The sequence below is a fragment of the Streptomyces fildesensis genome, from assembly GCF_016107395.1.
Taxonomy (GTDB): Bacteria; Actinomycetota; Actinomycetes; order Streptomycetales; family Streptomycetaceae; genus Actinacidiphila; species Actinacidiphila fildesensis.
In genome coordinates this window covers 1-55,866 of the sequence record NZ_JAAIKO010000016.1, presented here as the reverse complement: position 1 = coordinate 55,866, position 55,866 = coordinate 1, and the positions used below count along the sequence as shown (strand labels likewise).

Below are 55,866 nucleotides of genomic sequence, written 5' to 3'. Positions count from 1 at the left end.
CGTGAGCAGCAGGCCCTCGGCCGGTGCGGGAAGGTCCTCGGCCGGTGCGCCTTCGGAGCTGAAATCGGACATGTGCCGAGCGTATGGCGCGGGCGGCCGCCCGGCATTCCCACCCGGCAGAACCGGTCAACCGTCGCGGCCCGCGGCCAGGCCCTTGCCGCCGCCGTGCACTGGGCGGCGTTCCGCGACGGTGTCCCCCACATGGCCGTTCCTTCACCTCGCGCGTGCCGCCCGTGGACCACGGTAAGCACACGGGTGGCTGCACGGCAGGCGGTATCTCGTGATCACTCTGCCGGCTCTACGGCGCCGGCCAAGCGACGGCGGTCTCGACGGGCTGGTCGTAGTCGATGCCTTCGAGACCCCATCCGTACAGCTCGCGCAGTTGGCTCATGAACCAGTCGGCGCCGGCCGTTGAGCGGTGGATCCCGGCTTGCGGGTCGGCCCACAGTTCCCGGATACGGTCCTGCACCTGCGGATCGAGCTCCCAGCCGTCGAGGCGGATGCGGCCCTGGTAGTCCGCGGTCAGTGGGGTGGTGCCGGTGAGCTGGTCCCAGAGGTCTTCTGCCTGCTGGGCGGTGGTACGGAAGCCGTCGCCGAGAACGGCGCGGAGGAAGGAGGTGTACAGGGCGATGGAGGGGATGGCGCTGGAGGCCTGGGTGACGGCGGCGCCCGCAACGACGGTGACCGCGTGCTGCGTGCCCGCAAGGACGGTGTCGTTCAGTTGCCCGGCGGTGCGCTCCAGGTGCTCCTTCGCGGCGCCGATGGTGCCCTGACGGTAGATCGGGGCGGTCAGTTCGGAGCCGATGTAGGTGAGCGCGGCAGTGGTGAAGTCGTCGGCGAGCAGGGAGCGGTCGGCGAGGGCTTCCACCCACAGCTGCCAGTCGGCCCCGCCCATGACCTGCTCGGTGGCCTGCTTCTCGTCGTCAGTGGCGGGCTCCAGACGGATGCTGGTGACCTGGGGGGTGTGCTCGGAGAAGTCCAACGCGGGGGCCTGGTAGGGCTCTCCGAGCGGTTTGATGACCGAGTGGTGGACGGTGCCCGTGACCGGGTCGGTGCGGCGGGGCGCGGCGAGGCTGTAGATCAGGTAGTCGACCTTCCCGAACCGCTTCGCCACCAGGTCCAGTACCTGATCCTTGCCCTCCTGGGAGAAAGCGTCCGCGTTGACGAAGACGAAGTCGCTGCCCGCCTCGTCGGCGAGGCGGGCCGCGGCCGCGGTGCGGTACCAGCCCGCGGTGGCGGTACGCCGCTCCGTCTCGGCTCCTTCGTAGGCGACTCCAACGCCCCGGATGCCGTGCTGCCGCAGCCCGGTGAGCAAGGTGGCCAGACCGTAGCCCGCGCTGTGGCCCAGGAGCAGCACCACCGGGCTGCCGGTGTTGCCGCGCGCCGGGATCTGCTCCCACATTCGGGTGACCGTCTCGGCGGAGCCGGCCGGGTGGGAATTGACGATCAGAAAGCCGCGCTGCTTCAGGTCGATGTGCCGGAGGCTCAAGGGTGGGTATCCGTTCCGCTGGTCGGGTGAGGCGATCATGGAAGTGGACGATCAGCTCAGCCAGGGCTGGGCTGAGCTGATCTGGGCTGTCGATTCCAGGATTCCGCTCCAAATGTCCGTCTTCGGGCAGGGTATCGGCGTCCTGCGTGGTGATCCCTGCGAGCGCGGTACGGAGAATCCGCTCGCGGGTTGTCGATTCCGGCCTTGACGGCGCTCCTCGTTCGGCAGCCGTAAGGCCGCCGTCTCCCTGCCGCATCCCCGGCAGACGTCCCGTGCGACCACGGCGGGGAACGGCAGGCGGGCTTCCAACTCGCGCCCCGCGCCTGGCGCGACGGCGAAGACGCCTCCGGCCTCCCACAGCCGGGTCTGCCCTGGGCAGGCTGCACCGTCCTGGCCACCGACGCCGACACCCTCCACGCCTTGCGGGCCGAAGCCGTCGCCAAGGGAGACGAGTTGCTGATCATCGACATGCCGGAACTCGCGCAGACCTCACGCGTCTACAACGAATACCTCGACCAGCTCACCGGCATCAAGACCGAGGACCTGACCTACTGCGCCATCAGCCTCGTCGGCCCTCGCAACAAGATCGACGGACTGGTCCGGAAGCTTCGTCTGCTCCCCTGACCGACACCGCGCGCGGCGGGCCGGACGTCGAAGATCAGCGGGTTCGACGCACTTCCGGGTGCAGGTCCAGGTCCACGTCCGGTTCCACGTCCGGCTCCAGGGAGGCGAAGAGGAAGGTGCGGTGCGGATCCCAGTCCGTGCCGAGCCTGAGCCTGCTCCTCAGTTGGGCCCAGCCGAGCGGGGCGGCGGCGATGACCCACGCGTCCGGACTCGGCGCCGTCAGCCGTACGGCCGACCGCAACCAGGAGGCCGCCTGCTCCGGCCAGTCCACGACCGCGACGACCGTTCCCCCGCCGGCCTGCCACGCGGCGGTGAAGGCTTCGGCCGCCGCCCGTGAAGCCGCGTCGCGGCTGTGCCCGACCGCGACGGTCGAGGCGCCGACGGCAGGCGCCGTCAGCAGAGCCAGCAGCGAACGGAGTTCAGCCTCGGCGTGCGGAGCGGGCGGTGGCATCCCGGCGTACTGGGCGGCCTGCGCCGCCGGCATCAGCGGGGAGCGGGAGAGATCCCGCGACTGCCGTCCGGTCATGTCGTGCCCTCCTTATCCCATCGTGCTCGGCACGCTGGGCTCTCCTGCTGGGATTTCCAGCGCCGGTACTCCCTCGGCAGGCAGACGGCGCACGGACGGTAGCCCGCGGCCACCGCCGTAGCCTCGTCGCGGAAGAAGACCCGGTCACGTACGTAACCGCCCTGGGCAATGACCCGCAGAGCCGACCGGCAGTCGAGCCGCCCGTACAACCGGCCGCGCCGGTGTCCGCCGAGGGTGCCCGGCACCGTATCGCGGAACGTCCGTCCGCACGGGCCGACGAGGGTGTAGCGGGCGACACCGGCGCCCACCGCCGGTTCCGGGTCCGGGTCAGGCAACTCCGAGGCGGGCTGGTGCATGTCAGGCGGCATCGTGGAAGACCAGGCCCAGGGCGTGGCGGCGGCCGGACCGTACGGTGCTGACGCCGTGCCGCATACCGCCGGCCGACCACCCCCGGGTGGAACGGATGGGCCGGTCCCGGGTGGTGAAGATCAGGCCGTGCCCCTGCGGCAGGACGGTGGTGATGCCGCGCGACTGCGCCCGGGGCCGCTGTTCGACCAACAGGAACTCCCCACCGGTGTAATCCGTCCCGTAGGCGTCGAGACCGACGACCACCTGGAGCGGGAAGAGCATGTCGCCGAAGACATCGCGGTGCAGGGCGTTCCAGTCGTCCGGCCCGTAACGGAGCAGGATCTGCGCGGACCTGTCCTGGCCGGCCGCGTGACACATCTCGATCCACTCCTCCAGGTCGTCGGGCCACGGAGCCGGCCGCCCCAGCCGCTGCGCCCAGTCACGGGCGACGGTGAGCAGCCGCGGGTACAGCGCTCGCCGCAACTGCCGTACCGGCTCCGGAAGATCATGGGTGAAGTAGCGGTACTGACCCGAGCCGAAGCGGTGACGGGCCATGTCGACGGTGGAACGGAAGCGGTCGGCGTCGTCGTACAGCGCGGTCAGGGCACGGCACTCGTCAGGGGTGAGCAGCGGCGGGGTCACGGCACAACCCTGGGCGTCGAGCTCGGCGGCCACGGCGGTCCAGTCGGCGGCGGCCACCCTGCGGCGAGCCTCGGTGACGGTGAAAGCGGTAGGCATACGGTTCTCCGGAGTGGGTGAGGCCGGATCGATCCGCGATCCGGCCGGCGGCCGGCCGACTGGACCGCGGTCTGCGCGGCTCGGGGTCCTACGGCGGTGGCGGCGCGGTCGGCTGGACGCGCGTCAGATGAGAACGGGCTGCAGGGCCCCTTCGTGGATCAGGAGGTCCTGCTTGCGCTCGACACCGCCCGCGTAACCGCGCAGCGAGCCGTCCGCCCCGATGACCCGGTGGCAGGGGCGCACCAGGAGCAGTGGGTTGGCCCCGATCGCCGCACCCACGGCGCGGACCTCCGCGCGCTCGACACCGAGTTGATCCGCAAGGTGCCCGTAGGTGGTCGTCGTGCCGTACGGGATGTCGTCCAAAGCCCGCCAGACACGCTGCTGGAACTCCGTGCCCGTGGGCGCGAACTTCAAAGCGAAGGTCCTCGCGCTCCCGTCGAAGTAGGCGCGGAGCTGACGTGCCACGTCGGCGAAAACCTCGTCGTCGCGCCGCCAGTCCTCCTGAACCACCCCCGCCCCCTTCTGCCCCGGCATCGACAGCGACGCGAGCGCAACGCCGCTCCTTGCCGTGGCGGACGCCTCGCCCACCAGGAGAAGGTCACCGAGCGGACTTCCGGCAATGCTGTAGAGCGTCATGATCGTGGTCCCTTCGTAGCTGTTCTCACCTCCTACTATCCGTGGGACGGAACGCCGGAGCTGGCGGAAATCGGACACGGCGTTCATCGCCCGCTGCCGAGGTCGTGGATCTAATGCAGGCGCTGGAGGCCAGCGGAGGACGTCATGACCAGAGCCGGTTCATGACATCCCTGATCGGAGATCCTGGCGTCAGAGCGACCCGTGTAGCTGTCGACGAACCTCGGAGGCGCGCACATGCCGTCGACATCACCATCACCATCACGGCCGGGTAAGGACGAACCTCCCCAGAGGCGCTCGCGCTCCCCACTTGGTTTCCTACTCAACCGAGGGCTGGAGGAGGTGGCGGACCCGGGCCGCGGAGAGCCGTGCTTCAACCCCGGCGGTTAGGTTGCGGCGAGGATGTGTCGCGTTGCCGCGAGGTTGGCCAGTGTTCGAAGCCGCCCGAAGTAGGAGGCGCAGTACTTCTCGTTGATCACGGGCACGATCTTGACGAGGTCGTCCATGCACCTCCAAAGGTCGGCAACGCCATTGTCGTCGAGTCCTCCGTTCAGCTCTCCCTGGACGAGGCCGGCGACGTCGGCATCCAGGAGGATCAGCTCCACTCCCCCAATGTCCGCGCCCCGGAAGCCGGCGGGGAACACTGCGTGCCGGTGTTCCTCCCACAGCCGGGCAAGACGGTCTTCAGGCTGCGTTCCGTTCAGGTCAGCGGCTTTCGCCTCTGCCGCAGATGGTGGGCGAAGGAGCAGGGAAACAGCGTCGAAGACGGCACGCACCATGTCCATGGCGCCGGCTGGACCGAGGGCGGCACTTGTCGCGGCACCCTGCGTGAGCTTGTCGCGCAGAAGCCGGCTGCGGTCGAGTTCCGCGGCGAGTTCGGCCGGGTTGAGCCCTGCGTCGGTGGCCCGCTCGATCAGATCCTGAAGCGGGCGATTGACGGCCAGCCGCTCGGCAAGGACATGCTCCAGAGCGAACAGGGAATGCGTGACGGCGACGGTGGCGAACTCATACCGGTAGTAGGAGTGCCGGATGAGCTCCCGGGAGGTTTCCATCACGCTCATGACGTACATCGACGCATCGCCGGGCAGGACCAGATCGGCGACCAGGGCGTGCATGTCCGCATAGTCGAGAACGACGTCGCGGGCGCGCGGGTCCGGTACTGGTACGGGGAGTGGGCCAGGCAACGGCGGCAGGGTACTCACCCGCGCAGTCTTGTCGTCCGGGAGCCACCGGAGCCACCGGATTTGCTCGAGGCGGTCGGCGACGACCCCTTACCGCCTGTCGCCCCTGGCCTGTCCTCCGACCTCAAGGACGTCGAGCATGTGACGTTCAGTGTCTCTGAGTCCGCGTTCGAGATCTGCCCGGGTGGCTGAACAGGGTTGCAGGTCTCCTCAGGAGAATGCCGTCTCCGCCAAGGAGAGCCCCTCGCGGGCCTCGTGCGAGAGCACCAGCCGGGGCGAATGCCGCGGCGCCTGACGAAGGTACTGGTGGTATCCGGTGGCATGGAACTTGAGGTCGAAGCCGTCACCTTCGATATGCCAATGCGGGTGGGCAAGGCTGCCGTCCGAGACCGATCTGCGGAGGTGGTCAATGTCCAGACTCATGCCCATCCCCTTGAAATCGAGATCACCTTCCATATCCCAGATGTCCTCGAACACGAGCGTGGAGGGTGCGATCCAGAAGCTGAAGTGTGTCTCCGGCGGGACCGGATGCACCCACCGGACGATGTAATCGATGTCGAGCAGCAGACGTGGCAGCGAGTTCTCGGAAGGTCCTGGCTGCACGCACAGGGCGTGGATGGTGACATCGTGCCATCCCATCTCATCGAAGTCAGCGTCGCTCCAGATGCTCTTCGTCAGACCCGACTCCGCGTGTGTCCCTGTGCTCATAGCGGCATCCAAGCAGAACAGGGGGGTGACGTCACCGTCGCGGTCCTGAACGTTCGCGGCGACCGCGTGCACGGCGAGCAGCGGGCCGAGCGTATCGGCGGCGGGGACGGTGTCGGCGGTGCGGGCGGACTGGGAGTCGATCAGCCCCGAGCCCGGCCCATGACGTGCTGAACCGCGATCAGGGCTCGGGCGGTGACTGCGGAAGGCGCGTCAGGAGATCGTGTGCGGCTGTGAGAATGTTGCTCCTGATCTCGTCGATGGTGATGTCCCATTCCTCGTTCCAGTCGCCCAAGATGATGGCCCATTCGACGATGGGCTGCAGCACTTCGGGGTAACCGAGTTCCATCGCTGCTTCGACCCAAATCATGTCGGCACCGGTGGCCGGATCGACATCCCCGTCGGCGATGAGCAGGGCCCACCAGCGGGCGAGTGCCCACCGGGCGTCGTCCAGATCGACAGGCAGCCGGTAAGTGAGTCCGAGTTCATCCACCACGCGGTCGAACAGCTCGGGTGCTTCGGGCTCCTCTTTCTTTCCCAGGCCGGCGAGGAGTGGAATCGAGGGAGAGTCGACGTTGGCAAGGAGAGCATCGAGCCCGGTCTGGATGAGCCGGTCGGATCCCACCTGACGTCCCATCTGGCAGCCGAACGCGCGCTCCTTGGCGAGCATCCGCAGCCTTCGGATCGCCTCGGTCCTGGTCATGTTCGCCTCTTCTGCCGACTGCGGGAAAAGGCATATCCTGTCATCCCGGCGATGCCACTCGGTAAGGGATAAACGCCTTCGACGCGCGGCGAGGCCCGGTCGGTGATGTTCCTGTAGTGGCGGCTACCGGGTGGACGAGTGCGGACAGCGATGGACACTCCTCGCTCCGGTCGGGCCTGGAAAGTGGACACCGCCTGACACGAGTCTGTGTGCATGAGCGTTGCAAGCGCGCAGACGAACAGGGAGCAGCCCACCGATCCACTCGGCAGGGAGCGGCTCCACCGCTCGTCCCGGCCGCCGTAGCTCTGCGCCCATCACCGCCAGCACCCTCCCACCTCCCAGACACACCCCTCCCCCGGGATGCCGACCGTCGGCGGCCCACCGCGGGCCACCACCGGTCGCGCCCGTACCCACACCCCAAGGAGCATCACCATGATCTCGACCTCCCGCCCGTCCCGTGCCATCACCGTGCTGATCGCCGCCGCGGCCCTGTGCGCAACCACCGCCACCACCGCCCACGCCGCAAACTCCGAACACCGGCAGCCGAGGATCGTCGCGGACTGGGCCCGCGCATGGAACGGCACCGACCCGCAGGCGCTCGGCGCCCTGTTCACCACCGGCGGCACCTACGCCGACCTGGGCGTGGGCATCACTTTCCACGGCCCCCAGGAGATCGCCGGGTGGAAGGCCCGCGCCGACAGTCTCATCGACAACGTCCACGTCACCGTGCGCACGGCCCACCGCGACGGCAACCGCATCACCGTCAAGGCCGTCTACTCCGGCCACCTCAAGGGCGCGCCCAAGCCTTTCGCCGTGCCGATGACCACGCTCCTCGACCTCGACCGGAACCACTGCCGGATCACCTCCGATGAGGACCACTACAGCCTCACCACGGTCCTGGCCCAGTCCGGCCTTCCCACCGACTGGACCCCGCCCACCAATTGACGTTCGACCAGACCACGGCCCGGATCACAGGCCCGTATCGGTGCGTCGAGCCCCGGGCAACCGCCCGCGCGCCGGCTGGAGCTCCGGATGCTGTCCGACGTCGAACACAAGGACTGCCGGGGGCTGACGAGCATGCCGGCCTGGCCCGCCCGCCATGAGGCAACACATCCTGCGCGGCACGCACCGGGAAGTGGATGCGGCCCGCAAGGCGGATTTCAGGGGGTGGCCAGGCGGTCGAGGGTTTGGATGATGTCGTCCTCGGTCGTGGTCGGGTTGATGGTGCACAGGCGCAGGACGCTGCGGCCGTGCACCGTGGTGGAGGTGACGGCCGCGTAGCCGCTCGCGGCGAGGGAGGCCGCGCGCGTGGCGTGCGCGCCGTCCCCGCCGTGGGTGAGTGCGAAGGTGACCACTCCCAGCTGGGCCGGGGTGACGACCTCCCACCGCGGGTCGGCGCGCAGCCGGCTCTCGGTGAACTCGGCGAGCGCGATGCCCTGCGAGATCGCTGCCCTGATGCCCGCCGCGCCGTACACCCTGAAGGTCAGCCACAGCTTGAGGGCACGGGAGCGGCGGCTGAGTTCCAGCGACCGGTCACGGAGGTTGACCTCGCCGCCGGCCGCGGAGGTGTTGAGGTATTCGGCGTTGATGGTGAACGCTCGCTCCAGCGCCCCCGGGCGCCTGACGAGAACGCAGCCCACGTCGTACGGCTGGAACAGCCACTTGTGGGGGTCGATGACGAGGGAGTCGGCGCGTTCCATGCCCGCCAGGGCGGCTGCGCCGGTGGCACTCAGGGCGGCGGGAGCACCGTAGGCGCCGTCGATGTGGAACCACAGGCCCTCGGCCCGGCAGAGGTCGGCGATCTCCGGCAGCGGGTCGACGGTCCCGGTGTTGGTCGTGCCGGCGGTCGCGACCACCATCAGGGGCCGGCGGCCGGCGGCACGGTCGGCGGCCACCGCCGCCGCCAGTTCCCCGACCGGCATCCGCAGCTGCTCGTCGCTGCGCAGAACCCGTACGTGGTCGGGCGGGAACCCGAGGGCCCGCAGGTCCCGCGCGATGGAGGAGTGGGTCTGGTCGGTGAGATAGGCGACTCCGTCGCCGAGTTCCGCCCGGGCCGTCGCGAAGGCGGTGAGGTTGGCGAGCGATCCGCCGCTGACGAGGATGCCGTCGGTACCCTCGGGCATGCCCAGCAGCTCCCGGAGCCAGTCGACGACGACCAGTTCCACGGTCGTGGGGCCCGACCCGCCGCCCCAGGACGTCGCGATCGCGTTGTGGCCGGTGCCCAGCCACTCCCCGAGCACGGCCGCGAAGGACGAGGGCCCGGGCACCCGGGCGAAGTACCGCGGATGGTCACCGTGCTGCATGTTGGCGAGCGCCGTGTCCACGAGGGTCCTGATCGCCCGGTCGGCGTCGCCCGGCACCTCAGGCACCGGACCGCCCAACACCGCCCGCAGTTCCTCCGGCGTGCCCTGCTGGATCGCCGGCCCGTCCGCCCGGGACTCGCAGTGGTCGACGACCAGGTCCACGACGAGATGACCGAGCCGTCGCATCTCCTTCGGCGTCATCCCCAGCGCGTCGGCCGGCCGACGCGGGCCCGATCCATGATCCTTCTCCACGCGAACCTCCGGGCAGCCGGGCGACGGGGCACCCGCACGGTACCGCGTGGCTCTACCCTGCCCATCCGCTCCACGGGCATCCCCCAGCAGAGTCAGGCAGTGGAGCGGCACGTCCGGGGCCAGCACCGGTCCACGCCCAGACCGGTCTGTGGAACCAGGCCGGCACTTCGCTGGGATCGGAATCAGCGGGTTCTCTACCTGCTCCCCGGCGCGTCCTCTCCCGCCCGCCGACCGTCCGCCAGGCCCTCGGCTGCGCGGCCTATGCGGATCACCGCGTACCGCTCGCCCTCCCCCGGCGGCCGCGTCCATGAACGGGTGGTCAAGGTGTGCAGCCGTCCATTCACGATGGCATGACGTGGCAGAGACGCACGGAACTCACCGGCCACCGCTTCCAGTAGCGACCGTTCCACCTCGGCCCCGTCCTCCAGGGTGCCGAAGAACCGGCTCGGATCCAGTGCCCTCGGTATTTCCCCGCTCTGTTGGATCTCTCCGTCCGCGTACGTGAATGCGTACTCCTCCGCACCGTCTCGCGCCACCGAAAGGTGGAAGAACGGGTCACCATGCCAGGGCCTCAGGCCGCTCCACACCACCACCGCACGGGTGCCCGCGCCGGCGGCCGCGGCCGGGGAGACGAACCGTCGCTGGTCGAACGGGGCAGGATCGCCGTCGAAGGCGAAGCTCCAATCGGTGCCGGCCCGACCGACCGCCATCAGAGCCCTGTCGTCGTAGGACGAGAACTCAGTCCGGCCGTGCAATGACCTTTGGCGCGCCTCCCCGAGGGTCATGGGTTCGTTCAGCTCCATGCCGTCCCCGTCCGTGAGGCATCCGGGCAACTCCTCCGGCTCCACGCCCTCCACCAGGACGAACCGGTAGGACGTACGGTTGTTGCCCGGGTCCGGTTCCGCGAGCCACGCCAGGTCGGTGGGGTCGAGTGCGGCCGTCGGCGTCGGTGCCTGGCCCGCCTGCCCGCCCCGAGGCGTGGACAGCAGCTCCCGGCCCCGCTCCGGAGTCAGTAGCGGCCCGAGCACGGGGTCGGCCACCCACCCCAGCGGCGCCAGATGATACGGTCCCAGCGGTTCCCACAGGGGCAGAGCGTTCATCAGTGTCCGCCAAGCCTCGTCGGTGTCTCCCCACCGTGCCAGCTCCCACGCCCGCTCGACCGCTTCCCCGAACGGTCCGGCCGCCGTGTACCGGTAGGTGTGGTTCCTCACCTGGTTCAGCGTCGCGTAGGCCGAGGACACCAGGTCGTCGTCGGCGCCCCGCAGAGGGAACGTCAGTGTCGAGTCGGCCCGGTACGAGTGCGCCGCGTGCTCGGCGACCAGCGGGGGCAGCAGCTCGGGAGCGTACTGCGGGTCCGTCACCAGGCCGTCGTAGTCCACCATGTACCTCTCTCCGAGCAGGCGGCGTATCTGGTCGCCGAGCCCGGCGGCCCGCGGTCTGCTGTACGCCTTGGCCTCGTCCAGCATCTTCACGGCCGCTTCCCAGCCACCGCGCAGCGCCTCCAGCCGGGCCTCCTCCACCAAGGCGTCCAACGTGCGCGTCGTGTCGCTGGCGAACAGCGGCTCCCCGTCCCGGCGGTGCACCAGCAGGCTGTGGAACTCCCGGTACATGTCCCGCAGGAACTCGAGGAAGTTCGCGTGCCGCGCGGGCGGCTCGGCCCGCCAGCTCGCCCACGTGTACACGGCCCACTCACCGTTCTCGTCCACGTCCTCGGGATCCATGAGGACGTAGGCGATGTCGGACTCGACATCGAGCTGCAGTCCGCGCCGCCAGATGTCCGCCTCCTGCCGTTCCTCGGGGCCGGCGTCCTCGTCCAGATACTCCTCGAACAGGACCGCGAGTCCCGACTCATCGTTGTGCCAGCGCGCGGCCTCGGTGCCCGCCAGCAACGACACGGACCCGCCCGCATGCCGCAACCCGTCGCTGACCTTGAGGAACTCCCGGTACGACGGGGGCATCCGCCGGCCAAGGCACTCCTCCATGGCTGCGATCCGCTCCTCGGACGCGGCCGGGAACCCCAGCCAGCGCGCTTGCCGCGCGCTTTCGTCGCCTTCGTCCTGCGTCTCGCCGTCGGGCAGGGAATCCGCCCACTCCCCGCTCCACCTGAGCAGGAAGGCCCGCCAGTCGAATGCCGTGGTGTCCGTCATGCGCCCGATGCTGCCACCCGCCACTGACAGTGCTCCGCTGCTTGTTGTGGACAACCGGCCGGGACGTCAGCAGGCGGCGGCCAACGCTGATCGCACGCCGTGGCGCTACTGACCGGCGCAGCAGGGGTGCTGTTCAACACCGCCTATCCGCCGTTCTTCGCCCACCTGGTGCCCCGCTCGTCCTACCTCGACGCGAACAGCAAGCTCAGTGCGAGCCGTTCCGCGTCATACGTCGCCGGCCCGGCGATCGGTGGCGCTCTGGTCCAGGCGCTCACCGCTCCCGTCGCCGTCGTCGTCGACGCCCTGACGTTCCTGGCGTCCGCGATTCTGGTCGGTCGGGGTTCCACCGACGAACCGGCGGCCGCCCCTGACCGAGCGACACCCCCGCTGCTACGGCGTGCCAGGGAGGGGCTGGTATTCGTTGTCCGTCACCCAGTACTCCGGGCAAGCCTCGGGTGCGCGGCGACCGTCAACTTCTTCACCTTTGTCGCGGGCAGCGGACTGATCGTGCTGTTCGCCAACCGGAACCTCGGACTGACCGCGGGAGTCATCGGCATGGCGTTCGGGATCGGCGCCACCGGCTCGCTCCTGGGCGCGGTGATCGCCCCGAAGGTCGCGCGAAGGCTCGGCGTGGGGCGCAGCATCGTCGTGGGCGCTGTGTTGTTCCCGGCGCCGATCGCCATCGCCGCTGCCGCGGGCGGCCCCCTCTGGTCCCGCGCCGGAGCCTTGGCCCTGACCGAGTTCCTCTCCGGCGTCGGCGTCATGCTCTTCGACGTCAACCTCAACTCGCTTCAGGCGACCGTGATCCCCGATGGCATGCGCAGTCGCGTGGCCGGCGCGTACAGCACGATCAATTACGGGTTGCGTCCTGTGGGCGCCGTCCTCGGTGGCCTCCTCGCTACGCTCATCGGCCTCCGGGCGACCCTCCTCATCGGTGCCGTCGGCGGAGCGCTGTCGCTGTTGTGGCTGCTGCCCTCGCCGATACCCCGCATCCGCTCCCTGGCTGCCGACAATCCGGTACCTCCGGACAGCGACACGGATGCGGACGCGCGACCCTTGCCTGCCTGACCCGCCGCGGATCGCCTGTGCTACCGGGAATCCATGGCCCCTTCTCGATGATCGGCTGAGCAATCGCTTGGCCAGTCCCCGGAGGAGAGATCATCATGTGGGGATGTCTGAGAACCAATTCTCTGGAGAACCGGCTGTAGTGCGGCTCCCTCGGTACACGAGGACCGAGCAGGACGAGATCCTCGGCGCCGGCGATGATCCCTTCGGTGTTGCCGCGACCGGTTTGACCTGGCTGCCCAAGGAAGAACACTTCGGCATCAGACACCGCGACCGGCTGGTGGCACACGCCGGCTTGCTACGGCTGCCGGTTGCGATCGGCGACACGAAGACAGAGGTGGTGGGCGTCGGCGGGGTGGCCGTAGCACCCCACATGCAAGGCCAGGGGCTCGCCCGGCTCGTGCTCGCAGCGGCACTCGACCACGCACGCACGATGGGTCCACAGCACGCTCTCCTGTTCTGCCGGCCCCCTCTCATGCCGCTGTACCAGCGCCTGGGATGGCACCCGCTCGACAGGGACGTCCTTGTCGAACAACCCGACACCCGCTTGGTGACCATGCCACTGCGGACCATGGTGATCGCCCTGCGCGACAACGCGTACTGGCCTCCGGAGCCAGTGCGGCTGTTCTCCCTCCCGATGTGACGGGCCCCGGCCGCACCGGTTGTCGGCTACGCGGCGGCACCCAGCGAAGGGAACAGGGTCTGCGCCCTTGACCTGGGTCGACCGCTCCGCGCCGATGGCACGGTACTGCTCGCGTCGGTCACTTCCGCTCCAGCGCGGCCAGCCGCAGCTCAAGTTGGTCAACCCGGTGTCGTAGCAGGGCGACCTGTGCTTCCAGGCTGACCTCCCGTTCCGCCCTGCGCTGAATGCGCGGTGACGCGGCGGCGCGCTCGATCACCGCGTCCAACTGGACCAGGCGCTGTGGCCCGTTCGGGCCGTCCGCCAACCGGGACTGGATCTCGCCGTTGCGGTACCAGGACCGCAGGGCCGAGCGGGAAACGCCGGTCTCAGCCTCCGCCTTGCCCAGCGTGACCCAGGGTGTCTCATCCAGATGCTCGAACAGCTCGAGCTCGTTCTGCCAGCGCGCGAGCCGGTCCTCCCAGTCCGACGGTGACTCCATCACACCCTCCCTTCAACACAGTTACCCTGTCAATAGCAGTGTATTGACAGGGTTGAGACCATGGAACCATGCCATTTGAAAGGTTCACTCCGGAAGCCCGCAAGGTGGTCGTCACGGCTCAGGAGGAGGCGAGGCTGCTCAGGCACAACCACATCGGCACGGAGCACATCCTGTTGGGGCTGCTCGACGCGCCCGACAGCACGGCGGCGAAAGTCCTGCACCGGCTCGGATACAACAAGCAGACGGCGCAGGCCGATATCGCCGCGGTGGTCAAGCCCGGCACGCAGGAGCTGAGCGGCCATATCCCCTTCGCTCCGCAAGCGAAGAAGACACTCGAACTCGCCCTCCGCGAGGCGCAGCAGCTGCACCACACCAACATCGGGACGGAACACATCCTCCTTGCCCTGGTCAGCGAAGGTGAGGGCGTCGGCGCGAAAATCCTTGCCGAGCGGATCAATCCGATCAGCAAGATCCGTGCCGCCGTGCTGGCGTCGTCGGAGGGATCGCAGGACGTCACGGCCGGCCCCTGGCCTGCCGGCACATCTGCCACCGAGGACACCCTGTCCGCCGCCGGCGCGCTGGCCGGTGGCGCACCGGTCGGCAGCCATCACCTGTTGGAGGCGATGCTGCGCGCGGAGAACAGCATGGCGGCCAAGGTGCTGCGCGAACTCGGAGTCGACCCGAAGGCGGTCGCCGCCAAGATCGACGCACTGGATCCGGAGACGACCACGGACGCGAACCCGGAGGAAGCCGCCGCGCGCACGATGGAGATCCGGCTGGTCGACGATGAGGTGCACGTGATCCTGCGGGACCCGACAACCGTCACGCTCGCCAAGAAGGTCACCGAGCTGGCCAACGGCCCGATCCAGGGCGTCGGGCCGGTGGCCGGCATGTTCGTCCCGCTCTGGCGGTCGGCCAACCAACTGCTGCTGCAGGTCCAACGTGTGCTGGAACCGGAACCCGAAGAGGACGGATCCGCCGCGGGCAACGTGGCCAAGGTCGTACGCGCGGTCCTCGCACCCCGGCTCCGCCGGTGAGCCGGCCGATCAGCGGGCGAGAACCTGTCGTCGGGACGAGCAAGGACAGCCCGGGGTGCGGTGATTCGGAGGCCCCCATGACCATCAGCAGCGTTGGCGCCGGCTTGGGCGGCCTGGCCCTTGCTCGTGTGCTGCACATGAACGGCATCGACGCCGTGGTGTACGAACGGGAATCGTCGCGTGGCGCGCGCGGTCAGGGTGGCATGCTTGATCTGCACTCCGGGACCGGGCAGCGGGCGTTGCGCGAGGCCGGCCTGCTCGACCGGTTCCACGCGATTGCCCGTCGTGAAGGCCAGGACCTGCAACTTCTCGAGCCGGACGGCACCCTGCTGCTGCAGGAGCACACGCCCGACGACGCCCCGCTCGAACGCACCAGCGCCGCCGGCCGGCAGTCCGCGCACATCCAGGAAGTCCTGGAGTCGCCGGACGCCGGCCAGAAAATGCTCGCATTCTTCCAACCTGGCTGAAGACAGCCGATCCGACCAGGCAACCGGCCGCCCAGCAAGCCAGCGCAATCACCTGGGGCCACACGGCCGGCGACCACCGACGCAGAAAGCGCACGACATGACCACAGTTCTGATCACCGGCGGCACCTACGGCATCGGGGCGGGATTCGCCCGGCGATTTGCCGCTGACGGGCACGACCTCGTACTGGTCGCCCGCGGCAAGGAGCGCCTGGACGCCGTCGCCGCCGACCTCCACACCCGCTACGGCGTGTGCGTCGACACCATCGAGGCCGACCTGACCACCGTGGAAGGTTGCGCCCGGGTCGAGGACCGACTGCGGAACAGCACCATCGACATCCTGGTGAACAACGCCGGCCACGCACTCCCGGCACCGTACCCGCGCAGCCCGCTCGCGGACGAAGAGCGGATGATCGACCTCCTGATCCGAGTCCCGCTTCGGCTCACCCAGGCTGCGATCCCCGGGATGGCCGAACGCCGCCACGGCGTGATCCTCAACATCGCATCCGTTGCTGGTCTCCTGCCCACCGGCACTTACGGAGCGGCCAAAGCCTGGTTGATCCGTTTCAGTGAATCCCTCCGCTTCGACTTCAAGGACCAAGGCATACGCGTCCTCGCAGTCGTTCCCGGGTTCACCCGGACCCCGGGCGCGGCGGGCATTCCGGTCGCCGACTGGCTCTGGCTCGAGGTGGACCAAGTAGTGGAAGAAGCGATGAAGGACCTGCGGCGGGGCGCGCCCGTCAGCATCGCCGGTTGGCACTTCAAGTTGTACGACCAGGCAGTCCGGCATCTGCCGCGCCGGATTGTCGCGGCCATGGCCCGCTCGCGTAAACCGCGTACATAGCCGCCGGCTCTGCATGGCAGGAGGAGATTCTCTGACGGATCAGCAGGACGAGGAGGAGGCGCTGTGACCGTCGATGCCTGGCGCGGAGGGGTCTACCGCTGGAAGACTCCGGAGGCCGCCTGACGGCAGAGCTCAACATGTCCACCGACGAGCTCGCCGGGATCGGAAAGGAGACCGACCAGCACCCCGTCGCCCCCGAATGCCGCAAAGGCCACCGTCAGCTGAATCACCTCAGGGCCCTGCCTGCGGGACCCTGAGACAAACCCGGAAGCTTCCTGGACGTGCGCAGCAGTAGTCGATGGAGCACCGTTGAGGTGGAGGTACGCCATGAAGCACTACGAGACGCGGATCTTGCTGTACTGGACCGAGGGCCAGTTGGCCCGAGGCTGGACCGACAGCGATCACGACTCGGACGATCCGATGGGGCTCGCCGAAGAGGCCAAGGCACGCATGCTGAGGATGCGGGCGGCCGGCCAGATGCCCACGCAGGCCGAGGGCTTGACGTGGACAGAGGTGGAGCACGGCGCCGTGCAGGTGTACGGATACGGAATGGGACATCACGAGACCCCCGTGGCCGAGGTGGGCCTGTTCTGAACTACATGGCCTCTCCTTAGGCGGTAGCGCGCGCTCTGCGAGGTTCTGTCCGCTCTTCCGTAGTGGCTACGGCAGTCTGCGCGACGAAGCACGGCTGTTGGCGCCGGTCGACACCCAGGTGGCCACGTGGATCCGCGCTGTCGCGCCCGGACTCAACCGGACGGTGTGACCGGTGACCACACGCCGAACAACTGCTCGGCACCCCATTCCTCGAACCGTTCCACCGCGGTGAACCCCAGCTTCGCCGCGAGGCGCATCGAGCGCGCGTTGGCGGTCTGGGTGGTGAGCACCACCGGCTCGCCGGGAAGCGCGTCGGCGAACCAGCCGAGTGCCGCTGCGCATGCCTCGGCGGCATACCCATACCCCCACGCCTCGGGCAGGAACATGTAGCCCAGCTCGGCCTCGCCGCCCTCCGGACGGACGTGACCCGGACGCTCCGCGTCACGCCGATCGAGCAGCTGGATGTAGCCGATCATCGCCCCGCCGAGCTCGACCACGAAGAAGCCGGGGCGCCGCCCGGGCACTTCGGGCACGGTGCGCTCGAGCTCATCACGCGGCCGAGCGCCGCCGACATACGTGCCGACCTCCGGCGAGGCGGACAGCTCGATGCACGCCGCACGGTCCCGCGCCTCGGACGCACGGAGCACGAGGCGCTCGGTCTCGATCGGGGCAGGTGGCCAAGCGACGTGTCCGGGCTCAGTCATGGCGGCAATCTATCGCGCGCCCGCATGCGGGAGCCCCAGTACCGGCCCACGAGGCGGCCGACCTACCGTCTTCGACAAGCAGACCCGCACGCTTTAGTAGGGCACCGTGCCGCACCAGGTCTGCGCCCAGGCGGAGGCGCCGTACTGGTTGGCCGCGCGTACCGCGACGCAGATCTCGTCACCGGAGAACGGGCCGTTGATCACATACTTGGTGCCGCTGGTGGACAAGACGCTGTCGACGTTCTTCGTGGTGAAGTTGCTGCCCTTGTTGGTGTAGTGGATGTCGTACCGGGTCGCTCGGGAGATCGCCGACCAGGACACCGTGAGCGGCATGTTGCACGCGCCGACGCAGGAATTGTTGTACGCGACGTTGTAGCCCGTCATGGCGGGCGGCCGGGAACCGGCGGGCGTGGTGGCGGGCTTGGTGGCCGGCGAGGTCGCGGGCGGCCTGGGGGGCGAGCCGACGGTACTGGACGGACCTCCGCCGCCCGGGCCCGAAGGGCCGGACCCACCTCCGGACCCGCTGCCGCCGGCGGTTGGACTGCTGTTGCCGCCACCCCCCGGCGGCGCCGAACTCCCAGCGCCCCCCTGGGCGTTCTGCCCACCCGTGACGCCCTGTGCTGTGGCGGGCGAACCGCCTCCTGTGCCGGGTGCGTTACTGCCCGCAGGAGCAGCACTCACGCTGCCGGACGGCGGCTTGGCCTCCGCTCCGGCCCCGCGGCCGCTGTCGTAGGTATGGAGCAGCGCGGCCGTGCCGCCACCGACGGTGATAACGGCGACGATGGGCAGCACGATGAGCGTGCTCCGCCGACGGGGCCGCCGTTCGCGCTCCCCCGTTGTGGCGCCCCCTGGGGCCGGCATGACGTCGGGGGTCCCGCTCTGCGGCCGCAGCCCGACGGTCGCCCGGTCCACCGGCTCCTCCCGAAGCGGCGCCGCCTCGGCGTCGAGCAGCCGTGCCGACTGCTGCGCGAGATGCGCGACCACCGCGGCAGGCAACCACGTGCCGAGCGTGATGAGGGGACGCGTCCGCTCGGGAGCGTCCAGCAGCTCGTCGACGCTGGGCCGTTGGGCGGGGTCCTTGATCAGACACAGGGCGATGAACGCCCGCAGCGAGGCGTCCTCGACGCCCGTCAGATCGGGCTCGCCCTCGACTATCTGGAACATCACGGCGTGCTGGTTGCTGGCCCCCTGACCGAACGGCAGCTTCCCCGTGGCCGCATACATCAGCACACACCCGAGGGTGAACACATCGCTCTTCACCCCGGCGCGCTGCCCGCGCACCTGCTCCGGCGACATGAACCCGGGAGAGCCGACGACCATCCCCGTACTGGTCAGCAAGGAGTCGACGGACGTTTCGAGCGCCCGGGCGATTCCGAAGTCGATCACCTTCGCGCCGTCCACGGTGAGCATCACGTTGGACGGCTTCAGGTCGCGGTGCACGATCCCGGCTTCGTGAATGTCCTTGAGTGCCTTCAGCAGCCCGAAGGTGAGGGCGTGCAGGGACGCGGCCGGCAACGGCCCGTGCCGCCGTACGACTTGTTCGAGCGAGAGCCCGGGAACGTACCCGGTGGCGACCCACGGCGGATTGTCGTCCGGATCCGCGTCGAGCACCGGCGCCGTGTACTGCTCCCCGACCCGCCGCGCCGCGTCGATCTCCCGCCGGAACCGCGCCCTGAACTGCTCGTCGGACACGTGCTCTTCGTGCACGACCTTCACCGCGACGGTCCGCCCGCTGTCCGACCGTGCGAGGAACACCCGCCCCATGCCACCGGCACCGAGCCGCCCGAGCAGCAGATACGGACCGATCCGCGCGGGGTCGCTCACCGCGAGCGGTTTGATGCCCCCGTCGAGGTAATCGTCCCGCTCGTCGTGTCCGTCCCCGTTCGCACTGCTCATGATGGCGTGACTCCCCCGGATCTTCTCGCCTGGTCATCGGCGTAACTCACCTGAGAATAGACACTGTTGATGTACCCGGTGAAGAAGGGGACGCGCGGGACGGCCGGGACGGTTCTCCGCACGGCTCCCGGACGGTCGGCCGGAGGGCCAAGAACATCAGCAGCAGGCGCAGCGGTGGGGCATTAGCTCTCCTCAGCGGTGTTCCCCGCGAGCGCGGTGACCGGAAGAGTTCATCGGGATGCTGCTCGCAGTTGAGTGAGTCCTATGCGTGGTCATCACGCTCGAGAAGTCGCTCGAAGCACAGAGAACTCTCCGTTCCTGCATAGGCACCGAAGTTCGGGATCCGTTCGTAGCCGGCGCGCGTGTAGAAGCGGACCGCATCGGGCTAGGCATCGCCGGTCTCCAGCCGAAGGCTCGTCCAGCCTCGCTCACGCGCCCAGTCCTCCAGCGCGCGGAGGATCCGCAACGCGATACCTGAGCCGCGCCAGGCCGGGGCAACATACATGCGCTTCACCTCACCTACCCCGTCCCCGAGATGGCGAAGTCCCCCGCACCCGACAGCGGTGCCGTCGTCGTCGCGAGCCACGAAGAACGACGCGATGTCCGCTTCCGACGGCGCCGCACCAGGTTCGCTGTCCGGGGTTCCGTAGCGCACGGCGATCTCCGCTCGCTGCCGGACGCGAAGGGAGGTGGCGTCCGGGTCCGCCCACGGGACCTGTTCGATCTTCATGTCACGGATTCTGACAAACATCGATTTCCGGCAGGTAAACCCATCCGCTCTTGTCGCAGGCCATGAACGGCACCCACCGCGCACTCGCCCAATCCAGCGATAGCACCGCACCTGTTGCGCACGCTACGGTCATTCCGCAGCCGCCGAGCTGAACCGTCCCGTTCACAACACGCGGCTGTGATCTGGCCTGCCGGTGCTGCGGCGCCGTGCTGGGACAATCGCGAACGTGACCGATGAGAGAGCCGTCCCGGACGCCGCGGACGCCGTTCGACCGCTGGAACTCTTCTTCGACCTGGTCTTCGTCTTCACCATCACCCAGGTCGCCTCCATCCTCGCCGCCGAACCCACGCTCCTCAGTCTGAGACGCGTGGCCGTGCTCCTGGTGATCATCTGGTGGATGTACTCCGGCTACGCCTGGCTGACCAACGCGCTCGATCTGGACCGCACCGGCCCCCGCCTGCTCCTCCTGACCGGGACGGCGGGGTTCTTCCTGATGTCGATGGTCGTACCGAAAGCCGCCGGAACGGGGCCCTGGGCGCTGATCTTCGGCGCAAGCTACCTCGTGGTCGTCACCGTCCACCTGGTCGGATTCATCGGCACCTCAGGGCACCGCGGCATCCTCCGCGTCGGACCACTGAACCTGGCCAGCGCCCTGGTGGTGCTGGCCGCCGGGTTCGTGCCGCCGCACGCACGGTTGTGGCTCTGGACGCTGGCAGCCGCGATGGAGGTGATGACACCCCTGGTCACCGGGGTCGGCAAGTTCGCAGTCGGTGCCGGGCACTTCGTGGAGCGCCATGGACTCGCGGTGATCATCGTCCTCGGCGAGTCGATCGCCGAGGTCGGCGCGGCGACATCGCGAGAGACCAACGTGACCACCTCCATCGTCGGTGCCCTCCTGGCGCTGGTACTGAGCGCGGAGATGTGGTGGCTCTACTTCGACCGCGAGGAACGAGAGAGCGAAGCACGGCTGGAACGCGTCCCGGCGGATCGCCGGCCGCGCGTCGCCGTCTACTCCTTCGGGTACGCCTACTACCTGATCATCCTCGGCATCGCGGTCGCGGCGGTCGGAATGGAGAAGGCCATCGACGAGTTCCGCCACTCCTCCCACCACCTCGCGGCCTTGCTCCTACCGCTCGGGATCTGCCTCTACCTGGTCGGACTCGCCTGCTTCCACCGCACGCTGGCGGCCAACTGGTCCCGACCCCGACTCACAGCAGCGCTCGCCGTCGCGGCACTCGTCGCCCCCGCCGCACGCTGGAACAGCGGCGCCGTCGCGCTCGCGACAGCCGCCCTGGTGCTGCTCGCACTCATCGTCTGGGAGAGCGGGCAGTTCCGGCAGAACTGGGGTGGAAGGGGAGCCGGCATGGGGGCGCTGAGCGTCAAACCACGGACGCCCAAACGGCAGGATTGACGAGCGAAGCGTAGAGATCTTGTCGGGTGGGAAGGGAACCGCCGGGAGTGGAGTATCCCTTGCACTGCATCGTCGTCAACACGGCAGCGTTCAGAGGCTGCCCGGCGGTGCAGGTCGGCCCTCCGTCGGCGGGAGAGAGCCCCATGGCTCTGTCATGGCCTCGGAGGCTCTCATGCTTCGCTTCCTGCTCGCCGCCGCCTTGGGCGGCTGGCTCCTGATCGTCCTTCTGCTGTTCGGGGTCGTCATCGCTCCGGCGGTGTGGTCGAAGTTTCCCGCCCGTCGCCGGCAAGCGCTGCGGGTCATGCAGGAACTGCGGCACTGGCTTCCCTGCCTGCTCCCCAACCTGCCCGGCTGGCTTCGGCGCCGATGAATACCCAGCTCGTCACGCTTGGCAACCATCCGAACCGCGCGGGCAGCGCCCGAGCGCGCGCCCTGCCGCAGTCGGGACGGACCTCGCGACCGGCGCTCCCAGCCTCGGCGCCGTGTGGACGGGGCCGTGATGTCTGACGCGACCGAGGCGCCGCTGCGGGCGTACCGGCTGCCCGTGTTCCCGACCGCCGTCTACTGGAACGGCTGGGCGGTGGACCGCCTCAAGGAGCTCCTCGGCGACGACCTCGAAGCCCGGCTGATCTGGTCCGAGGACCCCACCCTCACTTCGCACCCCAACCCCTGGGGAGTTCTCTGAGGGCGTTTCCGGCCCGGGGCGTTGCGGTCGCCGCGCATGCAGAGCCAGCGAATTACCGGCTCCCGGCCCAACGCTGGAGCACCCGTAGGGTCTGAGCCATATTCTCGGCCACCGCGTGCTCCCGCCATGGAATCCGGAAGCAGAATGCGGCAGCTCAGATGGATGGACGGGGGATATTGGGCACTTGCTGATCTATCTGAGCTGACGGCGGATGTCTTGACGCACCTGAACCGACCGGGGATGTTGAGTCCCGCCCGGCCGCCGGCCGGGGCAGCCATCAAGCCGGGAGGTTCACCATGAAGTCGACCACCGCTCTCAAGGCCACCAAGAAGATCACCGTCCGCCGCACCGGCGACATCCGCCTGACGTCGGCCGCTTGTCAGTGCCCGTACAGCGCCAACGCGTAACGGTAGCGCGGTACATCCAGCCCGGGCGCGCCGGATCACCGGTGCGCCCGGGTACGCCGGGTGCCGGCCGATACTGGGGAGCGATGTGAGCGGATCCACCCTTGCGGTCTACGAGTTGAGCTATGTCCCGGAGGGTGACGGGGTCGTCGTCGGTCGGCTGGACACCGGCACCTACGCGGTCTTCCCCGCCGACGGCGCCGAGTTGCTCCGGCAGCTCTCCGAGGGCCTGCCACTGGACGAGGCCGCCGAGTGGTACGAGCGGACGTTCGACGAGCCGGTCGACGTCGAGGACTTCGTGGCCACGCTCAACGACCTGGGCTTCGTCCGCGACGACGCCGCAGAACCGGAAGAGCCCGCCACCGAAGTCCGCTTCCGCCGGCTGGGCCGCGCCGCCTTCTCGCCGGTGGCCTGGCTCTGCTACCTGGCCGTCGTGGCCGGCTGGCTGGTGGCCGTCGCTCAGCACGGCGAACTGCGGCCCGCCCCCTCGCAGATCTTCTTCGTCAAATCGCTGCTGACCGTCCAACTCGTCATCACCTTCGGGCAGATCCCGCTGCTGCTCGCCCACGAGGGCTTCCACATTCTCGCCGGACGGCGCCTGGGCCTGCCGACCAAACTGCGACTGAGCAACCGGCTCACCTACATCGTGGCCGAGACGCAGACCAACGGTCTGATGAGCGTGCAACGCCGCAAGCGCTACCTGCCGTTCCTGGCCGGGATGGTCTGCGACGCCGTGGTGCTGGGAGTGCTCGGGCTGATCGCGGCGGCGGGCCGGCACGCCGACGGCAGCTTCCCGCTGACCGGCCGGGTCTGCCTGGCGCTGGCGTTCACCGTGGTGATGCGGATCGGCTGGCAGTTCCAGCTCTATCTGCGCACCGACCTCTACTATGTCTTCGCCACCGCGCTGCGCTGCTACGACCTGCACGATGCGGCCAAGGCGCTGCTGAAGAACCGGATCTGGCGCCTGCTGCGCCGCCCGGAGCGGCAGGCCGACGAGGAGCAGTGGACCGAACAGGACCGCCGGGTCGGCACCTTCTACGGACCGTTCATCCTGCTCGGCTTCTGCGTGCTGGCCACCATCACCGTCTTCGCCAGTATCCCGGTCACCGTCAGCTACTTCCGCATCGCCGCCCAAGGCATCGGCTCCGGGCACGTCGATCCGCACTTCTGGGACTCCCTGCTGTCGCTGGGCATGAACGTGGCCCAGGTCGTCGCGCTGATCGTGCTCTCCCGGCGCAAGCGCCGCGCCTCGTACGGGGCCGCCTCGGCGCCGTCGTCCCGCTCCTTGTCCACGACCTCCCCGAGCGAAGGGTGAACTGACATGGCCGGTCATCGCAGGATCATGGGCGGCAGCCCGGCGGCGCGGCCCGGGTACCCCGGCACCGGGGAGCACGCCGTCGTGGCCCGCTGCCACCGGCGGCTGCGCGGCCCCTACACCGGAGTGGACACCGTACTGCAGGCTGTGCTGCCCGAGGCGGTCCGCCGGTGGCCCGAACTGGTCGAGCACCACCGGGTGGAACTGCTCTACGGCATACCCGAATTGGCAGAGCTGATCGGGCCGGCCCCGCGCACTCTGGCGAACGAGTCCTCCATCAAGGAGCGCACCCGGTTCTTCGGCGCCGGGATGATCCGCTGCATGAGCCAGGGCATCGTCACCTTCCTGCTCGAGTACGCCCGCCGGATGCAGTCCTGCGGCGAGCCGGCCCCCTGCCTGGTCTTCGACGAGGTGGCGGAGGCGGAGCCGACCACGCAGGAGTTCATCGCCCTGCTGGTACGCCGCGCCGACCCGCAGCATCTACAGGTGGTGGTCCGCGGAGCCGAGGGCGAGCTGCCGGACGAGCTGGCGCGGGTGCTGGACCGCTGCACCGAGCGGACCGACGCCGGGGCGCCGCCGCCCGAAACCGCAACCCCGCGTGGCGAAGCCGGGTCGGCCGCATGGGCCGAGGCTTACGTGTCCGGCGACGGCACGAGCGGCGACCCCGACGAGCTGCTCGCTTACCAGCAGACGGAGCCTGACCGCGCGCGGCTGCACGACCGGCGCGCGCAGGAGCTGGAGGACGCGTCCCCGGGTTGGGGCGTCCGGGTCGGCGCCCTCGCCTACCACCGCGAGCACGGCAGCGATCCGTCGGGCGCCGGTCGGCTCGCCCTGCTGGCGGCCCAGCGCTACTGCGTCGAGGTCGGCTTCTCGGCGATGGTGGTGGACCTCGGCCTGCGCGGCCGGGCCGTCACGGACCCGGACGCCGAGCAGCACGACTTCTGGGACTTCACCCAGCAGGCGGCGCACGCCTGCGTCCCGCTCGACCGGCTGGACCAGTCGATGGAGCTCTACCTGGACCTGCTCCAGCGCTACCCGGACCCCAAGGTCCACATGATGACCAGCTACTCGATCGCGATGCTGCACACCCGCTTCCTCCGGCCGCGTGACCACGACCAGGCGCTGCGCTGGCAGAACAACGCCGCCGCCATCGCCGGCATCCTGCCCGACCCGGCCGAGCGGCTCACCTTCAGCGTCTTCCACGACAACGGCCTGGCGCTGGTGGAGATGCACCGGGGCAACCTGGGGCGCGCACTGGAACTCGTCGAGTCCTGCCTGGCCAGACTGGACGCGCAATTGACCGACGACGAGTGGCAGTTGCACCGCTCGCAGTTGCTGTACAACCGGGCCCGACTGCTGACGGCCACCGGCCGGCTGGACGAGGCGTTCGCCGACTACTCGACGCTGGTCGACCTCGACCCCTATTACACCGACTACCTCTCCGAGCGGGCCCGGATCCACCGCTCGCGCGGCGACTTCGCCGCCGCCCTGGCCGATTACGACCGCGCGGTACAGCTGGCTCCGCCGTTCCCCGAGCTCTTCTACAACCGCGGAACGGCGCGCGTCGAGAACGGCGACACCGACGGTGCGCTGGCGGACTTCGGCTACGTCCTGGAAATGGAGCCGGATGACGTCGACACCCGGCTCGCCCGGGCCGAACTGCTCCTGGACCTGGAGGAGTTCGACGCGGCGGAGACCGACATGGCAGCCGGCCTCCAACTGCGGCCCGCAGAACCGCGACTGCTGTGCATGCGCGGCACGATACTGCTGCAACGCGGTGCGCTCACCGAGGCGTTCGAAGCGCTCAACTCGGCCGTCGACCTCGACCCGGACTATCCCGCGGCCCTGCTCAACCGCGCCGTCGTCCACTACCAGCAGGACCGCTACCAAGCTGCCGTCCAGGACCTCACCGCCACGCTGGACCTGGTCGGCGACGACCCGGACGTGCTGCTCAACCGCGGCATCGCCTACCAGGCCGAGGGCCAACGGGACCTCGCACTGGCCGACTTCGACCGCGCGCTGACCCTGCCGGGCGCGGACGTCACGGAATTGAAGGAGCAGCGCGAGCACTGCCTGGCGTGAGGGTCGGTGGGCCTGAGCCGCGGAGGGACAGCGGGCGAACGGATGGTCGACGGCGACCGCATCCCAGACCCTGGGGCGCGAGGGCCAGCCGCCCTGACCGGCGCTGCCGACCGCGCCGACCTTTACCGGGGAGCCGCTGCCGTCCGTGACAGGCAGCGTGGCGGCTCCCGGCCACTGGAGCGTGACCGTCTTCGTCTCGTCCGGCGGGGTCACCAGCAGCCGCGTGATGCGGACGCCGGAGCCGCCCGACTTGTTGATCGGGTAGTCGATGCCGAAGTACGTCGACTGCCCGTCCTTGAGGATGGTCGAGTTGGACTGCTGCCCCGTGGACTGCGGATGCGGTGCCACCCACCTTGTGGTGATCTCGCTGGAGGGCGCCGAAGTCGTCGCTTCGGGAGGCAGCTACCTGCGTGCCAGATTCGAGCTGGTCAACTGGGCGGCCACGACCGTGTTCGACGGTGTCGGCGCCTTCCGCTTCCACCTGGTGCCGGACGCCGACCGTTCACTGCTGGATGGCTTCCTCGAACTACCGGCCCCCGCACCTTCGGCGCCTGAGCCGTCATGCCCCGTGGGCCCGGCGCAGCCTGCGTCGGCAGATCTGGCGATCGCTGGCCCGCCGTCGGCCTCCACCCTGCGGCCGGTTAGTCGATACAGAACTCGTTGCCCTCGATGTCCTGCATCGGAATGCACGAATCATTGCCGTCATACAGCGTTTGCACGTGTACCGCGCCGAGCGGGACCAGCCGTGCGCACTCGGCCTCAAGTGCGGCGAGGCGCTCGTCACCCACGAGACCGGTGCCGACCCGCACATCAAGATGCACCCGATTCTTGGCAGCCTTCCCTTCGGGGACACGCTGGAAGTAGAGTCGCGGGCCCACACCTGAGGGATCACTGCAGGCGAACCATGAATCCCGCTGCTCAGGCGGCTGCGAGCGCTTGAAGTCATCCCAAGTGGCAAACCCCTCCGGGGGCGACGGTACGACGTACCCCAACACCTCACACCAGAAGCGAGCGAGGCGCTCAGGTTCTGCGCAGTCAAAGGTGACTTGGAACTTCTTGATCGCTGACATCGGCGCACCATATCAAGAGGACTCTGCGGCTCATTTCCCAGGTGAGTCCCCGTGCCGGCGAACAGTTGCGGGGCAATCCTCAGGTCGCCGATCAGCATGAAGCAACCGCTCGCCCGCGCCGGGGACAGCAGGGCTGAGGGCAGTCCGGGGACTCCGCCGCCTGCATCTCCTCACCTGGCTGTATCGAGGATCACAACGACGTATGGGCGGCTGGCGGAATCCCGAGACGAGCGGATCGGTTGCCATGGGGGGAGCTCGATGCATATGCACATACCGACCGTTATGCACCTTCTTCTCATTGTTCTTACCGTTCCTCCTCCCACAAGGAGCCCTCGTGTCCCCCACCGCCCCTGCCGACCGCGCGGCCCGGATCCTGTCCCGGCCGGTCTCGCTCAACGGCCTGACCGTCCGGAACCGGATCGCGATGGCACCCATGACCAGGATGTTCTCCCCCGGCGGTGTTCCCGGTGAGGACGTGGCCTCGTACTACGCCCGTCGCGCCGCCGCGGGTGTCGGCCTCATCATCACTGAGGGCACGTATGTCGGTCATGAGTCGGCCGGGCAGAGCGACCGCGTTCCGCGCTTCCACGGTGAGGCGGAACTGGCGGGCTGGGCCAAGGTCGCCGACGCCGTGCACGCTGCGGGCGGCGCGATCGTGCCGCAGTTGTGGCACATCGGCATGGTGCGCAACGCGGGGGATCCTCCCTACGCGGACGCCCCGGTGGTGGGCCCCTCCGGGATCGGCACGGAGGGCGCCGAGGTCACCGGCAAGGCGATGACGCAGCAGGACCTGGACGACGTCGTCGAGGCGTTCGCGACGGCGGCTGCCGACGCCGAGCGTCTCGGTTTCGACGGGGTCGAGCTGCACGGCGCGCACGGTTATCTGATCGACCAGTTCCTGTGGGCAGGCACCAACCGCCGCACCGACGCGTACGGCGGCGACCCGGTGGCCCGTACGAAGTTCGCGGCGGAGATCGCGGCCGCGGTCCGCGCCGCCGTCTCCCCCTCCTTCCCCATCCTCTTCCGTTACTCGCAGTGGAAGCAGCAGGACTACCGCGCGCGCCTCGCCGCGACCCCGCAGGAGCTGGAGGCGATTCTGACCCCGCTGGCGGAAGCCGGGGTGGACGCCTTCCACGCCTCCACACGGCGCTACTGGGTTCCGGAGTTCGACGGCGCCGACCTGAACCTGGCCGGCTGGACGAAGAAGCTCACCGGCAAGCCCACCATCTCCGTCGGGTCGGTCGGCCTGGACGGCGACTTCCACAAGGCTTTCCAGGGCGAGGGCGCCGCCGTCAAGGGCATCGACGACCTCCTCGACCGTATGGAGTCCGAGGAGTTCGACATGGTCGCCATCGGCCGCGCGCTCCTCAACGACCCGCAATGGGCCACGAAGGTGCTGGACGGTCGGTTCGGAGAGCTGGCGGCCTACGACCCGGCGTCGATGAAGTCCCTCACCTGACGTCGGTCAGGTGAAGCCGCACAGCTGAGCCGACGTCCCGCTCGCTCACGACAACGTCTCCTGACCGGCATGAGCCGGCCCCGTTCATCGCCCCCGTGGCCTTGGACGGGGCCGCGCCGCAGTATGCGCTCACGCCTGACCGGTCAGGTCCGCGTGTGTGCGGAAGCTGTAGTAGCCGACCAGCGAGAACTGATTGCGGCCGGCCGGCGACGGCAGCGCGAACCCGCGGTCCAACAGCCGGTCGACGATCGGGCCGCAGCCATTCACACCAGGTACCGCGAACGTGCTGTCGTACATCTCCCCCTTGATGATCGGCGGTTGCTGGGACACCCACTGCGTGGGCCCGTAAGCGGTGGAGTTGATGGTCAGCGGTGCACGGTCGGAGCCGATGGCGCAGGTCCGCCGTGAGCCCGGGTACTGGAGGCGGAGCGTGATATCGATGGAGCCACGGATGGTGCCGTTTCCGATGAAGTCGGCGTGACCGGCGTACTCGGGCTGGATCCTCAGGCCGGGGATGCCGGGAACGGCGACCGACCGGGCGTGCATCGCGCCGAAGACCTGGCCGGTGGTGCCGTCGGGCAGCGGGCCCTCCGAGTGGGTGACGGTCAACGGCACGTCGACGGCGGGGATCCTGCCGGTTGCCAGGCGGATGTTGGCGACCATCACCTCGCAGCGCCAGGCGGCGGGATCGGCGCCCGACGGGAGCTGGGGACAGTCGCGGTAGTCGAAAGATGTGGGTATACCGGGGTCGGACGGTTTGGGCGGCAGTGCGGCGGCGTTCGACGCGGTGGCCGTGGCCAGTGTCAGTACGCCGGCGGCCACAGTGGCGGCAAGAGCGATGGTGAGACTCTTCGTTCGGGTCATGAGGCACAGCTTGGCTTCGGGCGCCGTCACACGACGTCCGGGGCGCCCCCCGCACAACCCTGACCGCACCCTGACACACGGTCAGGGGTGACGATTTCAGCGCCGTGTGCACGGGGCCGCCGGACCCAGCTCGATCCAGGCACCAACCCGCAGACAATGGGAGGCGTGAAGGCCACTGCGAGGGTACGAGCGCGGACGACCCACCGATGGGGCGAACGCCCGGTCCGCCGCCCAGGAACGCACGCCTGTCTGCGCGGCCTCTCAGTTCGTCGGGGTCGGCTCGTGCTGGTCGCCGCGGCGGTGGAACATCACGCGGTACTCCCTCGGCCGCCGGCCCGTGTGCCGGGCGAAGATGTCGCCGAACGCACCGGGATCGCGGTACCCGACGTCGGCGGCGATGCTCGCGACTGCCCTGTCGGTCGTCTCCAGCAGCTGTCTGGCTCGACGCACCCGGACCGTGTGCAGGTACGCGAGTGGAGTCTGGCCGGTTTCGTCGCCGAAGCGACGGAGCATGGTTCTCGTGCTGACGTGGAACTCCCGGGCGAGGACGGGCAGGTCGTAGCGGGTACTCAGGTTCTGGTCGAGCCACCGCTTGACGCTGAGCGAGAACTCCCTGCCCACCGTGGGTATGAGCCCTGGATCGACGTAGGGGGCCTGCGTGGAACGTGCATCGTCGACCAGGGCGATCCGCGCGGTGCTGCGGGCGATGCGGGGACCGTCGTGCTCGCGGATGAAGTGCAGCGCGAAGTCGTACATGGCGCTGAAAGCGGCTGTGGTCGTCACGCCCCGGTCCGTCACGACCAGACGCTCCGGGCGCAGGCGCACGTCGGCGTATCTGCGGGCGAACCGGTCCGCGAACAACCAGGACGTGGTCGCTTCGCGCCCGCCGAGCAGGCCGGCTTCAGCGACCAGGAAGGCACCCACGCAGATCGATACGACAGCGGTCCCCGAGGCCGCCTGTGATCGGATCGCAGCTACTTCCGGTCCCAGGCCGGCGAGTGTGGCGTCGAGATCGAGGGTGGGCGACAGCTCGAAACCCGGCACGATCAGGACGTCGACGGGGCGAACCGCCGAGACGTCGATGGCCGAGCCGCCGGACGCGATCACCCGTCGCCGGGGCGAGACGACCGACGTCTCATAGGCCGGCTCGAGCGATCCTTGCGCCGCGGCGACATGGGTGGCCATCGTCAGGAGGTCCGGGACTCCGAAGACTTCCGACGCGAAGCACCCGGGGTAGGCCAGCACCCCGACTCGCAGCGGACTCATGCAGTGCCTCCGACCATGTGACGGGTGGCGATATTACCGGGATACATGGCGATGCCGCCACTACTCCGGACGGCGGTCACGCCTCACCATCTGGGTCATGACCATCATGCGAGGACAGAGCGACCCCTTGGACGACTTCGCACGCAGGGCCGTCAGCGTCGATGGCGTCGATGGCGTCGACAAGACCGTGTACGTCGCCGGGTCAGGACCGGCCGTCATCCTCATGCCCGAGATGCCGGGTATCAGCCCCGACGTCGCACGGTTCGCGCGCTGGGTGCGCGATGCCGGATTCTCCGTGTACATGCCCTCACTCTTCGGCGTCGACGGCGCTTATCCACTCGCGGAGGCACGCGAGACCGTCGTCCGACGCGCGTGCGTCAGCGCCGAGTTCCGAGCCTTCGCCGGTGGCGGCACCAGCCCCGTCGTCACCTGGCTGCGCGGCCTCGCCCGCCTGGCGCACGCCGAGTGCGGCGGACCCGGCGTCGGCGCCGTCGGTCTCTGCTTCACCGGCAACTTCGCCTTGACCATGGCACTCGAACCCGCGGTCATCGCACCCGTGGTCAACCATCCGTCGCTTCCGCTCGACGACCCCGGCGCTCTGGAGATCAGCGACGAGGACGCGGCCGCCGTGGCTGAACGCATAACGAGAGACGGACTGAAGGTTCTCGCCTACCGCTTCGACAACGACACGTGGTGCACCGGCCGGCGGTTCGCGGCCTACCAGGCGCTGCTCGGCGACGCATTCGACGGCCGCGTACTCCAGGCGGAGACGGCGAACACCGACCCTCCGCCCTTCTTCCGTGACGTCGTCGGATGCGCCCACAGCGTCGTCACAGCACACCTTGTCGACCAGGACGGTCACCCCACCATGCAGGCCAGGAACGAGATCATCGAGTTCCTCGTCGAGCGACTCGGCACCTGAAGGTTGCGCTTACCGCTGTCCGTGCTTCGACACCGAAGTCGCCGCGCGATCCTCCCACTTCCCGAGGCAGGGTGCGCCGCACCTAGGAACCGCGCTCCCAGGATTGCCTCAGCCCTGGTTGTCACAGCTCACGACGGCGACAGTCGAGGCCATGACCTCCTCATACGCACCGGATTCGGGCCCACATCCCTACCTCGGGATGTGGGTGACCGCCGACGGTCACATCCGCCAGGAGTTGCTGCCCAACGGCCGCTACGACGAGGCTCGTGGCACCCGCACCAGCGCCTACACGGGCAGCTACCAGGTCACGGGCGCACGCATCGAGTACGCCGACGACTCAGGTTTCACCGCCTCCGGTGACTTCCGTGGCGACGTCCTGCACCACGCCGGCTATGTGTTCCACCGCGAAGGCGGGAAGCCGACTCCGTGATCACCACCCGGTCCACCCGGACGACCACCCCACGAGGGCGACTGCTGTCCCCCCGCCCCACCGCACGACAGGCAAGGACCAACCCATGAACCTCCGACGCGATGCGAGCGCACTGATCGACGCGTTGAACAACCAGTCCGGAGACCCCGACCGCCGGGTTCTGATCACCGGAGCCACCGTCGTCACCATGGATCCCGCCCACGGTGTCCTGACGTGTGCGGACGTCCTGATCGAAGGGGACATCATCCGTGCGGTGGCAACCGATCTGATCTCCCAGGGGGCGGCAGAGAACGCCGTGGTCATCGACGCGAAGGGCTTCATCCTCTCCCCCGGTTTCGTCGACACGCACCGGCACGCCTGGGAGGCGCAGTTGCGCCGGCTCATGCCGGACGTGAACGACCTCGGTGACTACGTGATGACCACCCTCGCCGGACTGGCCCCGGTCTACCGTCCCCAGGACATGTAGGTCGGCACCCGGCTCGCCGCCCTCACCGCGATCGACAACGGCATCACCTGCATGCTCGACTTCTCGCACAACTCACGCACCCCCGCCCACTCCGACCAGGCCGTCCAGGCCCTGATCGACACGGGCATCCGAGGTGTGCACGCCTCCATGGGCCCGCACTTCGCCGACTGGGACCGGCAGTGGCCCGGCGATCTCACCCGCCTGCACGACCGGTACTTCACCGGCGATCACCCGCTGCTCACCCTGCGCCTGGCGGCGCTGGCGACGGATGAGATCGCCGGACCCGACCTCGCCTACGGGCCGCAGCTCGCCCGCTCCGCAGCGGAGTTGGGCATCGGGGTCAGTATCGATGCGGTCCTCGGTGCCACCTCCTCCGCGGCCGTTCTCCGCTGGGCGAAGGAGGGCCTGCTGACGCCGCAGGTGACGCTCATCCACTGCACCGGTCTGACGCCGCAGGCCTGGCAGGCCAGGACACCGGAAGCACCGTGTCCCTGGCGCCCACCTCCGATGCCCAGATCGGCCTGGACTCCGCGATCCCCGCCATCGACGAGGCACTGGCGTCCGGCATCCGGCCGGGCCTCGGTATCGACGTCGAGGTCGCCCTGGCCAGCGACATGTTCACCCAGATGCGGGCTCTGCACACCATCCAGCGAATGCGGGCGGTCAACGCCGCCCACGGAACCACGGACCAGCCGCACCGGATCAGCACCCACGACGTTCTCGACTTCGCGACCCTCCAGGGCGCCAGGACCAACGGTCTCGGGGAGACGACCGGTTCCCTCACTCCCGGCAAGCAAGCCGACCTTCTGCTCATCGACGCCGAGGATCTCAACACCATGCCCCTCAACGATGCGGTCGGCACCGTCGTCCTGGGCTCGGACCCCCGCAACATCGCCGCCGTGTTCATCGCCGGACAGGTCCGCAAGTGGAACGGCCAGGTCCTGGGTGTCGACCTGCCGGCCCTGCGCCACGCGGTCACCGAGTCACGCGACCACGTCCTCAGCGCTGCGGCGGCCCAGGCCCAGAACCAGGGAGCGTCACCGAAGTAGCTCCTCCAACCACCGCCGGGAGGTGCCCCCGATCCGCCGCGGGACTCGGATTCTTTCTCCTGATCGGACTCATGTACCCGTGGGGGCAGGTGTTTCCCCGCTGGACCCTCGTTCTGTCCAGGCGCCGTGTACCGCGTCTGCTGCCCTTGATCCCGGCCTGGCTGACCGCGTTCGGCCTGTCGGTGTACGGGGTCTTCCTGGTGATCTACGCTCCGCTCGCCGCCCTCGGAGTATTGCCGGCCCCCGAACTCGACGCCGATCTCGGCGCCACCCTCTGCGGGACTCTCTGGCTGGCCGCCTTCGGTGGAATGGCCTCCGGCGGCCTGGGCTTCGCCCTCCTCGCGGCCGCACGCTCCTACTGCGCCCGGACCCGCCCCGCCTGCGCCACCGCGGCGACCCCGGAGGCCGGGAGGTTCGGATGAGTGGCCGTATTCCCCGCCGTCGGGCACGGAGCATTGGAGTGGCCGCCGGGCCGGTCGATGGCGTGGCTCCCGCACTCCCCCGGCACTGCTTCCTAGGGTCGGCGGTTGACGGACCGAGCGGGCGTCCGGCGGTCCTGTCGGCCGTGGGTGACCGCCCGTCACAGCAGCGGCGCCGTTCCATGCAATCGCGCGGTGCCGACCCTTTCCGCAGGCCAGTACGGCGACGGGCCGACCGTCCAGAACAGATGGGTGAGTCGTGAAACTCAGGACAGCGGGAGCACGAACGCGCGAACCTTCGGCAGCTGCCGGCCGCACGAACAGGGGGTGGACCCGGCGGCTGGCGGCTGTGTCAGGGCTGCTGTTGCTCTGTGCGCTGCCGATCGGATCGGCGGACGCGACGCAGGCCGGTGACGCGGGCCGGCCCGCCGGCCTGCCGCTGTACGTGTCCGACTACGGCAACAACCGGGTGGTGACACTGCCCGCAGGCGGAGGTGGTCAGACGACGGTTCCCTTCGACGGCCTGGTGCGTCCGACCGGTATGGCGTGGGACGCCGCCAGAAATCTCTATGTCTCCGACACCGGCAACAACCGGGTGGTGAAGCTGGCCCCGAACGGCGGGGAGCAGTCCGTAGTGGCCACCGTCGACCTGTCGCGCCCGCTGGGGCTGGCCGTCGACGCCGCCGGCAACCTCTACATCGCCGACAGTTTCAACGACCGGGTCGTCAAGGTGTCCGCCGACGGCAGCGGTCAGACGACCGTCCCCACCACGGGGTTGCTGCATCCCTGGGGGCTGGCGCTGAAGGCCGATGGGGAGCTGTACATCTCCGACTTCGTCAACGACCGGGTCGTCAAGGTCTCCGCGGACGGGAGCAGTCAGACCACCGTGCCCACCGTCGGCCTGTCCCAGCCCACCGGGCTGGCCCTGAACGCCAAGGGTGACCTCTACATCTCCGACAGCGGCAACAACCGCGTGGTGAAAGTGGCCGCGGACAGTGGTGAGCAGAGCACGGTGCCCATCGCCGGTCTGAGCGATCCGCTGGGACTCGCGCTCGACACCCACGGCGGCCTCTATGTGGCCGACGCCTTCAACAACCGGGTGGTGCGAGTCCGGGAGACGGGCGGCGGGCAGGTCACGCTTGCCTCCACCGGCCTCAACACGCCGACCGGCCTCGCGTTCCCGCCGATGAGCACACGGCCTGGGTGGAACTGAGCTCCCTCCGGGCAGCCGGGCGGCCGGGAGCACAGGTGTCCCGGCCGCCGCGGTGCATTGACCTGGCGTCTCAAGATGAAACCCGCGTTGCGGTGCCCCCGTGATGGCAGCGACCGTACCTGCCCTCAACTGTGCGGATCCCCTGCCTGATCGTAGTGGAGGTCGGCTGCTGCCGGCTGTCGTGGAGACTCACATGATCTTGGATCACCGTGTCCCCCTTCGGTTGGCATACCGATCCGAAGAAGCGCCTTAGTCTTGCCCGATGGCACGATACTTCGACGTACATCCCGAGAATCCCCAGCCGCGCAGCATCAGCGCTGTGGCCGACAGCATTCGGTCGGGCGCGCTGGTCGCGTACCCCACGGACTCCTGCTACGCGCTGGGCTGCAAGCTGGGCAACCGCGAGGGCATCGACCGCATCCGGTCCATCCGGAACCTCGATGACCGGCACCACTTCACTCTGATCTGCCAGAATTTCGCCCAACTGGGGCAGTTCGTACAGATCGACAACGACGTGTTCCGCGCGGTCAAGGCGGCGACACCGGGCAGCTACACCTTCATCCTGCCGGCGACGAAGGAAGTGCCGCGCCAGCTGCAGCACCCCAAGAAGCGGACCGTCGGCGTGCGCATCCCGGATCATGTCGTGACGCAGGCGCTGCTGGCCGAACTCGGAGAGCCACTCGTCTCCAGCACCCTGCTGCTGCCCGGCGAGGCGGAGCCGATGACGCAAGGCTGGGAGATCAAGGAACTGCTCGACCACGTGGTGGACGCCGTGGTCGACTCGGGCGACTGCGGCACCGAGCCCACCACCGTCATCGACTTCTCGAGCGGCGAGACCGAGATCCTCCGCCGCGGGGCGGGCGACCCCACACGGTTCGAGTAACCGCGCGTCCTGCCACGTGCCGTCAGTCCTGTTGGCGCCACACGTGCAGACCCCACCGGAACGTGTGCAGGTCGCCGGGTGCGAGTGCCACCAGACCGTCTCGGCTCCGGAAGGCGTTCGGCGGGCAGGACATCGGCTCGACCGCGATACCCCGGCGTCGCCGCTCCGGCAGGGTGTCTCCGGTATACACCTGCACGAACCCGGTGCCCTCCCCGAGCCACAGGTCGGTGCCGTGCGAACCCGAGGGGTGTGCGAGGCGCACGACGGCCCGGCCGGAGGAGTCCCGTTCCAGTTCGGCGAAGGCCGTGTCCAGGCGCTGCCCGCCGACGGCCTTGGCCGTGCGGAAGTCGAAGGGTGATCCCGTCACATCCTCGGCCGCGACGGGCATACCCGTATCGTCGAGTGGAAGCCATTTCCGGGCCGGGACAAGGAGCACCGCGTCGTCCACCATCTCGGTGCCCACGGTCAGGTAGGGGTGCTGGCCAACGCCGTAGGGTGCCGTGTCCTCACCGAGGTTACGTGCGACCACTGTCACCATCAGTCCGTCCGCCCCGAGCACGTACCCCACGCGGACGTCGAGGTGGAACGGGTAGCCGGGCTGCGGCCACAGGGTGGCGCCCAGAAGTACCCGGTGCTCCTCACGTTCCACCACCTGCCAGGACATCCAGCGCAGCAGCCCGTGAATGGCGTTGCCGCTCTCCGGCTCGGTCAAAGGCAGTTGGAGGTCCTGGTCGTTCCAGCGGTACCGGCCCTGGCCGATCCGGTTCGGCCAGGGCACGAGGAGTTGACCGCGGCCTCCCGTGATCCGCTCGTCGGCCGAGAAGCCGTCGAGCACCGGGCGACCCTCGACCGTGTAGTCGCGCAACGCACCGCCCAGTTCCACAATGACGGCGGTCTGCTCACCATGGCGCAGCAGAATCTGCTGCCCGGTAGGGCTCTCGGACACGTACGGCCTCCAGGTCGAAGTTGGTATCGGGCGAGGGCTACGGGTGACCGCCGGAAACGTCCGCGGGAAGGTCGGCGGGAACGTCGGCTGGAACCGGGGTGAGTCGGAGCGAGATGACGTAGGACACCACGACCGCGACGATCACCAGCGGCATCACGGTGAGACCCTCCGCTCCCAGCAGCAGCGTGGCCAGCAGCACCGAGGTCATCGGCAGTTTCAGCATCGCCACACACATCGCGCCGATGCCCATCGCGAAGCCGGACGTCACGTCCAGTCCGGGCAGATGGGCGAGGGCGAGCCCGCCCGCCGCTCCCACGAACATCGCGGGAAAGATTGGGGCCTCCCCGGAAGCTGCTCAGGGACACGCTGTACGCGAGCGCCTTGCAGACCACGAGTACCACGAGGGTGCCCACCGAGTACCCGGCATACCCTTCGAGCAGGGGGTCGAGCGCGCTCTGCCCGGAGTACAGCACCCCGGACGCCTCCTTGCCCGTCCCTTCGGCGTAGACCAGCGCGATCACGCCGACCACCGTGCCGGCCAACACGGTGGCCACCACCCGCCTCCGCTCGACCCGTGCTTGCAGGAAGAGGGCGAGCCGGCGGATCCCCGTGCCGACGAGGGCCGCTGCCACCCCGACCACGATGGCCCAGCCGAACGCGGCGATGTCGGGCCGGTCGGTGTGCGGCACCTGCTGCAGGCCCAGAGAGTAGGTGCCCAGGCCGGTCCACGAGCCCAGGCCGGTGAAGATGAGCGAGCCGACTCCGGCCGCGAGCAGCCCCGGAACCAGGACCATCCCGAGCATTGCCCCGCCGAGTCCGGACGCTTCCATCAGGAGGAACGCTCCGAGCAGCGGGGACCCCAGCAGCGCGCTGATGGCGGCGAAGCTCCCGGCGACCCCCACCACGGCGGTCGCGTCCGGCGGAAAGCCTTCTTGACCAGGCGTACGGCGCCGACGGCCAGCCCGCTGCCGAGCGCGATCAGCGGCGCCTCGGGGCCGAGGACGGCGCCCAGGACGAGCGAGGCGACGCTTGCGAGCGCGATGCCGGGCAGATCGATCGCTGGTGTCGGACCCGTGGCCGCGAGCCCCTCGGCCGGTTTGTGGCCGCCCCCGCCCGGCAGGTACCGGATGGTCAGGCCGACCAGGAGTCCCGCCAGGGCGAGGAGCGGCACCGGCCACCAGGACGGCGTTCCGTGGAAGCCCAGTGCCGTGGGCAGATCCTTGTAGGTCAGCGACTGGAGTTCGGAGACGAGGGCGAGATAGCCGAACGCCGCCGCCGAGACCGGGACACCGAGCACCGCGGCCACCACCAGCAGGACCGGATACCCGCGGGCGCGGACCAGGGCGAATGGGTCCTTGGGGATCGCCCCCGGCTGTCCGACACCGTCGGCCGACATGATCACCGTCTCTCAGCACTGGCGGGCGGGCACGCGAGGTCTTCCCTGCCGTGATATCACGCGACGACGATGCTCCCGGGTGTGCCGGTGCCTACCGGACGACGACGGCCGGGTTGCCATTCCGATGGCCCAGCGTCCTGACCGGAACGCTCCGGACGGGGCGCCGTCCGTATCCCCCTCCCGGCCCGCTCAGGAGGAGTCGGGTTCGGTCTGCGCGGCGGTGACCCGGCCGTCCTTGACCGCCTTCACCAGCGCCTGGTGGTCTCGCTCGTTCTGGTCGGCGTAGCTCTCGGCGAAGGTCGTCAGTGCACGGTCGAAGACGTCGCCGCGCCCCAGGTATCCGGCGATCGCGATCCGGTCACCGGACCTCGCGTGGGCGCGGGCCAGGGTGGTGCCACAGACCTCGCCGAACGCCCTCATGCCCCTCGGCACCATCAGTTCCGGCTGGGCGATGCCCTTCCAGTCACGCAGCTGACGGATGTAGAAGTCGCGGCGCCGCCCGTCGATCCCGTCCACCCGCTGCCAGCCGAGGAAGATGTCGCTCGCGGCCTGCATCAACCGCTGCCCCGCAACCACCCGCTCGCCCTGGTTCTCGTATTCGCTCGCGCCCACATAGGGGGCGAGCGCCGAGGTGTCGGCCTCTTTGGCCTGGAGGAAGAGCGGGTCGTCGCCGTCCCTGCCGCTCAGCAGGAAGATCCAGCATCGGGTGCCGACGCTGCCGACGCCGACCACCTTGCGGGCCACGTCCACCAGGCGGAAGCCTGCGAGCAGGGAGCGCCGGTCCGACGCGAGGCTACGGCCGTAGCTCTCGATCAGCCGGCGGAACTCCTCCTCCAGGGCGCTGCGTTCGATGTCGGGGAGCAGATCGTCGAGCGACACGAGCAGCGGCGGGTCCGCGACGATCCGGGTCTGCCCGTCCACCACCTCGGTGAGTTTGTCGAACGCCTGCAGACTGTCCCGGGTCCTGGCCTTCGCCAGCGCTCGCGCCACGCCCTTGCGGCCGCGCTTGGCCAGCTGTTCGGCCGCCACTTCCTGGAGACGATCCGCGTCGATCTTCGTGTACCACACGGCGAGATGGCCCATGCCCGCGAACCGGGTCATCGACTCCCGGTAGGACCGTACGGTCGCCCGCACGATGTCGGCCCGCTCCGCGTCCGCGAAGCTGTTGGCCCGGCCCGCGATGACGAGGCTGGCAGCCAGTCGCTTGACATCCCATTCCCAGGGACCGGGCAGCGTCTCGTCGAAGTCGTTGATGTCGAAGAGCAGGCGGCGTTCCGGCGAGGCGAGCAGGCGGAAGTTCAGCAGATGGGCGTCTCCGCACAGTTGGGTCCTGATTCCCGAGTCCGGGGTGGTGGCGAGGTCGGCGGCCATGATCGCGGCGGCGCCGCGGTAGAAGCGGAATGGCGACTCGATCATCCGCCCGTAGCGGATCGGCACGAGTTCGGGCACCCGTGTGGCCGACTGGCTCTCGAGGATGCCCAGCGGATCGGGCCGGCTCGCCTGCGGCGAGAACTCGGCATGACTCGAACGGGGCACGTCACGACGGGCCGCCCTGCCGCGAGCCGCTCGTTCCGCAGGCGTCGCCTCAGGTAGGGGGCGGATCATCGCGGCGGGGCGCTTGGTCATCGAATACCTCCTGTATGCACTCACATCGGATCATCGCGGACATGACCGCTTCCGGCATCATCTGAGCGCTACCGCTGCTCCGCGCGGGCGTGCCGGGCGCCGACCTTCCGCCAGATCGCCCGCTGGCAGCGGAGCGTGGCGGTGCCCACCACGATCAGCACCACGATGTTGACCAGTAGTTGGACGAGCGATCCCCAGGCGTTGCTCCAGCTGGTGAACGCCACCGAAACGCTGATGTCCGCGGCGGCCGGGATCGTCGTGACCGAGATGAACACGCCGAGCAGGGCACTCGTCCTCGCCTCGGTCAGCGAGACGATGCCGACGATCCCGGCAAGGGCCGCCACGGCGAACGAGAAGAAGTTGGGCGTGTTGATCAGGTTGGAGACGGGCCGCAGCCCCGCGGTGAAGGCCTGCGACTGCAGGTCGAAGGCACGGATGAGGAGGCTGAAGAGGAAGGTGATGAGGACAGTCAGCAGGAAGCCCACGAACAGGGCGAGCAGGCCCTTCCGGACCCTCCCCCGGTCGCCCCGGTCGATGCCCAGCGCGATACTCACGATGGCGCCGTACTCGGGACCCACGACCATGGCCGCGACGATCAGGATCTGGGAGTTGGTGACGATCCCGACCGAACCGATGAGTCCCGCGATGACCAGATAGAGATAAAAGCTCGGCGCATACCTCCCCTCGGCCCAGATCCGTGCCTCGACCTGCTCCCAGACCGGCGAGCGGGTCAGTGGCCCGAGCTTTTGCGCTCCGGCGTCGGTCGCCCGTCCCGAGAAGGCGATGTCCACCGGTTCGATGACGATCGAGCCCCGGCGGTCCACCTGCAGCGCACGCAGACCGTGCAGAACCTCGTTCGCCCCTCCCGTGAGCACGTCACAGGCGATCGCGTCACCGTCCGGGTTTCGCGCGGCGCCGGTCTGCACGATCAGGTTGAGGACGCAAGGGTCGCCGGCGAGCAGGTCGACCACCTCGCTCGTGAGGTCCGGCGGGCTCACCGCGCGCACATGGATCATGTCCATCCTGAACCTCCACGCGCTCCGGCAGCCGTCCGTGTCCGCTCGGCCGGGAGCCGGGCCGCCGAAAATCATGGGTCGGACGGTCCTTCCAGTAACACCGCAAGCACGGCGTTCCGCAATCCGTAGCACGTGGCGCCAGGAGCGCGTCGGAGCACGTCAGAGCAGGTCGGAAGCGGTGGTGGAATCCCCAGAGGCGCGCCTGCGGCGCCTGTCGGACAGTGGATCAGGTAGTGATATGTCGGAGATTGGATTCTCATGGACCGCTACCCCCCCCATAGCCGAGCACGGACTGGTGGGCGATCTGCAGACCGCCGCTCTGGTTTCCTCGCAGGGCGTCGTCGACTGGTTCGCCGCCCCACGCTTCGACTCCCCCAGCGTCTTCGCCGCGCTGCTCGACCACGACCGCGGCGGATACTTCCGGGTGACGGCCAGCAACCCGGATGCATCGTGCAAGCAGTTGTACTACCCCGAGACCGCCATCCTGGTGACCCGTTTCATGTCCCCCGACGGCGTCGGTGAGGTGATCGACTGGATGCCGCCCAACCGCAGCCGCACCCCGAGCGACCGCCACACGCTGATACGGGCCGTACGCACGGTTCGGGGGACGGTCCGGTTCGACATGGAGTGCCGGCCACGGTTCGACTACGCCCGGGCCGCCCACCAACTGGACCTGGTTCCCGACGGCGCCACCTTCCGGGCACCGGGCGTCACCGCATACCTCCAGAGCACCGTCCCGCTCGAGCGGGACGGCGAGGACGTGCGCGGCTCGATCACCCTGAACGTCGGCCAGCAGGCGGTGGCCGTGTTCACCGTCTGTGACGGCGACGGCGACGGGCAGCTCCCGCCGCCGCCCACCGTCGACGGGATCACCCAACAGCTGTGGGATGCCGCCGACTTCTGGCAGAGGTGGGTGCGGGGCTCCAACTACCGGGGACGCTGGCCCGACATGGTCAACCGCTCCGCCATCACCCTCAAGCTGCTCACCTACGCCCCCACCGGCGCACCCGTCGCCGCAGCCACCATGGGCCTGCCCGAACAGGTCGGCGGCGAACGGAACTGGGACTACCGCTACACCTGGGTCCGTGATGGCTCACTCTCCATCCGGGCCTGAACTGGCTGGCCGACTCCTGGGACCGGCCCGACGAGGGCATCTGGGAGACCCGCGGCGGGCGCCAGGACTTCACGTACAGCCGGGTGATGTGCTGGGCCGCCTTCGACCGCGGCCTGCGCCTGGCGGCCGAGTTCAGCCGGCCTGCCGACACCGACCGCTGGACCAACGCCCGCGACGCCATCCTCGAGCAGGTCATGGCCCGCGGCTGGAGCGAGAAGGAACAGGCCTACGTGCAGCACTACGGCGGGGACGATGTCCTGGACGCCTCGCTGCTGCTGATGCCCCGGGTCGGATTCATCGCCCCCCGGGACCCGTCCTGGCTCTCCACCCTGGACGCCATGGACCGCACGCTGGTCTCCGACAGCCTGGTCTACCGCTACGACCCGGCCGCCTCCCCCGACGGCCTGCGCGGCTCCGAAGGCACCTTCAGCCTCTGCACCTTCCTCTACGTGGACGCACTTGCCCGGGCGGGACGGCTGCGGCCCGCGCGGTACACGTTCGAGAAGATGCACACCTACGCCAACCACGTCGGCCTCTTCGCCGAGGAGGTGGGACCGAGCGGCGAACAACTGGGCAACTTCCCGCAGGCGTTCACCCATCTGTCGCTCATCACGGCGGCCTGCACCCTGGACGAGGCACTCGACAAGCAGCGCGGCTGAGATGGCACGGGGAGCGATGCGGATGGCCGGAAAGGACACGTCCGAGCGTCAACCACGCCAGAGCCTCGATGAGTTCGGGGCCCTGTACGAACAGCTGCGCAGGCGGGCCGCCGGCGCGGGCGGCGGGCGGGGTGCCCTGGCCACCCTGACACCGGACACGGTGCGCGCGGCCGCGGCGGAGGTCCGCTCGGGCCGCACCGTCACGCTCGCCTCTCCTGTGGAGACGGAGCCCACGCCGGACAACCCGCGCCCGGCCGGTCACCGGCTGACCAGCCCGCCCGAGGCGGCGGCCGACGGCACCGGACTCCACTTCGCCACCGACCACTTCAGCATGGATGTGCACGGCGACGCCGACAGTCATCTCGACGCCCTGTGCCACGTCGTCTACAACGGCACCCTGCACGGCGGCGTCCCCGCGGCCACCGTCACCGCCGACGGCGCCACGGCCCTCTCGGTCGAACTGGCCAGAAACGGAATCGTCGGCCGGGGCGTGCTGCTCGACATCCCGCGGCTGCGCGAGGTCCCCTGGCTCGAACCGGGCGACCATGTCAGCGCCGACGACCTCGTCGCCGCCGAGCGCTCCCAACGGGTACGGGTCGGGGAAGGGGACCTGCTCCTCGTGCGGGTCGGCCACCGCCGGCGGCGCAACGAGGCCGGGCCGTGGGACGCAGCGCACACCCGGGCCGGACTGCATCCGACCGCCATGCAGTTCCTCGCCGAACGCCAGGTGGCGGCCCTGGGCAGCGACAGCAACAACGACACCGCCCCGAGCCCTACGGACGGCGTGGCGTTCCCGGTGCACGTGCTGGGCATCCACGCCCTCGGCCTCCACCTCCTCGACTACCTCCAGTTCGAGGACCTGGTGCCGCTCTGCGAACAGGAGGGCCGATGGTCGTTCCTCTGCGTGGTTGCGCCACTGCGGCTACCGGCGGCCACCGGCTCCCCCGTCAACCCCATCGCCATTCTCTGACCAGCAGACGGTTGGGCACGCGCCCGCTCGAACGATCCACGACCCCGAGGTGGTCGACATGGCTGACAACGAACACTATGACGTCATCATCATCGGCACCGGAGCGGGCGGCGGAACCCTCGCTCACCGGCTCGCCCCCACCGGCAAGCGCATCCTGATCCTGGAACGCGGCGGCTACCTTCCCCGGGAACGGGACAACTGGGAGTCGACGGCGGTCTTCGTCAAGGGCAAGTACCGGGCCCCGGAGTTCTGGTACGACAAGCACGGTGACACGTTCCCACCCGAGGTCAACTACTACGTCGGAGGCAACACCAAGTTCTACGGCGCCGCGTTGTTCCGTCTGCGCCCCGAGGACTTCGGCGAGCTGCGCCATCACGGCGGAATCTCCCCCGCGTGGCCCATCCGCTACGAGGACCTGGAGCCCTATTACACGCAGGCCGAGCACCTCTACCTCGTGCACGGCCGGCACGGCGAGGACCCCGGTGAGGGCGAGGTCAGCGCCCAGTACACCTACCCGGCGGTGCGGCACGAGCCGCGGATCCAACAACTCAGCGACGACCTGGAGGAGCACGGGCTGCACCCGTTCCATCTGCCCATCGGCGTGAACCTCACTCAGGACGAGCACGGCCGCGCGACCCACGAGAGTGTGTGCATCCGCTGCAACCGGGTGGACGGCTTCCCCTGTCTGGTGCGTGGCCTGCCTGTCTCCCGTCGTCGGCCGTGCATCCGGTACCAAGAATGGAGACTCCCCGGCGACGTCCTGTCCTGAGCGCGCGGCGCGCGCGGCCCGCCCGATGGGCGCAGTGATATCGCTCCGACGGGCCAACGCGGGGCGCGTCCGGACCGCAGGCACCTGGATCACCCCTTCGGGAGCCATCCGGGTGCGTCTCTCCGGCCCCATGGCGCCCATGACATCCCACCGCGCCACCGCCGTGCATGATCTCCGCAGTGGGGTTTGTCCAGACCCGGGAGGGGCACTGTGGTCGGATCAGGACCAGCACCGGCGATCGTCGTGGTCATGGGTGTCGCCGCGTCGGGCAAGACCACCGTCGGGCGGTTGCTCGCCCAGCGTCTCGATGTGCCCTTCGTGGAAGGTGACGACTTCCACCCCGCGGCGAACATCGCCAAGATGACCGCGGGGCAAGCACTCGACGATGAGGACCGCGAACCGTGGCTGCGGAGCCTGACCCGCTGCATCCGGGAAACCTCCGGTGCCCACCAGGGTGGGGTCATCTCCTGCTCGGCCCTCAAGCGGGAGTACCGGGACCTGCTCCGTGCGGCCGGGCCGGGCGTCTGGTTCCTCTACCTGGCCCTTGACGAGGAGACGGCCCACACCCGGATCGCACACCGGACCGGGCATTTCATGACCGCCCGACTCCTGGACTCCCAATACGACGCGCTGGAACCACTGCGGGCCGACGAGCCCGGACTCACCGTCGATGCGACCGCCGGGATCGACATGATCATCGGCCCGGTCCAGGCCGCCGTCGCCCGCTTCGAGGCCGGCGAACCGGGATGACCGCCCCCGGTCCCCGGACTCGGCCCGAAGGGAAGCGAAGCGATGGACTCGTTGCCGTCCTTCACCGTGACGGCCCCCGCAACGGTCAGTCGCCGTGCCAGGATCGCCACAGCGCCGCGTAGCCGCCGTCCGCCGCGACGAGTGCGTCATGGGTGCCGAGTTCGGTCAGGACGCCGGACTCGATGACGGCGATGCGGTCCGCGTCGTGGGCCGTCTGGAGACGGTGGGCGATGGCGATGACCGTGCGGCCCTGGAGGGCGGCGGCAAGGGCACGCTCGGTCAGGCGTGCCGCGGCCGGATCCAGCAGGGCGGTCGCCTCGTCGAGGATCACGGTGTGCGGGTCGGCGAGGATCACCCGGGCCAGGGAGAGCTGCTGTGCTTGTGCCTCGTCCAGCCGGTGGGCGCCACCACTGAGATCGGTGTCCAGACCGGACGGCAGATCGTCGATCCAGTCGGCATGCACCGCCTCCAGCGCGGCTCGCAACTGGAGGTCCGTAGCGGACGGGCGCGCGATGACCAGGTTGTTCCGCAGGGTGTCACGGAAGACGTGGTGTTCCTGGGTGATCAGGGCGATCTGGCGGCGCATCCGGTCCGGTGGGAGGTCGGCGACAGGGACGCCGCCGACCGAGACACGGCCGCTGCCGGGCCGGTCGACGCCTGCCAGGAGCCGGCCGAGGGTGGACTTTCCCGCACCGGAGGGTCCGACGATGGCGAGCCGTTCGCCGGGCTGGACGTCGAGATCGATGCCGTGCAGGACGTCGCCCAGGTTCGGGTACGCGTAGGTGACGGCGACGGTCTCGATGCGGTCGCCGGCCGGCTCGGCCGTCGTCGGGGTCGGGCCCGCCGGGACGGCGGCCAGGCCCTCCACCCGCGCGTACGACGCCATGCTGCTCTGCAGCTGTTCGACCGAGAGCAGGACGGTGTCCAGCGGTCCCATGAGCTGGCGCAGGTAGACGGCCGCCGCGACCACCTCGCCGAGGTCGGCCGCGCCGTGGTTGTAGAGCGTGCCACCGACCAGGAGCACGCCGACGACCGGCAGCGTGTAGGAGATGTCCACGGAAGGGAAGAACACCGAACGCAGCCACAGCGTATGCAGCCTGGCGCCTCTGGCCTTCGTGATGGCCGCCTCGGCGACGTGCAGCCGCTGCTGCTGCAGCCGCAGCGCCTCGACCGTGCGGGCGCCGCCGGCGGTCGTGGCCAGCATTTCCGCGAGTTCGGAATTGGCCGTGCCCTCTGCGAGATAGCCGGTGCGCGCCCTGCGGAGGTACCAGCGCGTGACGACGACGATGACGGCCAGGCAGGACAGTCCGCAGACGCCCAGCAGCGGGTCGAGGACGAGTACCGCGCCGATGATGAACAGCGCCTGTGTCGTGGCGATGAGCACCTCGGGTGCGGTGGTGCGCAGCGCGGTGGCGACGGCGTCGACGTCCGTGGTGCCGCGTACGGCCAGGTCGCCGGTGGGTGTGTGCTCGACGACGGTCGGGGGCAGCGCGAGAGCGCGGGCCAGGAACCGCTCGCGGATACGGGCCGCGGCTCGCTCGCCGAACCGGGCGGCGAGCAGCAGTGCGGAGCGCGACAGCAGGATCTGGACCAGCACGGCGGCGACGATGACGAGGGCGGTCCGGTCCACGGTGCCGACGCTGTCCGGGCCGGTCGATGCCTTGACCGTGTTGACGATGGTGCCCAGCAGCCAGGGACCGACCAGTCCGGCAGCCGCGGCGAGAGCGTTGAGGGCGAGGATTCCCGCGAACGCCGCCTTTTCCACGGCTATGTCGCTGCCTGCGGTGCGACGGACGTGCCTGGTGTCGGCGACGGGGAGCGGACCGGTCATCGGGACACTTCCTCTTCCTCTTCGGCGCCCCGGGAGACCAACGCGCGATAGTCGGCCCGGGCGTGCAGGAGGTGCTGATGGGTGCCGGTCGCCTCGACCTGGCCCCCCACGAGATAGACGACCGTGTCCGCCAGCTCCAGGACCAGCGGCGAGGTGCTGGTCACCACGGTGGTCAGGCCGGTACGGGCCGCGCGCAGCCCGGCGGCCATCGCGGCCTCGGTGTGCGCGTCGACGGCGGAGGTCGGCTCGACGGCGAGCAGGACCTCGGGCCGCGCGTACAGGGCCCGGGCCAGCCGCAGCCGCTGGCGCTGGCCACCGGAGAGGTTGGCGCCCTGCGCGGTGATCACGGAGTCCAGTCCTTCGGGCATCGCTTGGACGATGTCGGTGGCGGCGGCGCTGCCGATCGCGGCCAGGATCGCCTCGTGGTCGATCGCCTGCCCGCCGGCGACCACCTCGCGAACGGTCCCGCTGAAGAGATGGGCATCGTTGTCGGCGACCAGGACGCGCTCCCGGAACTGGTCCGGAGCCATCGCATCGACACGGTGGCCGTCCCATGCGGCGTCCGAGGGGGTGAACCGGCCGAGCCGTTCCACCACGGCGGGCGCGTCGGCCGGCCGGTCACCGATCAACGCGATCAGCGCGCCGGGAGGCACCTGGACGCCGGAGGCGGGATCGTGCAGGACAGCGGGCCCCGGCGGGGCATCGAGCCGGCCCGTGTCGTGGAGGTGACCGGGCCGCAGGCCCAGGAAGTCGATCACCCGCCGGGCGGCCACCAGGCCCCGGGCGACGTCGGAGCCGCCTTCGATGAAGGCGTAGACCGGCGTGACGAGCATGGCGGTGTACCCGTACACCGCCACGAGGTCGCCGACGGCGAGCGAACCCTCGGCCGCCATCCGCGCGGTCAGCCACGTGACCAGCGCGAGGAACAGTGCCGGCAGACCGATGGCCAGCGCGCCGATCCAGCTGGTCACGGCGCCCACCCGGTAGCCCTGTTCGCGCAGCTCCCGGGACCGGTGCCCGTAGCGGGACGCGTAGACGTCCTTGCCACCGAGACCGTTCAGGACCCGCAACCCCGTCACCACGTCGACGAGCAGTTCGGTCAGCGCACCCTGCCGCTGCCGGTATTCGGATCCGACACCCAGCAGCCGCCGCTGCAACGGTCCGACGGTGACGGCGAGCAGCGGCACTCCCGCCAGCACCACCACGGCCAGCAGCGGTGAGATCGACAGCAGCAGGGCCGCGACGACGAGATAGGCGAGAACGGCCCCCACCCCCGGCCCCATCACGGTCAGGGACATGGCGATCACCTGCACGTCTCCCATCCCGATGGCGACGACCTCACCGGCACCGGCCTGACTCCGCAAGCCGGCGCCGAGCGATGTGGCCTGCCGTACGGTCGCTCGGACGGTGCGGAACGACGCGTCCATGCGGACCTTCGTCATCGTCCGGTGGCGGAGGATGCCCACGACCGCGTTGACCACTCCCATGACGAACAACGCCGCGGTCCAGCCGAGCAGCGCGGAGCTGTCCTGTGCCCGCAGCCCGTCGTCGATCGCGCGGGACAGCAGGTAGGGCGGAACGGCCAGCCCGACCATCCACAGGCTGCCCAGCAACGCCCCGGTGGCGACCCGCCGCCGCTGGCTGGTCACCAGCCACAGCAGGAACCGCAGAGGGCTCCGGATGTCCTTCGGAGCAGGCGGGTGAAAGGTGTCGGCCATGCCCGCACCCTAGCCACCAGCAGGTCGGCGCCCGGCAGCCAGGGGGACGTTACCGCCGCGACGGCACACGATCTCCCATCGCCGGTGCATCCCGGATGACGCAGCCACCGATCCACACTATTGAACACGTTCAAATTAGCTGTAGGCTGCGGCCATGAGCGAACGAAGCACCGCCCTACGGCAGATACGCGCCTGGCTCGTCCTGTTCATCGTTTGTCTCGCGCTCAGCGGATTGACGGCCTTTCCACTGGTCCACGAACTGCGCTGGGCCGACAGCCTGCTGGGGTCCACCGCTCTCGGGGACTGGTTCCCCGGGCTCACCCGCTGGATCACCCGCGTCCGCACCGGACTCGACACGGCCGACGCCGACTACCCGTTCCTGCTGTACGGAACCGACTGGCTGGCCTTCGCCCACCTGGTCATCGCCGTGGCGTTCTACGGGCCCTACCGCGACCCCGTACGGAACATCTGGGTCGTCGAGTTCGGAATGATCGCCTGCGCCGGGATCATCCCGCTGGCCCTGATCTGCGGACCCGTGCGCGGCATTCCCCTCTGGTGGTCGGTCATCGACATGTCGTTCGGCGCCTTCGGAGTCATCCCGCTGTACGTCGTGCGCAGAAAGATCCAACGCCTCGCGGCACTGGACGACGCGGCCGGCCCCCGGCCTGCGGCGGTGGCGCAGCCCGCACAGTAGAGGCCAGCGCCCTGGCCTGATCTCCCGCCCCAAGGCCAGGGCTTCGTGCCCGGGGGCAATACCTGCGGCGATGACGCCGACCGCGATGGTCAGCCCTGGGGCGGAGTCACCGGCAACTGCCTTTTGTGTTCGGTCCCTTGGTACCTGCCCACGATCGAAGCGAAGGCACGCTCGCTCACCGGCTTGCCCTCCAGGAAGTCGTCGATCTCGTCGTACGTCACCCCGAGCGCGTCCTCATCCGCCTTGCCCTCGTCGAGCGTCTCCAGGTCCGCCGTCGGCACCTTCCACACCAGCGAGGCGGGCGCCCCGAGCGCCTCCCCGACGGCCCGCACCCGGCGCTTGATGAGCCCGGCAAGGGGCAGTACGTCCGCCGCGCCGTCCCCGAACTTGGTGAAGAACCCGGAGACCGCCTCGGCCGCGTGATCGGTCCCCACGACCAGCCCTTCATGCGCCCCCGCAACCGCGTACTGGGCGATCATCCGCTGCCGGGCCTTGATGTTGCCGTGCACGAAGTCCTGGTGCCGCTCGTCGCGGAAGGCGACCCCACCGGCCAGACAGGCCTCCAGCGCGGCATCGCTCGCTGCCTTGACGTTGACGGTCAGGACCTGGTCGGCCCGGATGAAGTCGAGGGCGAGCTGAGCGTCCTGCTCATCGGCCTGGACGCCGTACGGCAGCCGCATGGCGTAGAAGGTCGCGTCGTGCCCGGCCCGACGGGCCCGCTCCACGGCCAGCTGGCACAACCGCCCCGCCGTGGTGGAATCCACCCCGCCGCTGATGCCGAGCACCAAGGACCGCAGTCCGGTGGTCGTCAGCCGCTCGGCCAGGAACGCCACCCGGCGCTCGATCTCCACCTCCGCATCGAAGATCGCGGCGACGTGAAGATCCCGGGCGATCTCCTGCTGCAGGCCTATGGGCGCGGGAACGGTCACGACTACTCCTCGGGGTCGGTTCGGGGTGCAGATTCTATGCTGGCTGCCTGCTGCCACCTCCCGCGGACTGCGGCTGGCAGCAGGTAGCAAGGCCGACGGCCTCGTCGCGGCGCGGCCCGGCAGCTTCGCCCCACGCCGCCGTAGACCGGCAACGAGAGCTGGTGGCTGCGGTCCTGACGGTCCATACGCTCGGGCCCCGACGCCGCTGAGCGGCGGACCTGTAAGATCATTTACTCAGCGGTGCCGGACGCCTCACCCGCTCCGTCCCGCGCCGTGCACGTCTGAGCGGGTGGTAACACAGAGGGATCAGAACATGAAGCGCGTCATACGCGGCCTCGGAGCCGCTGCCGTCACCGCCGTCTTCGCCGGGGGTCTGCTCGTCGCCCTGCCGGGCGCGGCGAGCGCCAACGACTACGGGTACACCTGTAAGAACTGGAAGGACACCAGCCACAGCTGGAGCGCCGACTGCCACGTGACGCGCGGCAAGGCCCGTACGGTGACCGAGTGCGCCAACGGCAAGACCTACTACGGCAAGTGGGTCGGCAGCGGGTACTGGAAGTTCGATGGCGAGTGCGGCAAGTACGCACTGATGGCCACCGACATCCAGTGGAAGAAGTAGTTCCCCGATGTCCTGCCCCGTCGCAGCCCTCCAGGGCCGCGGCGGGGCGTTCTCACCCTCTTTTCCGCACGCCCGGGAAGCAGCCACCGGAAAGCGGCCCAAGAGGCTGCGATCACGATCGGGATGCCCGTCAGGAATCCGTGCGGCGCTTGCCTTCCTCGAAGAACCCCTGGATCGCGTCGGCGTTGCCGAGTTCCCGCAGCGCGCGTGCGGCGCCGAAAGGGGCGTTCCAGAACTTGCCTTCGCGCGGCCGGTGCGGCCCGACGTAGGCGTAGGGCTCCGGCAGGTGGTCGTCACCGGGTGAGACCCCGTAGTTCACCTCGTCGAGAGTGATGGCGAGGTCGAAGTGTTCGGGCCAGAGCACCGGTTCGGTCTCGGGTGCGAAACCGCGCAACGCCTCGTCCCCGGCGGCGAACGCGCGGAGGATCTCGGCTCCGGCTTCCGGATCGACCGTGATCACCTCGTCCGGCTTCACCCCGGACCCGTCCGGATAGAGCCCCTCCGGAGCGCCGGCCTCGATCCCCGCCGCTTCCGCGAGCGCCGCGTAGGTCTGGCCCGACAGCGCGATGCGGGCCGTTCCGCTGACGAGGTCGCCGCCCTCGACACGCAACGCCGGTTCGCCGATCGTGCCGAAACCGCCGCCGACGATCCGCAGCCGGATGCGGCCGATCTCCCGGTGCTGCGGCCCGGCCAGTACCAGCTCGGCGATGCCGTGCAGGGATCGCCTGGTCAGAGCCACTGCGTCAGCAGTCATGCCGCCTCCTCGGGTTCATCGCTACCCGCGAGTGTCGCAGGCGGCCCGGGTCGCGGCACTGCGCGACACCCGGCATGGCCGGGCTACGACCGCTGACGGCATCGGAATGACTCCGCTAGCGGGTGGCGAGCCGCTCCAGGAGGGTGGCGCTCCGTGCCAGCAACGTCTGCTCCTCATCCGTGAGTTCGGCCTCGATGGCCTGCGCGAGCCAACCGACCCTGCGGCCGCGCTCCGCTTCGAGCGCGGCCCGGCCCGCGTCCGACAGCTCGACCAGCGACTTGCGGCCGTCCGTGGGGTGCGCCCGGCGGGTGATCAGATCCTGCTCCATGAGCAGCCCCACCGAACGGGCCATCGACTGGGGACGTACACGCTGATCGGCGGCGAGGTCGCTGGTGGTCATGGCGCCGTCGCGGTCGAGTGCGCCGAGCACGGCGACCTGACCCAGCGGGATGCGGTCCTCGTGCTTGACGCGTCGGGTGAGCTTCCCCATCGCGGTGCGCAGTTCTGCGGCGATGGCGGCGGCTTCCGAGGTGGGCATAGGGCACTTTACCCCGTTGGGCAGCATTGCTGTGCACCTGACCTGCACAGCAATGCTGTACAGCAAAACTGGGCAGCATTGCTGTATGGTTTGGCGTTGTCGGGCTCAGCGCCAGCGCTGTCGCAGCCGGGGCCACGGCACACGACAACGGGAAGGACCTCCCATGTCCGCACAGGCATCCGGGACCGTCAACGCCGCCATCGAGACCGTCACCGCCCGCCGGATCATCGACAGCCGGGGCAACCCCACGGTCGAGGTCGACGTCGTCCTGGCGGACGGGTCCCTGGGGCGCGCGGCGGTCCCCTCCGGCGCCTCCACCGGTGCCCGGGAGGCCGTGGAACTGCGCGACGGGGACCCCACGCGCTGGCACGGCAAGGGCGTCGACCGCGCGGTGGCCCACGTCAACGGGGAGATCGCGGCGTCCGTGCGCGGCCGGGACGCGGCGGACCAGGCGGGTCTCGACGCCGCGCTGGTCGCCCTCGACGGCACCGCCACGAAGTCCCGGCTCGGCGCCAACGCGATCCTCGGCGTCTCCCTCGCCGCCGCCAAGGCCGCCGCGGCGGCTCACCGCCGGCCCCTGTACCGCTACCTCGGCGGTGCCGACGCCCACCTCCTGCCGCTGCCGATGATGAACATCGTCAACGGCGGCGCCCACGCCGACAATCCGCTGGATTTCCAGGAGTTCATGATCGCGCCCGTGGGCGCGGAAACCTTCGCCGAAGCCGTCCGCATGGGCAGCGAGATCTTCCACACCCTGCGCCGTGATCTGCTGGCCGCCGGGCACTCCACGGGCGTCGGCGACGAGGGTGGCTTCGCACCCGCGCTGCGTACCGCTGAGGAGGCGCTCGACTTCGTGATGACCGCCATCGAGCGCACCGGCTACCGCCCCGGCACGGACATCGGCCTGATCATGGACCCGGCGTCGTCGGAGTTCTTCCGCGACGGGGTGTACGACTACGCGGGCGAGGGAGTGCGCCGCACCCCCTCCGAGAACGCCGACTACCTGGCCAAGCTCATCGACGCCTACCCGATCGTCTCCGTCGAGGACCCGATGGCGGAGAACGACCTGGACGGCTGGCGGGAGCTGACCGCCCGCGTCGGCGACCGCTGCCAGCTCACCGGTGACGACGTGTTCTGCACCAACGAGACACTGCTGCGCGAGGGCATCCGCACCGGGGTGGGCAACTCGGTCCTGGTCAAGGTCAATCAGATCGGGACCCTGACCGAAGCGCTGGCCACGGTGGCCACGGCCCACCAGGCGGGCTGGACGGTCGTCATGTCGCACCGGTCGGGCGAGACGGAGGACACCACCATCGCGGACCTGGCGGTGGCGACCGGCTGCGGTCAGATCAAGACCGGCTCGCTCTCCCGCTCCGACCGCACGGCGAAGTACAACCAACTGATCCGGATCGAAGAGGAGTTGGGCGACTCGGCGCGCTTCGCGGGCCGCTCCGCACTGCGTCGGGCATGAACAGCAGGCAGCGGTAGGGACCACGCGGGCCCCCGAGCAGGATCGGGGGCCCGCTCGCGAGACCGGACAGACACGTCTTCCTGACTGCTGGTTCGCCGCCGCTCCCATCCGCTCGGTGAGGTGATCGGTGGGGAGCGCTCAGGGGCCGGGCGTGGAACCACCGGTGAGCAGCAGCAGCGCGGTGACAAGGTCGTCGGAGGCCGAGCCGGTGGCCAGACGGCGCAGTTGGAGGCCGACGACGAGTGCGACGACGGGGCCGGCCAGGCGTTCGGGGTCCGGTACGCCGAGGCCGCCGAGGATGGAGGCGGCCAGCTGGTCGTAGGCGGTGAAGCATTCTGCGGCCGCCGGGCGCAGCTGGGGGTCACGGCCGGCGTGGATGTAGAGCTCGAAGGGGGCGATGTGCTCGCTGTCGAAGGCGGTGTCCGCGGACACCTGGCCGACGATGGTGGCGGCCTGTTCGGCGGTGACGCAGTCGGTGATGTGACGTGCGGCGAGGTCGGTGAAGCGGCGGGTCTCCTGGTCGACGAAGGAGCGCAGGCTCTCGCGCAGCAGGTCGTGCTGGGTGGCGAAGTGGTACGTGATCGAGCCGAGGGAGACGCCCGCCTCCTTGGCGATGCGGCGGTTGGTGACCGCGGCGACGCCGTCCTGACCGATGATCCGCAGCGTGGCCTCGACGATGCGTTCACGCGTCGGGGTGGGATTCGGCATGTGCTCATCGTCCCATGGCCGGCCCGTTGGTCAGGCCATCCGCCGCGGTGTCGCCGCTGGAGGGAAGGTGCGGGGAGTTCCGCCGGGCGCTGGGAGAAGCGGGCCAGCGCTCGTACCATCGCTGGTCGTCCTCTTGACAGGGAAATCACCGGCGCAGCCGAAGGCGGTGGGCTCGGCCGCCACGTCGGTGTCGTCCTTGACGGCGATCGGGACACCGAGCAGGGGCAGACGGTGCCCGGCGGCGAGGCGGCGGTCGGCCGCGTCGGCTTCCGCCAGAGCAGCGGTGGCGCGTACCCGGCGGAACGCGTTCACGGTCGGCTGGGTCGCCTCGATGCGTGCGAGAGACTCTTCGACGAGGACCCGGGACGAGATGTGCCCGCCGTGCAGGGCCGCGCTCTGCGCCGCCAGGCCCGTGCGTGCGGAATCGGCCATCGTTGGGCCCCTTCATCCTCTCCTACTGTTCGTTCGAACGAACAGTAGGAGAGGATGGCCCCCATGGACATCAACGGATCGACTGTTCTCCTCACCGGCGCCGGCGGCGGCATCGGCCATGCCCTGGCGAAGGCTCTGGCCGCCAAGGGCGCCCATCTGGTGATCACCGGCCGGCGCGCCGAATCGCTCAAGGGCCTCGAAGCGTCCCTGGGCGCACGGGTGCTGGTCGCGGATCTCAGCGACCGCGACGCGGTCGTGCGGCTGGCCGAGGAGGCAGGTCCCGTGGACATCCTGGTCGCCAACGCCGCGCTGCCCGCCAGTGGCGCCCTGCTCGACTTCACCCCAGCGGAGATCGACCGGTCCTTGGAGGTGAACCTGCGCGCACCCTTGATGCTCTCCCGGCTGCTGGCGCCGCACATGGTGGCAGCCGGCCGCGGTCACCTCCTGATGATCGGCTCGATCTCGGGACGGACCTCGTCCCCCGCCACCTCGCTCTACAGCGCCGCGAAGTTCGGACTGCGCGGATTCGCCCATGCCCTGCGGCAGGACCTGCACGCCACGGGCGTCGGCGTGTCCATCGTGCAGCCGGGATTCGTCCGCGGCGCGGGGATGTTCGCCGACACCGGTGCCACACCGCCCGCCGGGGTTCGTACCGTCACGCCCGAACGCGTGGCGGCGGGTGCTGTCAGTGCGCTCGAACGTGACAGGGCCGAGGTGAACGTCGCGCCGGTCGAACTGCGGCTGGGCAGCGCCATCGGCAGCCTCTTCCCCTCACTCGGCGCCGCCGTCCAGCGCAGGGCGGCGCTCGAGTCCTTCGTCGGGCAGATCACTCAGCTTGTTATTTATGGTCCGGACTCGAACATCGAGTAGGACACCATCACTCA

General features: G+C 69.6%; 53 protein-coding genes and 7 pseudogenes (1 of these 60 only partly in view). 29 read left to right on the top strand and 31 right to left on the bottom strand.

The features are described from left to right. Together C6N31_RS21800 and C6N31_RS21795 are read right to left on the bottom strand one after the other, a co-directional pair. Window positions 1-72: the 5' portion of a VOC family protein gene (locus C6N31_RS21800; RefSeq protein ID WP_138351730.1), read on the bottom strand. 402 nt of this gene lie to the left of the window's left edge; the window shows 72 of its 474 coding nt (coding positions 1-72); the start codon lies at window positions 70-72; its stop codon lies beyond the left edge, outside the window. A 226-nt stretch (window positions 73-298) separates the two neighbouring features. Continuing rightward, a complete protein-coding gene (locus C6N31_RS21795; RefSeq protein ID WP_138351731.1) occupies window positions 299-1,489 on the bottom strand; it encodes an enoyl-[acyl-carrier-protein] reductase FabV in 1,191 nt (396 codons plus the stop codon). A 339-nt stretch (window positions 1,490-1,828) separates the two neighbouring features. Between C6N31_RS21795 and C6N31_RS21790 the strand changes: the two are divergent. Continuing rightward, window positions 1,829-2,113, top strand: a pseudogene (locus C6N31_RS21790) (DUF2000 domain-containing protein); the annotation flags it as partial. 34 nt (window positions 2,114-2,147) lie between these two features. On the opposite strand, the gene C6N31_RS21785 reads toward C6N31_RS21790, so the two are convergent. The 7 genes from C6N31_RS21785 to C6N31_RS21755 all read right to left on the bottom strand — a co-directional run bounded on the left by C6N31_RS21785 (window position 2,148) and on the right by C6N31_RS21755 (window position 6,947). After that, entirely contained in the window at window positions 2,148-2,639 is a 492-nt protein-coding gene (locus C6N31_RS21785; RefSeq protein WP_187144688.1) for a hypothetical protein, read from the bottom strand. Beyond that, entirely contained in the window at window positions 2,636-2,995 is a 360-nt protein-coding gene (locus tag C6N31_RS21780) for an Ada metal-binding domain-containing protein (protein ID WP_138351733.1), read from the bottom strand. Before C6N31_RS21780 ends, C6N31_RS21785 begins: the two co-directional genes overlap by 4 nt. A gap of 1 nt (window position 2,996) precedes the next feature. Continuing rightward, window positions 2,997-3,725 (bottom strand): 2OG-Fe(II) oxygenase, encoded by a 729-nt coding sequence (locus C6N31_RS21775; RefSeq protein ID WP_138351734.1) that lies wholly within the window; start codon window positions 3,723-3,725, stop codon window positions 2,997-2,999. A 123-nt stretch (window positions 3,726-3,848) separates the two neighbouring features. Beyond that, window positions 3,849-4,361 (bottom strand): methylated-DNA--[protein]-cysteine S-methyltransferase, encoded by a 513-nt coding sequence (locus C6N31_RS21770; protein WP_138351735.1) that lies wholly within the window; start codon window positions 4,359-4,361, stop codon window positions 3,849-3,851. A 383-nt stretch (window positions 4,362-4,744) separates the two neighbouring features. After that, the gene (locus C6N31_RS21765; protein WP_232485483.1) at window positions 4,745-5,473 is read right to left on the bottom strand and encodes a hypothetical protein; all 729 of its coding nucleotides are present in this window, start codon (window positions 5,471-5,473) and stop codon (window positions 4,745-4,747) included. 276 nt (window positions 5,474-5,749) lie between these two features. After that, the gene (locus C6N31_RS21760; RefSeq protein ID WP_244808938.1) at window positions 5,750-6,319 is read right to left on the bottom strand and encodes a hypothetical protein; all 570 of its coding nucleotides are present in this window, start codon (window positions 6,317-6,319) and stop codon (window positions 5,750-5,752) included. A gap of 106 nt (window positions 6,320-6,425) precedes the next feature. Next, entirely contained in the window at window positions 6,426-6,947 is a 522-nt protein-coding gene (locus C6N31_RS21755; protein WP_138351737.1) for a hypothetical protein, read from the bottom strand. Between the two features lie 432 nt (window positions 6,948-7,379). Between C6N31_RS21755 and C6N31_RS21750 the strand changes: the two genes are divergently transcribed. Next, entirely contained in the window at window positions 7,380-7,892 is a 513-nt protein-coding gene (locus C6N31_RS21750; RefSeq protein ID WP_138351738.1) for a nuclear transport factor 2 family protein, read from the top strand. Between the two features lie 215 nt (window positions 7,893-8,107). On the opposite strand, the gene C6N31_RS21745 is transcribed toward C6N31_RS21750, so the two are convergent. Both C6N31_RS21745 and C6N31_RS21740 read right to left on the bottom strand, forming a co-directional pair. Next, on the bottom strand, window positions 8,108-9,502 hold the full coding sequence (locus C6N31_RS21745) for a pyridoxal phosphate-dependent decarboxylase family protein (protein WP_198358003.1): 1,395 nt from the start codon (window positions 9,500-9,502) through the stop codon (window positions 8,108-8,110). A gap of 194 nt (window positions 9,503-9,696) precedes the next feature. Continuing rightward, entirely contained in the window at window positions 9,697-11,649 is a 1,953-nt protein-coding gene (locus tag C6N31_RS21740) for an SMI1/KNR4 family protein (protein WP_138351739.1), read from the bottom strand. Window positions 11,650-11,748: 99 nt separating this feature from the next. Between C6N31_RS21740 and C6N31_RS21735 the strand changes: the two genes are divergently transcribed. Continuing rightward, the gene (locus C6N31_RS21735) at window positions 11,749-12,717 is read left to right on the top strand and encodes an MFS transporter (RefSeq protein ID WP_244808939.1); all 969 of its coding nucleotides are present in this window, start codon (window positions 11,749-11,751) and stop codon (window positions 12,715-12,717) included. Between the two features lie 103 nt (window positions 12,718-12,820). Beyond that, window positions 12,821-13,357: a GNAT family N-acetyltransferase gene (locus tag C6N31_RS21730; RefSeq protein ID WP_138351740.1), complete on the top strand. Its 537-nt coding sequence runs from the start codon at window positions 12,821-12,823 to the stop codon at window positions 13,355-13,357. A gap of 118 nt (window positions 13,358-13,475) precedes the next feature. On the opposite strand, the gene C6N31_RS21725 is transcribed toward C6N31_RS21730, so the two are convergent. Further along, entirely contained in the window at window positions 13,476-13,835 is a 360-nt protein-coding gene (locus tag C6N31_RS21725; RefSeq protein ID WP_138351741.1) for an excisionase, read from the bottom strand. Window positions 13,836-13,903: 68 nt separating this feature from the next. Here C6N31_RS21725 and C6N31_RS21720 point away from each other — a divergent pair, with 68 nt between their 5' ends. The 4 genes and pseudogenes from C6N31_RS21720 to C6N31_RS21705 all read left to right on the top strand — a co-directional run bounded on the left by C6N31_RS21720 (window position 13,904) and on the right by C6N31_RS21705 (window position 16,774). Further along, window positions 13,904-14,872 (top strand): Clp protease N-terminal domain-containing protein, encoded by a 969-nt coding sequence (locus C6N31_RS21720; protein WP_138351742.1) that lies wholly within the window; start codon window positions 13,904-13,906, stop codon window positions 14,870-14,872. 77 nt (window positions 14,873-14,949) lie between these two features. After that, window positions 14,950-15,243: pseudogene (locus tag C6N31_RS21715) on the top strand (FAD-dependent monooxygenase); the annotation flags it as partial. A 193-nt stretch (window positions 15,244-15,436) separates the two neighbouring features. Then, on the top strand, window positions 15,437-16,180 hold the full coding sequence (locus C6N31_RS21710) for an SDR family NAD(P)-dependent oxidoreductase (protein WP_138351743.1): 744 nt from the start codon (window positions 15,437-15,439) through the stop codon (window positions 16,178-16,180). Between the two features lie 327 nt (window positions 16,181-16,507). Beyond that, window positions 16,508-16,774: a hypothetical protein gene (locus C6N31_RS21705; RefSeq protein WP_138351744.1), complete on the top strand. Its 267-nt coding sequence runs from the start codon at window positions 16,508-16,510 to the stop codon at window positions 16,772-16,774. 152 nt (window positions 16,775-16,926) lie between these two features. Here C6N31_RS21705 and C6N31_RS21700 read toward each other — a convergent pair whose 3' ends face one another. From C6N31_RS21700 to C6N31_RS21690, 3 genes are all read right to left on the bottom strand, one after another. Further along, a complete protein-coding gene (locus C6N31_RS21700; RefSeq protein ID WP_138351745.1) occupies window positions 16,927-17,478 on the bottom strand; it encodes a GNAT family N-acetyltransferase in 552 nt (183 codons plus the stop codon). A 93-nt stretch (window positions 17,479-17,571) separates the two neighbouring features. Further along, the gene (locus tag C6N31_RS21695) at window positions 17,572-19,374 is read right to left on the bottom strand and encodes a serine/threonine-protein kinase (RefSeq protein WP_138351746.1); all 1,803 of its coding nucleotides are present in this window, start codon (window positions 19,372-19,374) and stop codon (window positions 17,572-17,574) included. Between the two features lie 385 nt (window positions 19,375-19,759). Continuing rightward, window positions 19,760-20,104 (bottom strand): GNAT family N-acetyltransferase, encoded by a 345-nt coding sequence (locus C6N31_RS21690; RefSeq protein WP_232485482.1) that lies wholly within the window; start codon window positions 20,102-20,104, stop codon window positions 19,760-19,762. A 226-nt stretch (window positions 20,105-20,330) separates the two neighbouring features. Here C6N31_RS21690 and C6N31_RS21685 point away from each other — a divergent pair, with 226 nt between their 5' ends. From C6N31_RS21685 to C6N31_RS21665, 5 genes are all read left to right on the top strand, one after another. Next, window positions 20,331-21,515 carry a low temperature requirement protein A gene (locus C6N31_RS21685; RefSeq protein WP_187144689.1) on the top strand — a complete coding sequence of 395 codons (1,185 nt, stop codon included), beginning with the start codon at window positions 20,331-20,333 and terminating at the stop codon, window positions 21,513-21,515. Window positions 21,516-21,687: 172 nt separating this feature from the next. Beyond that, window positions 21,688-21,885: a hypothetical protein gene (locus tag C6N31_RS21680; protein ID WP_138351749.1), complete on the top strand. Its 198-nt coding sequence runs from the start codon at window positions 21,688-21,690 to the stop codon at window positions 21,883-21,885. Between the two features lie 129 nt (window positions 21,886-22,014). Beyond that, a complete protein-coding gene (locus C6N31_RS21675; RefSeq protein WP_138351750.1) occupies window positions 22,015-22,200 on the top strand; it encodes a hypothetical protein in 186 nt (61 codons plus the stop codon). A gap of 492 nt (window positions 22,201-22,692) precedes the next feature. Further along, on the top strand, window positions 22,693-23,919 hold the full coding sequence (locus C6N31_RS21670) for a hypothetical protein (RefSeq protein WP_138351751.1): 1,227 nt from the start codon (window positions 22,693-22,695) through the stop codon (window positions 23,917-23,919). A 6-nt stretch (window positions 23,920-23,925) separates the two neighbouring features. Further along, the gene (locus C6N31_RS21665; protein WP_198358002.1) at window positions 23,926-26,001 is read left to right on the top strand and encodes a tetratricopeptide repeat protein; all 2,076 of its coding nucleotides are present in this window, start codon (window positions 23,926-23,928) and stop codon (window positions 25,999-26,001) included. A gap of 87 nt (window positions 26,002-26,088) precedes the next feature. Here C6N31_RS21665 and C6N31_RS46935 read toward each other — a convergent pair. Both C6N31_RS46935 and C6N31_RS21655 read right to left on the bottom strand, forming a co-directional pair. Continuing rightward, a pseudogene (locus tag C6N31_RS46935) lies at window positions 26,089-26,304 on the bottom strand (DUF4232 domain-containing protein); the annotation flags it as partial. 338 nt (window positions 26,305-26,642) lie between these two features. After that, window positions 26,643-27,071 carry a VOC family protein gene (locus tag C6N31_RS21655; RefSeq protein ID WP_138351753.1) on the bottom strand — a complete coding sequence of 143 codons (429 nt, stop codon included), beginning with the start codon at window positions 27,069-27,071 and terminating at the stop codon, window positions 26,643-26,645. Window positions 27,072-27,405: 334 nt separating this feature from the next. Between C6N31_RS21655 and C6N31_RS21650 the strand changes: the two genes are divergently transcribed. Next, window positions 27,406-28,530 (top strand): NADH:flavin oxidoreductase, encoded by a 1,125-nt coding sequence (locus tag C6N31_RS21650; protein WP_244808940.1) that lies wholly within the window; start codon window positions 27,406-27,408, stop codon window positions 28,528-28,530. Between the two features lie 129 nt (window positions 28,531-28,659). On the opposite strand, the gene C6N31_RS21645 is transcribed toward C6N31_RS21650, so the two are convergent. Further along, window positions 28,660-29,394, bottom strand: a complete 735-nt coding sequence (locus C6N31_RS21645; protein ID WP_138351755.1) for a hypothetical protein — start codon at window positions 29,392-29,394, stop codon at window positions 28,660-28,662. A gap of 261 nt (window positions 29,395-29,655) precedes the next feature. Continuing rightward, entirely contained in the window at window positions 29,656-30,660 is a 1,005-nt protein-coding gene (locus C6N31_RS21640; RefSeq protein ID WP_138351756.1) for a GlxA family transcriptional regulator, read from the bottom strand. A 97-nt stretch (window positions 30,661-30,757) separates the two neighbouring features. Here C6N31_RS21640 and C6N31_RS21635 point away from each other — a divergent pair, with 97 nt between their 5' ends. The 3 genes from C6N31_RS21635 (at window position 30,758) to C6N31_RS45635 (ending at window position 32,478) form a co-directional block, all read left to right on the top strand. Next, the gene (locus C6N31_RS21635; protein ID WP_232485481.1) at window positions 30,758-31,582 is read left to right on the top strand and encodes a dienelactone hydrolase family protein; all 825 of its coding nucleotides are present in this window, start codon (window positions 30,758-30,760) and stop codon (window positions 31,580-31,582) included. Window positions 31,583-31,733: 151 nt separating this feature from the next. Next, window positions 31,734-32,012 carry an Atu4866 domain-containing protein gene (locus C6N31_RS21630; protein WP_138351757.1) on the top strand — a complete coding sequence of 93 codons (279 nt, stop codon included), beginning with the start codon at window positions 31,734-31,736 and terminating at the stop codon, window positions 32,010-32,012. An 85-nt stretch (window positions 32,013-32,097) separates the two neighbouring features. Further along, window positions 32,098-32,478, top strand: a complete 381-nt coding sequence (locus tag C6N31_RS45635) for an amidohydrolase family protein (protein WP_306665001.1) — start codon at window positions 32,098-32,100, stop codon at window positions 32,476-32,478. A 72-nt stretch (window positions 32,479-32,550) separates the two neighbouring features. Here C6N31_RS45635 and C6N31_RS45630 read toward each other — a convergent pair whose 3' ends face one another. Continuing rightward, entirely contained in the window at window positions 32,551-32,913 is a 363-nt protein-coding gene (locus C6N31_RS45630; RefSeq protein ID WP_306665000.1) for a hypothetical protein, read from the bottom strand. A 50-nt stretch (window positions 32,914-32,963) separates the two neighbouring features. On the opposite strand from C6N31_RS45630, the gene C6N31_RS45625 reads away from it, so the two are divergent. The 4 genes from C6N31_RS45625 (at window position 32,964) to C6N31_RS21610 (ending at window position 36,042) form a co-directional block, all read left to right on the top strand. Then, a complete protein-coding gene (locus tag C6N31_RS45625; protein ID WP_307811519.1) occupies window positions 32,964-33,527 on the top strand; it encodes an amidohydrolase family protein in 564 nt (187 codons plus the stop codon). A gap of 71 nt (window positions 33,528-33,598) precedes the next feature. Continuing rightward, the gene (locus C6N31_RS21620; protein ID WP_187144690.1) at window positions 33,599-33,949 is read left to right on the top strand and encodes a hypothetical protein; all 351 of its coding nucleotides are present in this window, start codon (window positions 33,599-33,601) and stop codon (window positions 33,947-33,949) included. Window positions 33,950-34,295: 346 nt separating this feature from the next. Next, window positions 34,296-35,159 (top strand): virginiamycin B lyase family protein, encoded by an 864-nt coding sequence (locus tag C6N31_RS21615; protein ID WP_198358001.1) that lies wholly within the window; start codon window positions 34,296-34,298, stop codon window positions 35,157-35,159. Window positions 35,160-35,421: 262 nt separating this feature from the next. After that, the gene (locus C6N31_RS21610) at window positions 35,422-36,042 is read left to right on the top strand and encodes an L-threonylcarbamoyladenylate synthase (RefSeq protein ID WP_138351759.1); all 621 of its coding nucleotides are present in this window, start codon (window positions 35,422-35,424) and stop codon (window positions 36,040-36,042) included. Window positions 36,043-36,064: 22 nt separating this feature from the next. Here the strand turns inward: C6N31_RS21610 and C6N31_RS21605 are convergent, their stop codons facing one another. From C6N31_RS21605 to C6N31_RS21590, 4 genes and pseudogenes are all read right to left on the bottom strand, one after another. Further along, window positions 36,065-36,988 (bottom strand): aldose 1-epimerase family protein, encoded by a 924-nt coding sequence (locus C6N31_RS21605; protein ID WP_187144692.1) that lies wholly within the window; start codon window positions 36,986-36,988, stop codon window positions 36,065-36,067. Window positions 36,989-37,025: 37 nt separating this feature from the next. Then, window positions 37,026-38,384 (bottom strand): annotated as a pseudogene (locus C6N31_RS21600) (chloride channel protein). Window positions 38,385-38,573: 189 nt separating this feature from the next. Next, complete coding sequence (locus tag C6N31_RS21595; protein ID WP_198358000.1) at window positions 38,574-40,010, bottom strand: DUF2252 domain-containing protein; 1,437 nt, start codon at window positions 40,008-40,010, stop codon at window positions 38,574-38,576. A 68-nt stretch (window positions 40,011-40,078) separates the two neighbouring features. After that, a complete protein-coding gene (locus C6N31_RS21590; RefSeq protein ID WP_138351762.1) occupies window positions 40,079-41,032 on the bottom strand; it encodes a DUF389 domain-containing protein in 954 nt (317 codons plus the stop codon). A gap of 252 nt (window positions 41,033-41,284) precedes the next feature. On the opposite strand from C6N31_RS21590, the pseudogene C6N31_RS21585 reads away from it, so the two are divergent. The 4 genes and pseudogenes from C6N31_RS21585 to C6N31_RS21570 all read left to right on the top strand — a co-directional run bounded on the left by C6N31_RS21585 (window position 41,285) and on the right by C6N31_RS21570 (window position 45,288). Beyond that, window positions 41,285-42,799 (top strand): annotated as a pseudogene (locus C6N31_RS21585) (glycoside hydrolase family 15 protein). A 22-nt stretch (window positions 42,800-42,821) separates the two neighbouring features. Beyond that, a complete protein-coding gene (locus C6N31_RS21580; protein WP_138351763.1) occupies window positions 42,822-43,769 on the top strand; it encodes a cyclase family protein in 948 nt (315 codons plus the stop codon). A gap of 58 nt (window positions 43,770-43,827) precedes the next feature. Beyond that, window positions 43,828-44,466, top strand: a pseudogene (locus C6N31_RS21575) (dehydrogenase); the annotation flags it as partial. Between the two features lie 321 nt (window positions 44,467-44,787). Further along, window positions 44,788-45,288, top strand: coding sequence for a gluconokinase (locus C6N31_RS21570; RefSeq protein ID WP_138351764.1), 501 nt, complete (start codon window positions 44,788-44,790; stop codon window positions 45,286-45,288). A gap of 85 nt (window positions 45,289-45,373) precedes the next feature. On the opposite strand, the gene C6N31_RS21565 is transcribed toward C6N31_RS21570, so the two are convergent. Further along, window positions 45,374-47,119 carry an ABC transporter ATP-binding protein gene (locus C6N31_RS21565; protein WP_138351765.1) on the bottom strand — a complete coding sequence of 582 codons (1,746 nt, stop codon included), beginning with the start codon at window positions 47,117-47,119 and terminating at the stop codon, window positions 45,374-45,376. Beyond that, the gene (locus C6N31_RS21560) at window positions 47,116-48,837 is read right to left on the bottom strand and encodes an ABC transporter ATP-binding protein (protein WP_138351766.1); all 1,722 of its coding nucleotides are present in this window, start codon (window positions 48,835-48,837) and stop codon (window positions 47,116-47,118) included. The genes C6N31_RS21565 and C6N31_RS21560 overlap by 4 nt, the downstream gene beginning before the upstream one ends. A gap of 154 nt (window positions 48,838-48,991) precedes the next feature. Between C6N31_RS21560 and C6N31_RS21555 the strand changes: the two genes are divergently transcribed. After that, complete coding sequence (locus C6N31_RS21555; protein WP_138351767.1) at window positions 48,992-49,531, top strand: hypothetical protein; 540 nt, start codon at window positions 48,992-48,994, stop codon at window positions 49,529-49,531. A gap of 89 nt (window positions 49,532-49,620) precedes the next feature. Here the strand turns inward: C6N31_RS21555 and nadE are convergent, their stop codons facing one another. Beyond that, window positions 49,621-50,460, bottom strand: coding sequence for an NAD(+) synthase (nadE, locus tag C6N31_RS21550; RefSeq protein ID WP_138351768.1), 840 nt, complete (start codon window positions 50,458-50,460; stop codon window positions 49,621-49,623). Between the two features lie 313 nt (window positions 50,461-50,773). On the opposite strand from nadE, the gene C6N31_RS21545 reads away from it, so the two are divergent. Beyond that, the gene (locus C6N31_RS21545; protein ID WP_138351769.1) at window positions 50,774-51,079 is read left to right on the top strand and encodes a hypothetical protein; all 306 of its coding nucleotides are present in this window, start codon (window positions 50,774-50,776) and stop codon (window positions 51,077-51,079) included. 130 nt (window positions 51,080-51,209) lie between these two features. Here C6N31_RS21545 and C6N31_RS21540 read toward each other — a convergent pair whose 3' ends face one another. Further along, the gene (locus tag C6N31_RS21540; protein WP_138351770.1) at window positions 51,210-51,833 is read right to left on the bottom strand and encodes a hypothetical protein; all 624 of its coding nucleotides are present in this window, start codon (window positions 51,831-51,833) and stop codon (window positions 51,210-51,212) included. Window positions 51,834-51,948: 115 nt separating this feature from the next. Then, window positions 51,949-52,371 carry a MarR family winged helix-turn-helix transcriptional regulator gene (locus C6N31_RS21535; protein WP_138351771.1) on the bottom strand — a complete coding sequence of 141 codons (423 nt, stop codon included), beginning with the start codon at window positions 52,369-52,371 and terminating at the stop codon, window positions 51,949-51,951. Between the two features lie 163 nt (window positions 52,372-52,534). On the opposite strand from C6N31_RS21535, the gene eno reads away from it, so the two are divergent. Then, a complete protein-coding gene (eno, locus tag C6N31_RS21530) occupies window positions 52,535-53,842 on the top strand; it encodes a phosphopyruvate hydratase (protein ID WP_198357999.1) in 1,308 nt (435 codons plus the stop codon). 138 nt (window positions 53,843-53,980) lie between these two features. Here the strand turns inward: eno and C6N31_RS21525 are convergent, their stop codons facing one another. Together C6N31_RS21525 and C6N31_RS21520 are read right to left on the bottom strand one after the other, a co-directional pair. Continuing rightward, a complete protein-coding gene (locus C6N31_RS21525) occupies window positions 53,981-54,550 on the bottom strand; it encodes a TetR/AcrR family transcriptional regulator (RefSeq protein ID WP_138351773.1) in 570 nt (189 codons plus the stop codon). A 131-nt stretch (window positions 54,551-54,681) separates the two neighbouring features. Continuing rightward, window positions 54,682-54,982: pseudogene (locus C6N31_RS21520) on the bottom strand (amidase family protein); the annotation flags it as partial. A gap of 63 nt (window positions 54,983-55,045) precedes the next feature. On the opposite strand from C6N31_RS21520, the gene C6N31_RS21515 reads away from it, so the two are divergent. Beyond that, window positions 55,046-55,852, top strand: a complete 807-nt coding sequence (locus tag C6N31_RS21515; RefSeq protein ID WP_198357997.1) for an SDR family NAD(P)-dependent oxidoreductase — start codon at window positions 55,046-55,048, stop codon at window positions 55,850-55,852. Window positions 55,853-55,866: the final 14 nt, after the last annotated feature.

Coding starts and splice junctions, on each gene's coding strand:
- C6N31_RS21785 (WP_187144688.1), bottom strand. CDS start 2,639: ATGACCGGACGGCAGTCGCGGGATCTCTCCCGCTCCCCGCTGATGCCG.
- C6N31_RS21780 (WP_138351733.1), bottom strand. CDS start 2,995: ATGCACCAGCCCGCCTCGGAGTTGCCTGACCCGGACCCGGAACCGGCG.
- C6N31_RS21775 (WP_138351734.1), bottom strand. CDS start 3,725: ATGCCTACCGCTTTCACCGTCACCGAGGCTCGCCGCAGGGTGGCCGCC.
- C6N31_RS21770 (WP_138351735.1), bottom strand. CDS start 4,361: ATGACGCTCTACAGCATTGCCGGAAGTCCGCTCGGTGACCTTCTCCTG.
- C6N31_RS21765 (WP_232485483.1), bottom strand. CDS start 5,473: ATGCACGCCCTGGTCGCCGATCTGGTCCTGCCCGGCGATGCGTCGATG.
- C6N31_RS21755 (WP_138351737.1), bottom strand. CDS start 6,947: ATGACCAGGACCGAGGCGATCCGAAGGCTGCGGATGCTCGCCAAGGAG.
- C6N31_RS21750 (WP_138351738.1), top strand. CDS start 7,380: ATGATCTCGACCTCCCGCCCGTCCCGTGCCATCACCGTGCTGATCGCC.
- C6N31_RS21740 (WP_138351739.1), bottom strand. CDS start 11,649: ATGACGGACACCACGGCATTCGACTGGCGGGCCTTCCTGCTCAGGTGG.
- C6N31_RS21730 (WP_138351740.1), top strand. CDS start 12,821: ATGTCTGAGAACCAATTCTCTGGAGAACCGGCTGTAGTGCGGCTCCCT.
- C6N31_RS21725 (WP_138351741.1), bottom strand. CDS start 13,835: ATGGAGTCACCGTCGGACTGGGAGGACCGGCTCGCGCGCTGGCAGAAC.
- C6N31_RS21720 (WP_138351742.1), top strand. CDS start 13,904: ATGCCATTTGAAAGGTTCACTCCGGAAGCCCGCAAGGTGGTCGTCACG.
- C6N31_RS21710 (WP_138351743.1), top strand. CDS start 15,437: ATGACCACAGTTCTGATCACCGGCGGCACCTACGGCATCGGGGCGGGA.
- C6N31_RS21705 (WP_138351744.1), top strand. CDS start 16,508: ATGAAGCACTACGAGACGCGGATCTTGCTGTACTGGACCGAGGGCCAG.
- C6N31_RS21700 (WP_138351745.1), bottom strand. CDS start 17,478: ATGACTGAGCCCGGACACGTCGCTTGGCCACCTGCCCCGATCGAGACC.
- C6N31_RS21695 (WP_138351746.1), bottom strand. CDS start 19,374: ATGAGCAGTGCGAACGGGGACGGACACGACGAGCGGGACGATTACCTC.
- C6N31_RS21690 (WP_232485482.1), bottom strand. CDS start 20,104: ATGAAGATCGAACAGGTCCCGTGGGCGGACCCGGACGCCACCTCCCTT.
- C6N31_RS21680 (WP_138351749.1), top strand. CDS start 21,688: ATGCTTCGCTTCCTGCTCGCCGCCGCCTTGGGCGGCTGGCTCCTGATC.
- C6N31_RS21675 (WP_138351750.1), top strand. CDS start 22,015: ATGTCTGACGCGACCGAGGCGCCGCTGCGGGCGTACCGGCTGCCCGTG.
- C6N31_RS21665 (WP_198358002.1), top strand. CDS start 23,926: ATGGCCGGTCATCGCAGGATCATGGGCGGCAGCCCGGCGGCGCGGCCC.
- C6N31_RS21655 (WP_138351753.1), bottom strand. CDS start 27,071: ATGTCAGCGATCAAGAAGTTCCAAGTCACCTTTGACTGCGCAGAACCT.
- C6N31_RS21645 (WP_138351755.1), bottom strand. CDS start 29,394: ATGACCCGAACGAAGAGTCTCACCATCGCTCTTGCCGCCACTGTGGCC.
- C6N31_RS21640 (WP_138351756.1), bottom strand. CDS start 30,660: ATGAGTCCGCTGCGAGTCGGGGTGCTGGCCTACCCCGGGTGCTTCGCG.
- C6N31_RS21635 (WP_232485481.1), top strand. CDS start 30,758: ATGACCATCATGCGAGGACAGAGCGACCCCTTGGACGACTTCGCACGC.
- C6N31_RS21630 (WP_138351757.1), top strand. CDS start 31,734: ATGACCTCCTCATACGCACCGGATTCGGGCCCACATCCCTACCTCGGG.
- C6N31_RS45635 (WP_306665001.1), top strand. CDS start 32,098: ATGAACCTCCGACGCGATGCGAGCGCACTGATCGACGCGTTGAACAAC.
- C6N31_RS21620 (WP_187144690.1), top strand. CDS start 33,599: ATGTACCCGTGGGGGCAGGTGTTTCCCCGCTGGACCCTCGTTCTGTCC.
- C6N31_RS21610 (WP_138351759.1), top strand. CDS start 35,422: ATGGCACGATACTTCGACGTACATCCCGAGAATCCCCAGCCGCGCAGC.
- C6N31_RS21595 (WP_198358000.1), bottom strand. CDS start 40,010: ATGACCAAGCGCCCCGCCGCGATGATCCGCCCCCTACCTGAGGCGACG.
- C6N31_RS21590 (WP_138351762.1), bottom strand. CDS start 41,032: ATGGACATGATCCATGTGCGCGCGGTGAGCCCGCCGGACCTCACGAGC.
- C6N31_RS21580 (WP_138351763.1), top strand. CDS start 42,822: ATGGCCGGAAAGGACACGTCCGAGCGTCAACCACGCCAGAGCCTCGAT.
- C6N31_RS21570 (WP_138351764.1), top strand. CDS start 44,788: ATGGGTGTCGCCGCGTCGGGCAAGACCACCGTCGGGCGGTTGCTCGCC.
- C6N31_RS21565 (WP_138351765.1), bottom strand. CDS start 47,119: ATGACCGGTCCGCTCCCCGTCGCCGACACCAGGCACGTCCGTCGCACC.
- C6N31_RS21560 (WP_138351766.1), bottom strand. CDS start 48,837: ATGGCCGACACCTTTCACCCGCCTGCTCCGAAGGACATCCGGAGCCCT.
- C6N31_RS21555 (WP_138351767.1), top strand. CDS start 48,992: ATGAGCGAACGAAGCACCGCCCTACGGCAGATACGCGCCTGGCTCGTC.
- C6N31_RS21545 (WP_138351769.1), top strand. CDS start 50,774: ATGAAGCGCGTCATACGCGGCCTCGGAGCCGCTGCCGTCACCGCCGTC.
- C6N31_RS21540 (WP_138351770.1), bottom strand. CDS start 51,833: ATGACTGCTGACGCAGTGGCTCTGACCAGGCGATCCCTGCACGGCATC.
- C6N31_RS21535 (WP_138351771.1), bottom strand. CDS start 52,371: ATGCCCACCTCGGAAGCCGCCGCCATCGCCGCAGAACTGCGCACCGCG.
- eno (WP_198357999.1), top strand. CDS start 52,535: ATGTCCGCACAGGCATCCGGGACCGTCAACGCCGCCATCGAGACCGTC.
- C6N31_RS21525 (WP_138351773.1), bottom strand. CDS start 54,550: ATGCCGAATCCCACCCCGACGCGTGAACGCATCGTCGAGGCCACGCTG.
- C6N31_RS21515 (WP_198357997.1), top strand. CDS start 55,046: ATGGACATCAACGGATCGACTGTTCTCCTCACCGGCGCCGGCGGCGGC.